This window comes from Amycolatopsis samaneae (genome assembly GCF_039541975.1).
GTDB lineage: Bacteria > Actinomycetota > Actinomycetes > Mycobacteriales > Pseudonocardiaceae > Amycolatopsis > Amycolatopsis samaneae.
On the sequence record NZ_BAABHG010000015.1, the window covers coordinates 167,706 to 225,376 of the forward strand.

Annotated in this window: 45 protein-coding genes and 1 pseudogene (1 of these 46 only partly in view); 39 read left to right on the forward strand and 7 right to left on the reverse strand. The window is 70.0% G+C overall.

All coding sequences use genetic code 11. The annotated features are described in order from the left end of the window. Positions 1-1,899: the 3' portion of an AfsR/SARP family transcriptional regulator gene (locus ABD987_RS34110; protein ID WP_345403752.1), read on the forward strand. It extends 207 nt beyond the left edge of the window; only the last 1,899 of its 2,106 coding nucleotides appear in the window; its start codon lies off the left edge, out of view; its stop codon occupies positions 1,897-1,899. Between the two features lie 64 nt (positions 1,900-1,963). On the opposite strand, the gene ABD987_RS34115 is transcribed toward ABD987_RS34110, so the two are convergent. From ABD987_RS34115 to ABD987_RS34130, 4 genes are all read right to left on the reverse strand, one after another. Then, the gene (locus tag ABD987_RS34115; RefSeq protein WP_345403755.1) at positions 1,964-2,902 is read right to left on the reverse strand and encodes a TauD/TfdA family dioxygenase; all 939 of its coding nucleotides are present in this window, start codon (positions 2,900-2,902) and stop codon (positions 1,964-1,966) included. After that, positions 2,857-3,837, reverse strand: coding sequence for a TauD/TfdA family dioxygenase (locus ABD987_RS34120; protein ID WP_345403758.1), 981 nt, complete (start codon positions 3,835-3,837; stop codon positions 2,857-2,859). The genes ABD987_RS34115 and ABD987_RS34120 overlap by 46 nt, the downstream gene beginning before the upstream one ends. A gap of 126 nt (positions 3,838-3,963) precedes the next feature. Continuing rightward, positions 3,964-4,488, reverse strand: a complete 525-nt coding sequence (locus tag ABD987_RS34125; protein WP_345403761.1) for a hypothetical protein — start codon at positions 4,486-4,488, stop codon at positions 3,964-3,966. Positions 4,489-4,570: 82 nt separating this feature from the next. Next, complete coding sequence (locus tag ABD987_RS34130; RefSeq protein ID WP_345403764.1) at positions 4,571-6,691, reverse strand: MMPL family transporter; 2,121 nt, start codon at positions 6,689-6,691, stop codon at positions 4,571-4,573. Between the two features lie 134 nt (positions 6,692-6,825). Here ABD987_RS34130 and ABD987_RS34135 point away from each other — a divergent pair, with 134 nt between their 5' ends. The 35 genes from ABD987_RS34135 (at position 6,826) to ABD987_RS44640 (ending at position 51,350) form a co-directional block, all read left to right on the forward strand. After that, positions 6,826-8,094 carry a sensor histidine kinase gene (locus ABD987_RS34135; RefSeq protein ID WP_345403767.1) on the forward strand — a complete coding sequence of 423 codons (1,269 nt, stop codon included), beginning with the start codon at positions 6,826-6,828 and terminating at the stop codon, positions 8,092-8,094. After that, positions 8,082-8,729, forward strand: coding sequence for a response regulator (locus ABD987_RS34140; protein WP_345403770.1), 648 nt, complete (start codon positions 8,082-8,084; stop codon positions 8,727-8,729). The genes ABD987_RS34135 and ABD987_RS34140 overlap by 13 nt, the downstream gene beginning before the upstream one ends. After that, a complete protein-coding gene (locus ABD987_RS34145; RefSeq protein WP_345403773.1) occupies positions 8,726-9,508 on the forward strand; it encodes a DUF4097 family beta strand repeat-containing protein in 783 nt (260 codons plus the stop codon). Before ABD987_RS34140 ends, ABD987_RS34145 begins: the two co-directional genes overlap by 4 nt. Before the next feature lie 86 nt (positions 9,509-9,594). Then, the gene (locus ABD987_RS34150; RefSeq protein WP_345403776.1) at positions 9,595-9,867 is read left to right on the forward strand and encodes an acyl carrier protein; all 273 of its coding nucleotides are present in this window, start codon (positions 9,595-9,597) and stop codon (positions 9,865-9,867) included. 10 nt (positions 9,868-9,877) lie between these two features. Next, positions 9,878-11,131 (forward strand): beta-ketoacyl-[acyl-carrier-protein] synthase family protein, encoded by a 1,254-nt coding sequence (locus ABD987_RS34155; protein ID WP_345403779.1) that lies wholly within the window; start codon positions 9,878-9,880, stop codon positions 11,129-11,131. Next, positions 11,128-12,267, forward strand: coding sequence for a beta-ketoacyl synthase N-terminal-like domain-containing protein (locus ABD987_RS34160; protein ID WP_345403782.1), 1,140 nt, complete (start codon positions 11,128-11,130; stop codon positions 12,265-12,267). Before ABD987_RS34155 ends, ABD987_RS34160 begins: the two co-directional genes overlap by 4 nt. Beyond that, on the forward strand, positions 12,268-13,188 hold the full coding sequence (locus ABD987_RS34165) for a beta-ketoacyl synthase N-terminal-like domain-containing protein (RefSeq protein ID WP_345403785.1): 921 nt from the start codon (positions 12,268-12,270) through the stop codon (positions 13,186-13,188). Position 13,189: 1 nt separating this feature from the next. Beyond that, positions 13,190-14,098 (forward strand): hypothetical protein, encoded by a 909-nt coding sequence (locus ABD987_RS34170; RefSeq protein WP_345403787.1) that lies wholly within the window; start codon positions 13,190-13,192, stop codon positions 14,096-14,098. Next, entirely contained in the window at positions 14,095-15,210 is a 1,116-nt protein-coding gene (locus ABD987_RS34175) for a beta-ketoacyl-[acyl-carrier-protein] synthase family protein (RefSeq protein WP_345403790.1), read from the forward strand. The genes ABD987_RS34170 and ABD987_RS34175 overlap by 4 nt, the downstream gene beginning before the upstream one ends. Then, positions 15,207-16,178: a hypothetical protein gene (locus tag ABD987_RS34180; RefSeq protein WP_345403793.1), complete on the forward strand. Its 972-nt coding sequence runs from the start codon at positions 15,207-15,209 to the stop codon at positions 16,176-16,178. Before ABD987_RS34175 ends, ABD987_RS34180 begins: the two co-directional genes overlap by 4 nt. Continuing rightward, positions 16,175-17,008: an SDR family oxidoreductase gene (locus ABD987_RS34185; protein ID WP_345403796.1), complete on the forward strand. Its 834-nt coding sequence runs from the start codon at positions 16,175-16,177 to the stop codon at positions 17,006-17,008. Before ABD987_RS34180 ends, ABD987_RS34185 begins: the two co-directional genes overlap by 4 nt. Further along, on the forward strand, positions 17,005-18,087 hold the full coding sequence (locus ABD987_RS34190) for a beta-ketoacyl synthase N-terminal-like domain-containing protein (RefSeq protein WP_345403799.1): 1,083 nt from the start codon (positions 17,005-17,007) through the stop codon (positions 18,085-18,087). The genes ABD987_RS34185 and ABD987_RS34190 overlap by 4 nt, the downstream gene beginning before the upstream one ends. Beyond that, entirely contained in the window at positions 18,084-18,347 is a 264-nt protein-coding gene (locus ABD987_RS34195) for an acyl carrier protein (protein ID WP_345403802.1), read from the forward strand. Before ABD987_RS34190 ends, ABD987_RS34195 begins: the two co-directional genes overlap by 4 nt. Further along, entirely contained in the window at positions 18,344-18,700 is a 357-nt protein-coding gene (locus ABD987_RS34200) for a 3-hydroxyacyl-ACP dehydratase FabZ family protein (protein ID WP_345403805.1), read from the forward strand. Before ABD987_RS34195 ends, ABD987_RS34200 begins: the two co-directional genes overlap by 4 nt. After that, a complete protein-coding gene (locus ABD987_RS34205) occupies positions 18,697-19,155 on the forward strand; it encodes a 3-hydroxyacyl-ACP dehydratase FabZ family protein (protein WP_345403808.1) in 459 nt (152 codons plus the stop codon). The genes ABD987_RS34200 and ABD987_RS34205 overlap by 4 nt, the downstream gene beginning before the upstream one ends. 76 nt (positions 19,156-19,231) lie before the next feature. Then, positions 19,232-20,839, forward strand: coding sequence for a tryptophan halogenase family protein (locus ABD987_RS34210; protein ID WP_345403811.1), 1,608 nt, complete (start codon positions 19,232-19,234; stop codon positions 20,837-20,839). A 75-nt stretch (positions 20,840-20,914) separates the two neighbouring features. Then, positions 20,915-21,688 (forward strand): hypothetical protein, encoded by a 774-nt coding sequence (locus ABD987_RS34215; RefSeq protein ID WP_345403814.1) that lies wholly within the window; start codon positions 20,915-20,917, stop codon positions 21,686-21,688. A gap of 26 nt (positions 21,689-21,714) precedes the next feature. Then, positions 21,715-22,470: a 3-oxoacyl-ACP reductase FabG gene (gene fabG, locus ABD987_RS34220; protein WP_345403817.1), complete on the forward strand. Its 756-nt coding sequence runs from the start codon at positions 21,715-21,717 to the stop codon at positions 22,468-22,470. Next, a complete protein-coding gene (locus ABD987_RS34225) occupies positions 22,467-23,150 on the forward strand; it encodes a 2-hydroxychromene-2-carboxylate isomerase (protein ID WP_345403820.1) in 684 nt (227 codons plus the stop codon). The genes fabG and ABD987_RS34225 overlap by 4 nt, the downstream gene beginning before the upstream one ends. 18 nt (positions 23,151-23,168) lie before the next feature. Beyond that, the gene (locus tag ABD987_RS34230; protein WP_345403823.1) at positions 23,169-24,887 is read left to right on the forward strand and encodes a fatty acyl-AMP ligase; all 1,719 of its coding nucleotides are present in this window, start codon (positions 23,169-23,171) and stop codon (positions 24,885-24,887) included. Next, entirely contained in the window at positions 24,884-26,614 is a 1,731-nt protein-coding gene (locus tag ABD987_RS34235; protein WP_345403826.1) for an acyl-CoA dehydrogenase family protein, read from the forward strand. The genes ABD987_RS34230 and ABD987_RS34235 overlap by 4 nt, the downstream gene beginning before the upstream one ends. Then, on the forward strand, positions 26,607-28,283 hold the full coding sequence (locus ABD987_RS34240) for an acyl-CoA dehydrogenase family protein (protein WP_345403829.1): 1,677 nt from the start codon (positions 26,607-26,609) through the stop codon (positions 28,281-28,283). The genes ABD987_RS34235 and ABD987_RS34240 overlap by 8 nt, the downstream gene beginning before the upstream one ends. Beyond that, entirely contained in the window at positions 28,280-28,546 is a 267-nt protein-coding gene (locus ABD987_RS34245) for an acyl carrier protein (protein ID WP_345403832.1), read from the forward strand. The genes ABD987_RS34240 and ABD987_RS34245 overlap by 4 nt, the downstream gene beginning before the upstream one ends. Then, complete coding sequence (locus ABD987_RS34250; RefSeq protein ID WP_345403835.1) at positions 28,543-29,895, forward strand: condensation domain-containing protein; 1,353 nt, start codon at positions 28,543-28,545, stop codon at positions 29,893-29,895. The genes ABD987_RS34245 and ABD987_RS34250 overlap by 4 nt, the downstream gene beginning before the upstream one ends. Before the next feature lie 54 nt (positions 29,896-29,949). Continuing rightward, positions 29,950-30,957 (forward strand): 2,3-diaminopropionate biosynthesis protein SbnA, encoded by a 1,008-nt coding sequence (sbnA, locus tag ABD987_RS34255; RefSeq protein ID WP_345403838.1) that lies wholly within the window; start codon positions 29,950-29,952, stop codon positions 30,955-30,957. Positions 30,958-31,183: 226 nt separating this feature from the next. Next, on the forward strand, positions 31,184-31,402 hold the full coding sequence (locus ABD987_RS34260; protein ID WP_345403841.1) for an MbtH family protein: 219 nt from the start codon (positions 31,184-31,186) through the stop codon (positions 31,400-31,402). Positions 31,403-31,435: 33 nt separating this feature from the next. Next, positions 31,436-36,349: an amino acid adenylation domain-containing protein gene (locus ABD987_RS34265; RefSeq protein WP_345403843.1), complete on the forward strand. Its 4,914-nt coding sequence runs from the start codon at positions 31,436-31,438 to the stop codon at positions 36,347-36,349. A gap of 42 nt (positions 36,350-36,391) precedes the next feature. Next, entirely contained in the window at positions 36,392-37,333 is a 942-nt protein-coding gene (locus ABD987_RS34270; RefSeq protein WP_345403845.1) for an ornithine carbamoyltransferase, read from the forward strand. Next, complete coding sequence (locus ABD987_RS34275) at positions 37,330-38,583, forward strand: MFS transporter (protein ID WP_345403848.1); 1,254 nt, start codon at positions 37,330-37,332, stop codon at positions 38,581-38,583. The genes ABD987_RS34270 and ABD987_RS34275 overlap by 4 nt, the downstream gene beginning before the upstream one ends. Positions 38,584-38,631: 48 nt before the next feature. Further along, positions 38,632-39,870 carry a hypothetical protein gene (locus ABD987_RS34280; protein WP_345403851.1) on the forward strand — a complete coding sequence of 413 codons (1,239 nt, stop codon included), beginning with the start codon at positions 38,632-38,634 and terminating at the stop codon, positions 39,868-39,870. Then, the gene (locus ABD987_RS34285) at positions 39,867-40,862 is read left to right on the forward strand and encodes a methyltransferase (protein WP_345403854.1); all 996 of its coding nucleotides are present in this window, start codon (positions 39,867-39,869) and stop codon (positions 40,860-40,862) included. Before ABD987_RS34280 ends, ABD987_RS34285 begins: the two co-directional genes overlap by 4 nt. After that, on the forward strand, positions 40,859-41,827 hold the full coding sequence (locus tag ABD987_RS34290) for a TauD/TfdA family dioxygenase (RefSeq protein WP_345403857.1): 969 nt from the start codon (positions 40,859-40,861) through the stop codon (positions 41,825-41,827). Before ABD987_RS34285 ends, ABD987_RS34290 begins: the two co-directional genes overlap by 4 nt. A gap of 33 nt (positions 41,828-41,860) precedes the next feature. Further along, positions 41,861-49,675, forward strand: a complete 7,815-nt coding sequence (locus ABD987_RS34295; RefSeq protein WP_345403860.1) for an amino acid adenylation domain-containing protein — start codon at positions 41,861-41,863, stop codon at positions 49,673-49,675. Between the two features lie 35 nt (positions 49,676-49,710). After that, entirely contained in the window at positions 49,711-50,838 is a 1,128-nt protein-coding gene (locus ABD987_RS34300; protein WP_345403863.1) for a hypothetical protein, read from the forward strand. Positions 50,839-51,104: 266 nt separating this feature from the next. Next, positions 51,105-51,350 (forward strand): transposase family protein, encoded by a 246-nt coding sequence (locus ABD987_RS44640; RefSeq protein ID WP_378214340.1) that lies wholly within the window; start codon positions 51,105-51,107, stop codon positions 51,348-51,350. 70 nt (positions 51,351-51,420) lie between these two features. On the opposite strand, the gene ABD987_RS34310 is transcribed toward ABD987_RS44640, so the two are convergent. From ABD987_RS34310 to ABD987_RS34320, 3 genes are all read right to left on the reverse strand, one after another. Then, entirely contained in the window at positions 51,421-53,295 is a 1,875-nt protein-coding gene (locus ABD987_RS34310; RefSeq protein ID WP_345403866.1) for a hypothetical protein, read from the reverse strand. A gap of 226 nt (positions 53,296-53,521) precedes the next feature. Next, positions 53,522-55,528: a cell envelope integrity protein TolA gene (locus ABD987_RS34315; RefSeq protein ID WP_345403869.1), complete on the reverse strand. Its 2,007-nt coding sequence runs from the start codon at positions 55,526-55,528 to the stop codon at positions 53,522-53,524. Continuing rightward, positions 55,525-56,145: a hypothetical protein gene (locus ABD987_RS34320; protein ID WP_345403872.1), complete on the reverse strand. Its 621-nt coding sequence runs from the start codon at positions 56,143-56,145 to the stop codon at positions 55,525-55,527. The genes ABD987_RS34315 and ABD987_RS34320 overlap by 4 nt, the downstream gene beginning before the upstream one ends. Positions 56,146-56,670: 525 nt before the next feature. Between ABD987_RS34320 and ABD987_RS34325 the strand changes: the two genes are divergently transcribed. The 3 genes and pseudogenes from ABD987_RS34325 to ABD987_RS34335 all read left to right on the forward strand — a co-directional run. Continuing rightward, on the forward strand, positions 56,671-57,123 hold the full coding sequence (locus ABD987_RS34325) for a hypothetical protein (protein ID WP_345403875.1): 453 nt from the start codon (positions 56,671-56,673) through the stop codon (positions 57,121-57,123). 15 nt (positions 57,124-57,138) lie between these two features. Continuing rightward, complete coding sequence (locus ABD987_RS34330) at positions 57,139-57,441, forward strand: hypothetical protein (protein ID WP_345403878.1); 303 nt, start codon at positions 57,139-57,141, stop codon at positions 57,439-57,441. A 90-nt stretch (positions 57,442-57,531) separates the two neighbouring features. Then, positions 57,532-57,621 (forward strand): annotated as a pseudogene (locus ABD987_RS34335) (replication-relaxation family protein); the annotation flags it as partial. Positions 57,622-57,671: the final 50 nt, after the last annotated feature.

Below are 57,671 nucleotides of genomic sequence, written 5' to 3' on the forward strand. Positions count from 1 at the left end.
CGCAAACGGCTGGGCGATTCGGCTGAGTTCGTGCGGCGGGCACCCGGGTATCTGATGAAGTACGAACGTGGTGAATTCGATTACCACCGTTTCGAGGCCAAGGTGCGCGTCGGCCGTGAAGCGCTCGACGACCAGCGTTTCGCGGAGGCGAGCACGAATCTGCGGGCGGCGCTGGCCTGTTGGCGTGGACCGGCGCTGAGTGACGCCACGGAATTCCTCGTCGAGGCCCATCGCTACCGGCTCGAAGAGGCTCGCCTGGCCGCGCTGGACGCCCGGATCGAGGCCGATCTCCAGCTCGACAGGCAGGGCGAACTGGTGCCCGAGCTGACCGGGCTGGTCGCCGCGCACCCACTGCGAGAGCACTTTCGCGCGCAGTTGATGATCGCTCTGCACCGCACGGACCGGCAGGCCGACGCACTCGCGACCTTTCACGAGGGCAGGCGGATCCTTGCCGATCAGCTGGGCTGTGACCCGGGGCATGATCTCACCAGCGCATACCGGGACGTGCTGGCCGACTCGCCGGTACCGGCGCAGCGGTCACGCCCGGTGGTGGTCGCGCCGATGACTCCGTTCCGTCCAGGTCCGGCGATGCTGCCCGCCGAGGCGCCTGTGCTGTGCGGGCGGGAGGCGGAACTCGCGGCGATCGACAGGCTGCTGACCGCGGATCGGAGAGTGTCGCTGGACCACGGCCGGTTCCCGGTCCTGACCGGAATGGCCGGGGTGGGGAAGACCGCGCTGGCCGTGCACGCGGCGCGGGAGCTCGCACCGCAGTACCCGGACGGCCAGCTCTACGCTGACCTCGGCGGCGCACTGTCCGATCCGGTCGAACCCGCGATCGTCCTGCACGGCTTCCTGCGCGCGCTGGGGGTGGGCGAAGCGGCGATCCCGGAGTCACTGAGCGAGCGGATCCGGCTGTACTGGCGGGAACTCGCCGGACGCAGGCTGCTAGTGGTGCTCGACAACGCGGAGACCGAGGAGCAGGTCCACGTGCTGCTGCCGCGGGGCACTCAGTGCCGCGCGATCGTCACGGCCCGGCCTCGGATGGCCGCGCTGGACGGTGGTGTGCTGATCGAGGTGCCGTTGCTGCCCGAGGACCGGTGCCTCGAGATGCTAGGTGCGATCATCGGTGCCGACCGGGTGACCGAGGAGCCCGACGCCGCGACGCGGATAGTGCGGTTGTGCGGTGGGCTCCCGCTCGCCGTGTCCATCATGGGGGCCAGGCTGGCGCGCCGGTGGCACTGGTCGCTCGGCCGGATGGCGGCACGGCTGTCCTACCGGCACCGGCTCGACGAATTGCAGACCGGCATTCTGGACGTGCGCGGTGGCGTGCGCAAGGGATACGCCAGGCTGGACACTCGGGAGCAGCTCGCTTTCCGCCGGCTGGCGCTGCTCAACGTACCCGACTTCCCATGCTGGGCGGTCGCCGTGGTGCTCGGCGTTCCCTACGCCGCGGGTGAGGAAGTCGCGGAGCGGCTCGTCGACGAGCGCCTGATCGAGGTGTCGGGCGACAGCTCATGGCCACCGAGGTTCCGGTTCCACGAACTGGTCAAACTGGCCGGGAGGGAGCTGGCGTCCGAAATGGACATCGCGGAGGAGCGCCGGGCCGCGTTCGGCAGAGCACTCGACGCGTGGATGTTGCTGGCCGACGCGGCGCGGGACAACACCGGGTACGGTGAGTGGGGACCGAAGGTGGTCGGCCTTCCGTCCTGCGAGGTGGCGGCCAGCCCGGCCAGCTGGTTCGAGGCCGAGCGCGGTGCGCTGCGCGCGCTGGCCAGACAGGCGGCGACACTGGGGCTGGGGACCGTCGCGGGGAAGTTGTCCCGGGCGATCTCCGAACTCGAGGTGGCCGTCGGCCTGCCGCCCGGCTCCGGCCTGTGTCTGCGGCCGGTGGACGCCTAGGCGGCTTGTCGCTTTCACCTGATCCTCGCCCGATCCCCGCGTGGATCCTCGGCTGCCCGGCGACTCAGTCGCCCGACGGATCGGCCGTCGATGGTTCAGCCATGGCGACGGCGACCCGTCGCGGCCCGGTGAACGGCTCCCGCCCGTGCGCGGCGCGCATGTTGTCGACCACCAGTACGTCACCGCGGTGGTAGTCGAAGCGCACCCGCGCCGCGCGGTAGCACGAACGCAGATGCTCCACGACCTCGTCGGGGATCCGGCCGCCGTCGCCGAAGTAGGTGTTCGTCGGCAGGTTCGCCTCGTCGAACAGTTCGAGCAGCCCGTCGCGCACGTCCTCGGGCTGCGTGGTGTTGTGGAAGAACGCCACGTGGTTGAACCACACGGGCGCACCGGTGACCGGATGCCGGTGGATCGCGTCCCGCACCGCGCGGGTCCGCAGGCCGCCGCCGTCCAGCCATTCGGTCGTCAGCCCGTTCCGTTCGCAGTACTCGTCGACGGCGTCACGGTCGGCCGTGCCGAAGGCGGTGTCCCATCGCGTGCCGAAGCCGGGATGGAAGTTCCGGACCACCATCCAGCGTCGCCGGGCGAATTCGGCACGGACCCGCGAGTCGATCGCGTCGTGTACCCGCCTGATGTCGGCGAGCGGGGTCGCCCCGCCGGTCTCCGGCGGCTCGGCGCAGTGGAAGTAGAGCGTCCGCGGCCAGCGAGCCTGGTAGGAGTTCTCGTTGTGCAGGAAGATCTCCTCGGCCGGTGGATAGTCGGTCGAGGTGTAGACGTTGCCGCTCAGCCTGGTCCGCGGTGAGGACCGTTCCGTGTAGTCGAGTGGCGCGCCGGACAGCGCTCGTACCACGCGCTCGAATTCCCCGGTCCCCTCGACGTCGAAGGAACGCAGCAGCACCGCGCCGTGGTGGGTCAGCACTTCGCGGACCGCGGCGCGCCTGGTGGTCAGGAATTCGGTCAGCGCCGGGTCGGCGGTGGCGCGTTCGATGACGAACGGAAGCATGCTCGGGCCTTTCGGAAGAGATGCCGGGGAAGGGAGACCCGACCTCGGCGAGTCAATGCGAGCACGATCCGGCGGTCGCCGAGGAACGGGCGACGGCCGTGTGCGAGAAGGATGTTGTCCACCAGCAGGAGATCGCCGGGCCGCAGTGCCAGGTCGGTGGTGGCAAGGGCCCCCTGATCGGCGATGTGGGCCAGTACCTCGGCGGGGATGAGGGATCCGTCGGAGTGGCTCGCCGACAACGGGAGCTCGTCCTCCGCCACCAGTCCGGCGGGCAGCCCGGCCGGTTCGCCGGTGGCGGGCAGGCGGCACGGCGACGGTACTTGCCAGACCTCGTCGCCGGTCAGCGGATGGCGCATGCTCGCGGGATGGAGATAGCTGATCCGCAGGCCGTCCGAGGTCCAGCACCAGCTGACCTCGTCCTCGTCCAGCCAGGACTCCACGTGCGCACGGTCGGTGGTGCCGAATCGCTCCTGCCAGGTTTCGCCGGCGCCGAGTCCGTCATGCAGGTTCTCGGTGTAACAGATGCCGTTCGCGAAGGTCCTGCGCACGACGGGGTCGAGCGAACGGAACCACTCCGCGCAGTCGGTGAGCATGATCGCGCCACCGTGGGTGGCCGCTTGTTCGGCGGCCAGCAGGAGCCGTGGTGCCGGCTGTCTGAGCGGATCACCCTCGTTGACCGGCAGGAGCGTGCACCGGGGGTGGTGCTCGGTCGACCGGAGCCGCAGCGGCCCTTCGGGCAGCAGCGCCGCGGCGACCGGGCCGAGCGCGGAGCGGGTCATCGCGAATCCGCGGAAGATGATCGCCTTCTCCTTGGCGAGACGCGCCGGCAGGTCGGGGGCGGTGGTGAGCCTGCGGAGCAGACCACCCGGTGCCGGTTCGACGTCGAGTCCTGCTGCCGTGATCTCCAGAGGTCGCCAGGTGCGGCTGTACGCCATGGGGCGACCGTCGCCGTAATGTCTATAATTTTCCGATAGTTCGGGTGGCACGAAAGGGGTGGCCTTGCCCCGCGGGTGTGGGCGGGGCAAGGCCGATGGGGCGGACCTTTGGGGGGAGGCGGCCCGCTAGACGTTCACGGTGCCGTTGGTGAGATCGAACGAGGCACGGCTGAGTGGCGCGGTCGTGCAGTTGCCGGTGATCGGGCGCAGTCCGCCCGACGCCGCCAGCTGGCCGGTGAGCGTGATCGCCCCCTGGTTACCGGCCTTCCAGCTGAACGAGCCTGCGATCGAGTGGTGCGTCCCGGCCTTGTCGGTGACGTCGAGGCCGAACTTGCCGGTGCCGCCGCCGACGTCCGCACAGCTGGACGAGGGGCTGGACGCGGTGAGGTTGAACACCGCGGGCACCGAGGAGTCGATGGCCGCGCCGTCCACCGTGCCGGAACAGGCGGCCGTGCCGCCCGTGCCCGTCGCGGTGATCGGGCTGGCGGTCGGGCCGAGCGCCGGCGTGATGTCCGCCGGCACGCTGAGGGTGGCACAACTCGCCGAAGTGGCCAGTTGCTGGGCTGTCGCCGGCATCGTCGCCAGCGCCAGGCCTGCGGCCGTGAGCGCCGGGAGCACGAGGAGCGCGCGCCGGACAGTCCTGTGGTTCACGTTACCTCCAGTTGTTGTGTTTCATCCGTGGTGACGGACGACTCGAAACCCTGGAAAGAGAAACCCTGGAAAGATCCGTAGTTCAGCCGACGTCGGCCGTGGGCCGGGTGTCGTGCTCGGTCAGGTGGAAGCGCCGGTGCAGCGCGCGGAGCGGGGCCGGTGCCCACCAGTTCCAGCGGCCGAACAGCGTCATGGTCGCCGGGACCAGCAGGCACCGCACCACCGTCGCGTCGACCAGCACCGCGACGAACAGGCCGATACCGAGCTGCTCGAGGTCGCCGACCTTCGCCGAGCCGAAGGCGCCGAAGATGACCAGCATGAGCAGCGCCGCCGAGCTGATCACCCGGCCGCTGCGTTGCAGACCGTGCCGGACGGCGGTGTTGGTGTCCTCTCCGGCGTCGACGTATTCCTTGATCCGGCAGATCAGGAAGACCTCGTAATCCATCGAGACCGCGAAGGCGAAGGCGAACGTGACCACCATGGCGATGGGACTCAGCCCGCCGATGGTGAGTGTGTCCAACGGGCCGGACAGCCAGCCGTGCTGGAACACCGCGATCAGCACCCCGAAGGTCGCGCCGAGCGAGAGGATGTTCATCACGATCGCCTTGATCGGCACCACGATCGACCCGCTCATCAGGAACAACAGGATCAGGGTCGCCAGTATCAGCGCTGTGATCGCTCCGGGCAGGCCGCTGGTGATGCCGTTGAACGTGTCCACGAGGTTCGCCGCGTCCCCGGAGACCCACGATTCGGCACCGGGGGGCCGGTCGGCGCGGACCTTGGTCACCAGGTCGCGTGCGGTGCTGCCCTGGGAATCGCCGTGGACCGCGAGGTTGACCGAGGACACGCCATGGCCGATCGCCTGTGCGGGCTCGACCCTCGCGACGTCGGGGTCGGTACGCCAGCGCGCCGCCCAGGTGTCGAGTGCCGACGGGGCGGTCCGCGCGATCACCGTCAGCGCCGGGTGGGAGCTCTCCCCGAACCGGTTCGCCAGCTCGTCGGCGGCCTGGACCGCTTCGATGGTGCGCGGGAAGCCCGCCAGCTGCGGCATCTTGAGGTTCGCGCCGAGCAGGGGCAACGCGGCGGCCAGCAGACCGGCGGTGATGACGCCTGCCACGAGGACCGGCACCCGCTGGATGGCTCGCGCGAGCCCGGCGAAGAACCCCCGGTCGGTGCTGGGTGCGGTGCCCGCCGCGCGCCGGGCGAGTGCGCGTTTGCTCGCCTTGACCCGGAACAGGCGCAGGAACGCCGCCGTCGTGGTCAGCGCGGCCACCATCGCCACCACCGCCACGGAGACGCCGGCGGCACCGACGGCCTGCAGCCGTGGCATGTCGAAGAACAGGAGCCCGGACAGCGCTGCGGCGACCGTCAGCGCGCTGAACAGGATCGTCCGGCCCGCGGAGTCCCAGGTCCGCGAGATCGCTTCGGTTCGTTCGTGCTCCTCCGCGAGCTCCTCGCGGTAGCGCGTCACCAGCAACAGCCCGTAGTCGATGGACAGACCGATGCCGAGCACGGTGATCACGCTGACGATGTTCGAGTCGATGTCGAGGAAAAGGCTGAAGCCGAGCAGCATGACGAAGGAGCCGGTGATCGACATGACGCCGGCGAACACGGGGAGGAACGCCGAGAGGACACCACCCAGCAGCAGCATCAGCAGCAGGAGGCTGCTGGGCAGGGCGATCAGTTCGAACCGGGTCAGGTCGTCCTGCGTCGCGTCGTCGATGGCGTCGCGCAGCACGTCCGGCCCGCCGATGCGCACGGTCGTGCCGGGCAGCGCGGTGCTCAGCTCGCGCATCCGGTTCGCGGCCTGCGTCGTGACGGCCTGCATGGTCTTGCGGTCGAGCTTGGCAACGGTGACCGTGACGGCGAGCGCCCGCGAGTCCGTCGCCGGGGCGGGCTTGCCCACGGTGCCGACGCCGGTGATCTTTTGCACGTCGGAACTCGCTCGCGCGACCGCGGTCCGGACCTGCTCGGCCGAGGGGTCGACATGGTCGACGATCGCGACGAGGACGGTGCCGTGATCGGCGCTGTTCTTGGCCACGGTCTGGCCTGCCGCCGACTCGGGGCCCGCCACGTCGGTGGTGCTGGTGGACGGGCGGAACAACGGTCCGGCGCTCAGCGCGCCGGCCGTGACCACGATCGCGAGGAGCAGCAGTACCCGCCAGGGCCGCTGGAAGCAGAAGCGTCCGATCCGGGAGATCATGGTGACCACTCTGCCGCCGGGGCGCCGTCCGGTCAGTAGTGCTCGTTTCCGTTTCGGTGGTGGTGCCAGGTACAGCTACGAGCGGGCATCCGGTTCAGTTGTGCGCGACCGGGCAGGCTCTCTACGGTGATCGGGTGGCATCGAAGGGGGCGAGCGGGTACCCGGCCGCGCTCGGCGCGCCCTGGGCGGGGCGGTCGTGGCGGGCAACCATGCACGTGCTCGTCGGCTTTCCATTGGGCCTCGCCGGTTTCGTCGTGTCCATCGGCCTCGCCGCGTTGAGCGTGGGGCTCGCGGTCACCGCGGTGCTCGGAATTTTCGCCGGGCTCGGCTGGCTTTCCTGTGTACAGGGACTGGCCGCCGTCCAGCGGGCCCGGTTCGCGGGGCTGCTCGGGGTGCGGATCGGCGTGCCGGCCGGAGTGCCGGGGCCGTGGGGATGGCGGCGGCTGGTGACGGCGTTGCGGTCGGCCGTCGTCTGGCGCCAGTTCTGCTACCACGTGCTTGCGTTTCCGTTGGGAGTGCTGGGCTTCGGTGTGGTGACGGCGACGTGGTCCGCGGGGTTCACGCTGACGACGATCTTCGCGCACGCGTGGTGGCTGCCCGAGGTCAACGTCTACGGCTGGGATCTGCGTTCGCCGGCGTCGTTGCTGGTGTTCACACTGATCGGCTTGGCGCTGCTCTACGTGGCGCCGTGGCCGGCGCGGGCACTCGCCGCGCTCGACGCCACGCTGGCCGGTGCGCTGCTCGGCCCGAGCCGTAGTGACGCGCTGGCTAGCAGGCTGCGGCACGTGCTGTCCAGCAGGGCGCAGGTGGTCGACGCCGCGGATGTCGAGCGGCGCCGCATCGAGCGGGACCTGCACGACGGTGCCCAGCAACGGCTGACCTCGTTGGCGATGAAGCTGGGCATCGCCCGTAGCACGCTGACGGATCTGCCGGTACCCGCCACTGAGCTGTTGGCCGAGGTGCACGACGAGGCCAAGCAGGCGCTGGCCGAGTTGCGTGATTTCGTGCGTGGCCTGCATCCCGCGGTGCTCAACGATCGCGGTCTCGACGCCGCGCTGTCCGGTATCGCGGCGCGGATGCCGATTCCGGTCCGGCTGCGGGTGGAGATCGCCGAACGTCCTTCGCCCACCGTCGAGGCGGTCGCCTACTTCGTGGTTTCGGAGGCGCTCACCAACGTCGCCAAGCACGCGGAGGCGTCCTCCGCGCGGGTCGAGGTGAACCGAGAGGGGGACCGGCTACGCCTCGTCATCGAAGACGATGGTCGTGGTGGCGCCGATCCGGGGGCGGGCAGCGGATTGCGCGGGCTGACCCGGCGAGTGGAGTCCGTCGATGGGATGTTGCGAATGGACAGTCCGCGTGGCGGGCCGACGCGGCTGAGTGTGGAGCTACCGTGCGAATCGTGATCGCCGAGGATTCCGTGCTGCTCAGGGAGGGGCTGATCCGGCTTCTCACCATGGCCGGGCTGGAGGTGGTCGACACCTGCGGTGACGCGGAGGCGTTGTTGCGCTCGGTGGAGGAGCATCAGCCCGACCTCGCCATCGTCGACGTGCGGATGCCGCCGGGGCAGTCCGAGGAAGGCCTGCGCGCGGCATTGGTGATCCGGCGTGAATGGCCGTCCGTGGCGGTGCTCGTGCTCTCGCAGTACGTCGAGGAGCGTTATGCGACCGAACTGCTTTCCGGGGTGACCAGCAAGGTCGGCTATCTGCTGAAGGATCGCGTCGCCGACGTCGCGGAGTTCGTGGCGGCACTGCGCCGGGTCGCCGACGGCGGGACCGCGCTCGATCCCGAGGTCGTCGCGCAGTTGCTGGTGCGCCGGGACAACGACCCGCTCGGTCGGCTGACCGCGCGTGAGCGGGAGGTGCTCGCGCTGATGGCCGAAGGCCGCTCCAACACCGGTGTCGCGGCGGCGCTCGTGATCAGCGAGAGCGCGGTGGCCAAGCACATCAACAGCATCTTCACCAAGTTGGGGCTCGGGATGATCGATACCGACCATCGCCGGGTGCTGGCGGTCCTGCGGTTCCTGGAGTCGGGGACGTGAGCCGGGGCTGGCTCGTGGCGGGCGTGTTGTGGACGGCGCTCGTGCTGCTCGCCGGGGCCGCCGGGGGATGGCTGTGGCTGGCGTCGCCCGAGCTGCACGAAGAGAGCACGCACCTGGCCTTCCCCCCGGCCGCGCGGATCCAGCTCGACGTCGACCGTGGCCAGGTCCAGCTGATCGCGTCGGACACTCGCGAGGTGTCGGTCGACCGGCGGCTGGAATGGACCGATGGGAAGCCGTCGGTGCGGGAAAGCGGTGCGGCGGGCACGGTGCGGCTGAGCGCGCACTGCCCCGGCGAGCCGACCTGGCGCGCGGCCTTCACGACCGAGTGCGCGGCCCGCTACACGGTACGCGTGCCGAGGGAAATGGCGATCGAGGTGACGACGTCGCTGGCCGACGTGCAGATCCGGGGTACCGTGGCCGCCGTCACGGTCAGCACCACGACCGGGAATGTGACCTTGACGAACGCGCGGGGCTCGCTCACCGCGCACACCCGCACCGGCAGGATCACCGGGGAGGACCTGGCCGCGTCCACGGCCGAGGCGGTCACCGGTACCGGTGCGATCGATCTGTCCTTCGGCCTGCCGCCGGAGCGGGTTGCCGCCAGGACGGGATCGGGGGATGTGCGCGTTGCCGTGCCGCCGGGGGATCGCTACCGGCTGCTTCGCGGCGTGACCTCGGGCAGGCAGACCGTGGGGGTCGGCCAGGACCTCGCCGCGAGCCGCGGGATCGCGGCCGAAAGCGCGACCGGTGACATCCTGCTGGAATACACCGCCCCGTGAACCGTATAGCTGAAATATAGCCTCGCGCCGCACTCTTCCGTCGCCGGCGATGAACGCGCCGCGTTCCGCAGCGTACGGGAGGCGAAATGGCCCGCTCGACGAATTCGACCTCGAAACTGGGTGCCGAACAGCGTCACACGATCAAGGAACTCGTTTGTGACATTCTCGAACTGGAGCCCGATGAGGTCACTTCGACGAGTCTGTTCAAAGAGGACCACGACGCCGATTCGCTGAGCGCCATCGAAATCCTTTCCGTGCTGGAGCGGACTTTTCACCTCACCATCGACCAGGCCGAGATGAGCCGCATGGTGAATCTGGACGGCGTCTGTGCCGTGGTCGAAGAAGCCGCGGCGAACTAGGCGGCGGGTGATGGCGGGCAGTACGCGAGCCGGTGCCGCGGCCCGGCGGGTGGTGATCACCGGGCTCGGGGTGATCAGCAGTATCGGCACGGGCGTCGCCGACTTCCGCGACGGGCTGCGGCTCGGCCGCAGCGGGGTCGGGCCGATCACCGCGTTCGACACCACGGGGTTCGCGCACGGCAACGCCTGCGAGGTCACCGGCTTCCGGCCGGGAAGATGGATCGAGACGCTCGACGTCGACTCACTCGGGCGGGCCAGCCAGTTCGCCGTCGCGGCCGCGCGGATGGCCGTGACCGACGCGAGGCTCCCGGTGTCGCGGCTACGGGAGCGCCGGGCGCTGGTCTCGGTCGGTACCACCGATGGGGAATCGCGTGATCTGGACGGGTTGGTCGAGGTGGCGCTGTCGGACGGGCCGGAGCGGTTCGACCCGGTGGTGACGCGGCGCGTCCCCGCCGGGCGGCTCTCCTCGTCGATTGCCGCCGAACTGGAGCTGACCGACGTCGAGGCGGTCAGCATCCCGACCGCATGCGCGGCGGGGAACTACGCCGTGGGTTACGGATTCGACGCGCTACGCCAGGGCGATGTGGAGGTCGCACTGTGTGGCGGCGCGGATGCGTTGTGCCGCAAGACATTCACCGGTTTCTACCGGCTCGGCACGATCGCTCCCGAGGTCTGCCAGCCTTTCGACGCCGACCGGAAGGGCATTCTCACCGGTGAGGGCGCGGGCATCCTGCTGATGGAGACCATCGACTCGGCGCTCGCGCGCGGTGCCCGGATCTACGCCGAAGTGCTCGGCTACGGGCTGAACTGCGACGCCTTCCATGCCGTCGCCCCGGATGAGGACAGTATCGCGCGCTGTATCAGGATCGCGCACCGCAACGCCGGGGTCTCCCCGGCGGAGGTGGACCTGATCTCCGCCCACGGCACCGGCACCCGTGCCAATGACGTCACCGAGGCGGGCGCCATCCACCAGGTCTTCGGCAGGGAGGCGCCGCGCACGGTCTCGATCAAATCGATGATCGGGCACGCGATGGGCGCGGCGAGCGCGCTCGCGTCGGCGGCGTGCGCGCTGGCCATCGCGGAGGAGTTCATCCCGCCCACGATCAACCACGTGACCCCGGACCCCGAATGCGCGCTGGACTGCGTCCCGAACCAGGCGCGGCGGGCGCGGCTGCGGGTGGTGCAGAACAACGCGCTGGCCTTCGGCGGGAACAACGCCGTGGTGATGCTGGGCCGGGCCAGGGAGCAGGCGGGCGCGTCATGAGCACGGTCGTCACCGGGATGGGCGCGGTGTCCAGCATCGGCGGGAACGTCCGCGAGCTGTTCGACGCGGTGTGCGCCGGCCGGAGCGGGCTGGCCGAATTGCGCGCGTTCGACCGGAGCAGGTACCGCGCCCAGCACGCCTACGAGATCGACGACCGCCCGCCGGGTGGTGGCGACATCCCGCTGCGTGCGACCCGCTGGCTGCTTCGCGCGGTGGCGGAAGCCGCGGCCAGTGCCGGGCTCGGCACCGATCTGCGCGGGATTCCGGTGCTCGTCGGCACGACGTTGCGGGAACTGCGCTCGGTCGAACTCGGCTGGCGTGACGCCACGCCGTTCGACGTCGAGGACCTGCACTTCGGCACGGCGTTGCACCGCGCGTTCGGCGCGGAACGCACCTTCACCGTGGCCAACGCGTGCTCGGCCTCGCTCTACGCCCTGGGTATGGGATGCGATCTGGTCGATCTCGGGGAGGCCGAGACCGTGATCGTCGCCGGTGTCGATTCGCTCACCGAAAGCACCTACGGCCTGCTCGACCGGTGTTACCAGGAACCGCCCGACCAGGTCCGGCCGTTCGACCGGGCACGTCGCGGCATGCTGCAGGGTGACGGTGCGGTCGCTGTCGTGCTCGGCAAGGAGGGCACGGACGGCCCCGTGCCGGAGGCCCGCGTTCGCGGGGTCGCGCTGAACTGCGACGCGACCCATCCGTCTGCCCCGGACGCGGCGAGCATCGAGCGGGTGATCAGGCAGGCGCACGACCGGGCCGGGGTGGGTCCCGGCGACGTCGATCTCGTGCTGCTGCACGGGACCGGTACACCGCTCAACGACGAGGCCGAGGCGGCCGCCGTGTCGGCGGTGTTCGGCGGGGCGGGCACGAGCCCGCACCTGACCGCGATCAAGGCGGCCACCGGACACACCGCGGGCGCCTCCGGACTGCACAGCCTGGTGATCGCGGTGCGTGCGATGCGCGCAGGGCTGGTACCGCCGACGGTCGGTCTCGATGACCCGATCGACGCGGTCGCGAGCTGGCGGCTGGCAAGGGGAAGCGCCGTTCCTGCACCGCTGCTGCGCCTGGCCCAGGTCGATTCCTTCGGTTTCGGCGGGCTCAACGCCGTGGCCGTGCTGGAACGGGTGACGTAGATGGCCGGTACCGACACAGTGGTCACCGGGCTGGGTATCGCAATGTCCGGTGTGGACAGTCCGGCTGCCTTGTTGTGCCCGGCGGAGGTGACCGCCGATGACCCGGCGGCCCGGCTGACCGGGCGGGGGCTGCGATACAAGGACCGGGCGACCCGGCTGGCACTGGGGGCCGCGGCGGACGCGCTGACTGCGGCCGGACTGCTCGGCCCGGCTGCGACCGCCGGCGACGGTGAGCGGGGTGCGGTGGTCGTCAGCTCGAATCTGGGCAACGTGGATACCGTGTGCGAGACCGTGGACCTGATCGCCGCGCGCACCTCGGCCGCGACCAGCCCGATGAGCCTGCCGTCGGCGGCAAGCAACGTGATCGCCTCCTGGCTCGCTATCCGGTTCGGGCTGACCGGGCCGGGGCTGACCCTGTGCAACGGGCCCACGTCCGGGCTCGACGCGGTGCACTGGGCCCGGCTGCTGATCGCCGCCGGGCGAGCGGGCCGGGTGCTGGTGGTCGGTGTGGAACCGGACACCCCGGCCGGACGTCGGCTCGTTTCGGCGGTGCCCTTCGACGGCGCGGCCGCGCTGGTCCTCGAATCGTCGGCGCTCTCCGCAGCGCGCGGCGCGGCGGGATCGGCGGTGGTGGGCGGCTACTGCCGCGCGGCGACGCCGGCGGAGGCCGTGGCCGAGGTCGGCGGATCGGGCGTCGGCCTGTGGTGTGCGGCGGAACCACCGCCCGGCGCTGCCGCCACGCTCGATCTCACCGCCCGCTTCGGCGAGTGTTCCGGCGCGCTCGGCGTCCTGCAGTGCGTCGCGGGGATCTCCTGGCTCGCTGGCGGGGGAGGCGGCGACGTGCTCGCCCTGGCCGCTGGTGGCGACGCGTCCGCCGCGCTCCGGCTCACCGCCGTTCCATCCGTTCACGATCGGAGCTGACTTGACCTCGACGACGAGTACCCCGCCGACCGCGACCACACGCGAACTCCGGCCACGGTACGAAGGCGCGAACATCGGTACCTGGATCGGTTTCAAGCACGTCAACTACCTGGTCGAAGAGGCGGTTCTGGACCATCTCGCCCGGTGTGGGTATCCCGCGGGCGCGCTGTACGAGCGCTACGGCCTGTGTGTCGAACTCGTCGACATGGACACGAAGATCCGGACGGCGCTCCACGTCGACGATGTCGTCACGGCAGTCGTCGTGCCGGAGCCGGACGCGGCGGACGAACTGGTGTTCCGCGTGCGGCTCGATGTGCGCGGGGAGACCCCGGTGAAGGCGGTGCGCGCGCGGGTGCGCGTCCGGCTGCGGCGGGATCGGCGTGCCGGTCCCGCGGAGGCGACACCTGCCGCGCTTGAGCAGTACACAGTGGACAGTTTGCGGGACGTGCCTGCCGGGTACATCCGCGCGGCGGGTGGCAACACCTTCACCTGGCGGCTGCGGATCCCCTATTTCTACTGTCATTTCACCGAACGGATCCAGCTCTCGGGCTATCTGCGGCTGCTGGAGGAGACGGTTGACCGCTTCCTTGCCGATCGTGGTGTCTCGATCCGGACGCTGCTCGACGGGCAGAACTGGATCCCGGTCGTGCCCCGCTCACGGGTGGAACTGCTGGACGAGGCGCTGCTGGAGGAGGAGCTGCACGTCGTGTTCACCGTGGACGAGGTCTTCAAGCGCCTCACCTATACGGCCACAATGGACTGTTTCGTGGTGCGGGACGGGCGCGAGGTACCGACCGCGACGGGGTCGATCACCCACGGTTACGCCCTGATCGGCACCCGGCGGGACTGGGCGGTCGTCGGGTTCGACGATCGGCTGCTCGCCGCGCTGTCCCAGACTCCGGGCCGATGACCGAGGTCGTGGTGACCGGGCTCGGCGCGGTCACCTGTCACGGCTTCGGCGTCGAAGCGCTGTGGGACGCGGTGCGGGCGGCCGGGGCGCGGTCGCCGGAGCCACCGCCCGATCCCTGCACCCCCGGATCGCTCGGAAAGATCTACCGCGCACCGGATCCGTCGCTCGACGGCACCGGCAGGGTGGCGGGATTCGCGTCGGCCGCGGCGCGGGAAGCGCTCGCCGCCGCCGGGTTCGGCGAGCTGCCCGCCGACCGTGCGGTCGCGCTGGTTCTGGGCAGCTGCATGGGCGAAACCGTGCCACAGCGGTGGGGCGAGTGCGGCGAAACGGTGAACGCCGCCGGGCTTCCGGCGGCGGTGGCCGACGCACTCGGCCTGCTGGGCGCGGTATACGGCGTGGCGACCGCGTGCGCGGCAGGAGGCTACGCGCTGGTCCTCGCCGCGGACCTGATCCGCGCTGGAGAGGCCGAGGTGGTCATCGCGGGCGGTGCGGACGGCTACTCGCGGGCGGCGCTCGGCTCCTTCAACCGGATGAACGCCCTCGATCCGTTGCGGTGCAGGCCATTCGACGCGCGACGCGCGGGAACGGTGCTCGGGGAGGGGGCCGGGATACTGGTACTGGAGTCGGCCGCGCACGCCCGTGCCCGCGGCGCTACTCCGCTGGCCGCCCTCATCGGCGCCGGGCTGAGTTGCGACGCCCACCACGTCACCTCGCCCGAGCCGGGCGGCGAGCAACAGGCACGCGCGCTGCGGACGGCGACCGAGCCGGGCCCGCCCGGTTGCGTGATCCCGCACGGGACCGGAACCCGGCTGAACGACGAGATCGAGAGCGCAGTGCTGCGTGAGGTCGTCGACGGAGCGGCGGCGTACAGCCTGAAGGCGCTGATCGGGCACACCGGTGGGGCCTCGGCCGCGCTCGCCGCGTGTGTCGCCGTCCGCATCCTGCGCACGGGGGCCGTTCCGCCCAACGTGCCGCTCGACGAGCCGGATCCCCGTTGCCCGCTCGCGTTGTCCGAGCGCTCCGTCGCCCTGCCGGACGGGGCTTCGGTGCTGGTCAACGCTTCGGCGTTCGGCGGCGGCAACGCCGCGTTCCTGCTGGCCGCGGCGCGATGACCGGGGAACCGGTGGTCACCGGCATCGGCGTGGTGGGCGCGTGGGGCGATTCTCCCGCCGGGGGGCGCGCCGCGGTCGCCCTGCCGGACACGCCTGCCGAGCCCGGCTGGTTCGACACGGCGGCCCGGCTCGGCCGCCGGGGGTTCAAGTACCTGCCGCCCGCCTGCCGCTATCTGCTCGCCGCTGGGCGGGCGGCGGTAGCCGACGCCGACGGCTTGGCGTGGGTGGCTCCGGAACGCCGGGCGGGCGCGATCGGGACGAACACCGCGGTGCGGGCGTCGCTCGCCGAGGCCGACGCGGCGGTCACGGAGGGTCGCGTCGCGGACCTCGGCCCCGCCGCGGCACCGTTCTTCGCGGTGAGCGCGGTGGGTACCCGGCTGTCCATCGAGCACGGGCTCAAGGGATTCACCCTCACCCTGACCTCGCCGGTGATCGCCGGTATCGAGGCACTGCACCTCGGCCGCCGTGCGATGACGGCGCACGGCTGCGCGGCATTGCTGGTCGCGGCGACCGAGGACGTGCCGGGCGCCCGTGCCGGACAGGGCGCCGCGGTGCTCGTGCTGGAGGACCGGGCGGGTACCGGGTGCCGCGGAGCGCCCGCCGCGTACGGATCGTGCCGTTCCCGGGTGCTGTTTCTCCCGCCGCGACTGCTCGCCATGGCCGAGGGCAGGGCGCGGGCGGTACGGCTCGTCGGTCGTGCCCTCGCGGAGCTCGACCGGGAACGGGCTTTCCCGATCCACCAGGTCGTCGACGGCTCGCCAGTGGCCGCCGTGATCGCCGAAGCCGTCGGTGACACCGCGGCGGTGACACCGCGTTCGGGTGCGCTGGCTCCCATGCTGGTGGTCGCCGGGCTGCTCGCCGGCGGCCGCCCTGGCGTGGTGGTGGCGGGGACGGGCGAGGGCACGGTCGCGCTCGTGCGGGTGTGTCCCGCCGGTGCGCCCCGGGTACGTGGGGAGGAGACCGGATGATCATCTCGTTGCGCGGCCGCTGGGCGCTGGTACTGGGTGTCTCCAGCGGAATCGGGCGGGCCACCGCGCTGGCGCTGGCCGCCGCCGGGGTCAATGTCGCGGGCGTCCACTTCGACACCAAGGCGGCGGCCGAAGGAGTGCCCGCCCTGATCGGCGAACTGCGCGGGCATGGAGTGCGGGCGGAGTTCTTCAACGTCAACGCCGCCTCTGCCGCCACCCGCGCCGAGCTGTGTCCGGTGCTCGCCGACCTGACCGGCGACGCGGGCCTGCACGTCGTCCTGCACTCGCTGGCGTTCGGTTCGCTGCTCCCGTACCTGCCGCGCTCCGGCATCGCCGGGACGATCGTCAAACGACAGCTCGACATGACCCTCGACGTGATGGCACACAGTCTCGTGTACTGGATCCAGGATCTGCGTGGCGCCGGCCTGCTGCGCGGCGGCGCCAAGGTGTTCGCCATGACCAGCGCCGGGGCGAGTCAGGCGTTGCCCGGCTACGGCGCGGTGTCGGCGGCCAAGGCGGCGCTCGAAGCGCATGTGCGCCAGCTCGCCTGCGAGCTGGCCGGGCACCGGATCGCGGTGAACGCGCTTCGTGCCGGGGTCACCCTGACACCGGCACTGCGCCGGATCCCGGGGCACGCCGAGTTCGCCGACCCCCGGACGACGGGCAACCCGGCGGGGCGGCTGACCAGGCCCGAGGACGTCGCGGAGGCGGTCGTGCTGTTGTCCGGCACAGATTCCGCCTGGCTCACCGGCAACGTCATCGGCGTGGACGGCGGCGAGCTGGTCGCCGCCGGACGGGCGTGGAACACCGGAGGGGAGCCGACGTCATGACCGCCGCCGTGCTCACGGAATGGTCCGCGCTGTCTCCGTTCGGGCTCGGCGCGGCCGCGTTCTCGGCCGGGGTGTCCCGTGGGGTGCCCGCCGTCACGGCGCTGGGGGACGGCTGGGATGGCCCGGACGGCCACGCCGGGCTGATCCCGGACTTCGACCCCCGCGTGCTGCTCGGTCGCAAGGGCACCCGCTCCATGGACCGCGTGACCGGGATCGCGGTGGTCGCCATCGACCTGCTGTTCCAGCGGCTCGGCGGCAAGGCCACCGAGTACGGCGCGGAAACCGGGCTGGTATTAGGGACCGGGTCCGGCAGCGTGCGTAGCATCATGGAGTTCACCAGGGAAGCCTTGACCGGCGACAAGCCCTACCACGTCGATCCCGCGCTGTTCCCGAACACGGTGCTGAACCGGGCGGCGGGCCAGAGTGCGATCTGGCACGGCCTCAAGGGCCCGAACACCACGATCGCCGGTGGCGCGCTGACCGGGCTGCTCGCGGTGAACTACGCGCTGCGGCTCCACCGCGGCGGCCATTGCGCCGCTGTGCTGTGTGGTGCCGTCGAGGAGTACTCGACGGAGCGTGCCTGGCTGGAACGTACTCACGGAAACGGGAAGCGGCGGCTCGGCGAGGGGGGCGCCGTCTTCCTGATCGAATCCGCCGAGCTGGCGCGTGCGTCCGGCCGGGTGCCGCTCGCGTCCGTGCCAGCGCTGGCGTTCGCCGCCTTCCCCGACGTCTTGGGCGCCCGCGCCGCGCTGCGCGGTTGCGTCGAAAAGGTCCTTCGCCGCGCGGGAATCGGCCGCGCGGAGGTGGCGCTCGTCCTGCCCTCGGAAGCGGAGGGGGCCATGGCCGAGGTCGAAGAGCTGGCGATCGGCGACGTCGTGGGTGCGGCGCCGCCGAGGCTGGGCTGCAAGGCACTGATCGGCGACACCTCGGCCGCGGCAGCCGCGTTCCAGCTCGCCGCGGCGGTCGCCATCGCGCGCGGCGGGGACTTCGCGCTCTTGACCGCGTTGGACCGGGACGGCACCGCCGGTGCCGCGATCATCCACAAAGGACATACAGGGGAAGGGGGACCGAGTCGATGACAGAGAACCTCGCCATGCCGCTCGACCTGGAGGAGTTGCGCGCGTTCGTCGCCGACGTCATCGACGTCGACCTCGCCGAGGTCGGCGACGACACCAGGTTCGTCGAAGAGTTGGAGGTGGACTCGCTGCTGGTCATGGAAATCAGCGTCCAGCTCGAGAAGCGTTACGGGATCGAGCTTTCCGACAGGGAGCTGACCTCGCTCACCACACTGCGCGCCACGCACGCCCTGCTCACGGTCAAGCTGAGGGCGCGCGGATGACCGGCACTGTCGTGGTCACCGGCGTCGGCGCGGACACCGCGATCGGGACGGTGACCATCGGTGCGGACGAGGCCGTGTTCACCGGGCACTACCCCGGATTCCCCGTACTGCCCGGGGTTTGCCTGATCGAGGTGGTGCGGAGTGTACTGCTGACCTGGCTCGGTGAGGTGGGCCCGCTCGCCGGGCTGGACCGGTCCCGGTTCCACCGGCCGGTGCGGCCGGACGAGGAGATCACCGCCGCGGTTTCGCTGGTGCGTGGCGACAACGGCCTGGCGTGTACCGCGACGGTGGCGGTGGCCGGGGAAAAGGCCGCGGACCTTCGGCTGCGCTTCCGGAGCGGAGGCGCGGCGTGATCGGTACCGACCGGATCGTGCGGATCATCCCGCACCGCGCGCCGGTGCTGCTGCTCGACGAAGTGACCGAGGTGGTGCCGGGAGAACGGTTGACCGCGCGACGGCTGCTGAGCCGGAACGACCGGGACCTGTTGTGTGTCGCCGGGCCGGTCCGCGACGGACCCGTTGTGCCCGGCACGGTCGTGCTGGAGTCGTGGGCGCAGGCGGGCGCGCTGCTCGCGTGCTGGGACCGACCGCACCCGGCCCTCGCCGCCGCGGTCGTGGTACTCGCAAGCCGGATCGACCGAGTGCGTTTCGGCGGTCCGGTCCGGCTGGGCAGTGTGCTCGTGCACCGGGTCCGGATGGTTCGCGCGGCGGGCGATGCCGCCATCCTCGAAGGCGAGACGGTGGTCGCGGGAACCACGGTGCTCGAGGTCGGCAAGTTCGTGCTCGCCCGCAGGCCACCGCCGGTATAGCTCCGTGATAGCGCACCCGAATAGCTTCGGCGCCGGTGGGAAGAGACTCAGCTCATGGCCGAATGGAGCCGATCGCGTGGACAACCGCGTTGCCAATGTGGTCATTCTCGGTGGGGGTACCGCAGGCTGGATGGCCGCGGCCTATCTCGGTAAGGCGTTGGGGCGAACGGTCCGGGTGTGGGTGCTGGAATCGCCGTCGGTTCCCCGGATCGGCGTCGGTGAGGCCAGCATCCCGAATCTGCAGAGCGCCTTCTTCGACTTCCTCGGTATCGAAGAGGACCGCTGGATGCGTGAGTGCAACGCGGCCTTCAAAACCGGGATCAAGTTCGTCAACTGGCGGACGCCGGGTGCCGGGGAACCGGGACCGCGGCCGATGGGCGCGGGGACCGACCACTACTATCACACCTTCGGCCTGCTGCCGGAGTCACACGGGCTGCCCCTTTCGCAGTACTGGTTCGCGCGCAAGTACACGGGTGAAACCGACGTCCCGTTCGACTACGCCTGCCTGGCCGAGCCGCCGATCATGGACGCGAAGAAGGCACCGCGTTTCGCCGACGGGCGCCCGGCCACCCGGTACGCCTGGCATTTCGACGCGGCGCACGTCGCCGACTTCCTCCGGCGGTTCGCCACGGCCGAACTCGATGTCGAGCACATCGAGGACCACATGGTCGAGGTTCTCCGCGACGCCCGCGGGTACGTCACGGCGTTGCGGACGGAGTCCGGCCGCCTTGTCGAAGGCGATCTGTTCGTGGACTGCTCCGGCTTCCGCGGGCTGCTGATCAACGAGGCGATGGAGGAACCGTTCGTGCATATGAACGACCATCTGCTCTGCGACAGCGCGGTCGCCACGGCCGTGCCGCACGACGACGAGGCCGACGGGATCGAGCCCTACACCTCGGCCATCGCGATGAAATCCGGTTGGACGTGGAAGATCCCCATGCTCGGCCGGTTTGGCAGTGGGTATGTGTACTCGAGCCGGTTCGCCGACCAGGACGAGGCGATCCGGGACTTCTGCGCGTTGTGGGACCTCGATCCCGAGACTACGCCGCTGAGCCGGATCCGGTTTCGGGTCGGCCGTAACCGGCGGGCGTGGGTGAAGAACGTGGTGAGCATCGGGCTCGCGTCCTGCTTTCTCGAGCCCTTGGAGTCGACCGGGATCTACTTCGCATACGCCGGCGTGTACCAGCTGGTGAAGTTCTTCCCCGACAAGGGATTCGCCCCCGGTCTGCGTGACGGTTTCAACGCCGAGATCGAGGCGATGTTCGACGACATGCGGGATTTCGTGCAGGCTCATTTCTGTTTCGCGCCGCGTCGCGATACCCCGTTCTGGCGGGCCAACGCCGAACTGCGGCTGTCGGACTCCATCAGGGAGAAGATCGCGTTGTACGAGGCCGGGATCGCGATCAACCCGCCGGTGACCGACGAGTCGACGTACTACGCGAACATCGAGGCGGAGTTCCGCAACTTCTGGACCAACGGCAGCTACTACTGCGTGCTGGCCGGGCTCGGGCACCTGCCCACCCGCCCGCTGCCGCTGGTCGCGCACCGGCAGCAGGGGATCGAACGCGCCGGGGAACTGTTCGCCGACATCCGGCGGCGCCAAGCCGAACTGCTCGACACCCTCCCATCGAACTACGAGTACCTGCGCTCGTTGCACCGTGCCGGGGAGCCGGTCGCACCGTAGCGCCGGAAGGCCCGGAATCCGGCACCGGCCCACCGGTGCACAACCATGAGATAGGGAGTTCGGACAGTGGAAGACATGAACAGGCGACGAGTGCTCCTGTCCTCGCTCGGCGCGCTGACCGCGGTAGGGCTCGGAGCGGGTCTTGCGGGCACCCCGGCAGTGGCGGCACCGGTGGCATCGGATGACTGCTCGCCGTTCCCGCCGGTCCCGGGGATGACCGGGGACCGCAGGGCCAACGAGTTCTGGTACCAGTACGACGAAAAGTTCCAGTATCACCCGAAGCCGGAGATCATCGCGGCGTTCGGCACGTGCCTCCAGTTGTTCGGCTCGTTCGCCAAGTTCATCGACGCGTGGCGGGCATCGCGCAAGTCGCGCGACTACCCGCAGGACTTCGTCGCGCTCGCCGCGCAGGGCAAGGAACCCCTCGCCGTCATCTCGCGTGCGCAGCTCGACCACATCGATGAGTACTACGGGCACAACCGGCGCGGGCTGGTCTCCGCGTTCGCGGACATCGGCCAGGGCTGCCTCTACGATCCGCGGCGCGGTCCCGGGGAGCGGGCGCACATGATGGGCACCGGAAACCCGACATCGGCCTGGCACCAGTGGCACGTGATCACCCGGTCGATGATGTTCCTCGGCATCGACACGGACCGGTGGACCGGCCTCCTCTCGCTCATCGGCTACGGCTGGGCCGTGCAGACCATCGCCGACCCGAAGGTCGATGCGCACAACCCGCGGCTTCCCGACGAAACACTGAGCCGCCTCGCGCGGGTGTGGCTGTCGAAGACTCCTGCCGATCTGGACACCGACTTCGATTCGTATCCCTACCCGCCCGGCCATGGCTCCTGACCGGCGTGGTTGCGGAGGAGACGGCCATGCCAGGACAACCCGCGCGCGACCGGCCCGTCGCGCTCGTCACCGGTGGATCGCGCGGTATCGGCCGCGCGATCGTCCATCGCCTGGCGGCGGACGGCTTCGACGTCGCGTTCTGTTTCCGTGCCGACGAACCGGCCGCCGCGGCGACCGCCTCGGCGGCGGCTGAGGCCGGCGCGCGGACCTTCGTCCGGCAGGTGGACGTGGCCGACCGCGAGGCCACGCGGTCGTTCGTGCGCGAGACGGAGGATGCGCTCGGCCCGCTGGAAGCGGTGGTGACCTCGGCCGGGATCATTCGCGACAACCCGCTCGTGCTGATGCCGGACGAGGACTGGGACGCGGTGCTGCGAGTCAACCTGGACGGTGTCTACAACGTCTGCCGCCCGGCGGTCTTCTCCCTGATGAAGCGCCGCCGCGGCGCAGTCGTCACGTTGTCCTCGGTGGCGGGGGTGACTGGAAACCCGACCCAGGCGAACTACAGCGCGGCGAAGGGCGGGATCATCGCGTTCACCACGGCACTCGCCAGGGAAGTGGGGCCGTACGGGATCCGGGCGAATGCCGTCGCACCGGGATTCATCGACACCGACATGACCGCCGCGGTGTCGGCACGGGCGGGCGAGGAGCTCACCCGCCGCATCGCACTGCGGCGGTTTGGCCGCCCAGAGGAGGTCGCGGGACTGGTGTCGTTCCTGGTTTCCGAGCAGGCCTCCTACCTCAGTGGCCAGGTGTTCCGCGTCGACGGCGGGCTCGTGCCGTGAAGGGCCCGCGGATCTACTTCAGTCTCCGCAGCCCGTACTCGTGGCTGGCGTATCGCGACCTGATCGGCCGCTATCCGGCGTTGGCCCGCGCGCTGGAGTGGCGGCCGTTCTGGGAGCCCGACGAAACGAGCCTGCGCGCACTGACCGGAGCGGGCGGCCGGTTCCACTACACCCCGATGTCGAAAGCGAAGAACCTGTACATCCTCCGCGACGTCCGGCGCCTGACTGCGGAACGCGGTCTCGACCTCACCTGGCCGGTGGACCGGAAACCACATTGGGAGGTGCCGCATCTGGCCTACCTCGCCGCTGCCGAGGCGGGCCGGGGACCCGGGTTCGTCGCGCTGGCCTACCGGCGGCGGTGGGAACAGGGAGCCGATCTGTGCGCCCGCGCGACGATCGCGGACATCGCGGGCGAACTGGGACTCGACCCGGCTCCGCTGACCTCGGCCGTCGACGATCCGCGGCTGCGGGCGAAAGGTGTGGCCGCGTTGCTCGACCTCGACCGGGACGGGGTGTTCGGCGTGCCGTTCTTCTGCTGTGGAACCGAGAAGTTCTGGGGTCTCGACCGGCTGGACGGGTTCGCCACCATGGTACGGACGAAGCGGGATATCACGGTTGCCGAGGACTTCACGACGGCGTCGCTCCCCGGCTGGGAGAGCCATGCCGGTGGATGCGGTTGAGACGTGGGAGGTGGTGCTGTGGAAGGGTTTCTCGGCGGGTTCACCCGCGCAGTGGCCGAACGGCCGGAGGCTCCGGCGGTCGTGTTCCGGTCCGGTGCCGGGGAACGGACGCTGACCTATGCCGCATTGCATCGTGCCGCCGGGAGCACGGCGTCCTGGTTGCGGGCACGCAGCGATCGGGGCGATCGCGTGCTGCTGCTGTTCCCCTCTGGTCTCGGTTTCGTGACCGGACTACTGGGCTGCCTCTACGCGGGCGTCGTGCCGGTGCCCGCGCCGCTGCCCGTAGGCCCGGCACCGCAGGCCGACCGCGCGGCGGGCATCGCCCGCGACGCCGACGCGGTGATCGCGTTGACCGACAAGGAGAACCTGGCCGCGATCGCCGAGGTGCTCGCGCCGCTCGGTGTGCGGTGCGCGGTCGCCGGGCCGGGAGACGGCGAGTGCGCACCGGAACCCGGTGACCCGGACCGGCTCGCCTTCCTTCAGTACACCTCCGGTTCGACCAGCGACCCCAAAGGGGTGCTGATTTCGCACCGCAACCTGGCGCACAACATCGCGCTGATGCGCGAGCGGCTGGGCTGGGCGGCGGGAACACGTTTCGTCAGCTGGCTGCCGATGTACCACGACATGGGCCTCATCGCGTTACTGCTCACGCCGCTGGCGATCGGCGGCACGGCGATCGCCATGTCTCCCACGGATTTTCTGCGCCGCCCCGTCTCCTGGCTCGAACTCGTGCACGACCATCGCGCGGAGGTCAGCTGCGCGCCGAACTTCGCCTACGACCTGTGCGCGCGGGTGATCACCGACGAGCGGCTCGCCGGGCTGGACCTGTCGTGCTGGCGGTTCGCCTGCAACGGTGCCGAGCCGATCGACGCCGGGACACTGGACCGCTTCGCCGCCAGGTTCGGTCCTTTCGGTTTCTCGCCGACATCGTTCGTCCCGGGGTACGGCCTGGCGGAGGCGACGCTGTTCGTCTCGGGCGCGCGGCCGGGCACCGGACCGGTCACCTGCGCGGTCGACCCGCGTTCGCTCGAACGGAACGTGTTCGCCCCGGTTTCCGGCGCAGGCGCGGTCCTGGTCAGCAGCGGGCGCTTCGACGGCGTCGACCTCCGGATCGTCGAAGGCGGCACCGGGCGGGTGCTCCGGGACGGGGCGGTCGGCGAAATCTGGGTACGGGGTGACAGCGTCGCCCGCGGCTACTGGCGCCGGCCGGAAGAGACCGAGCGGACTTTCGCGGCCCGCACGGACACCGGCGAGGGCGGCTTCCTCCGGACCGGTGATCTCGGTGTCCGGCGCGGCGATGAGATCTACCTCGTCGGGCGGGCCAAGGAGACGCTCGTGGTGCGCGGGCGCAATCTCCATCCGCACGATCTGGAGCGCGTGGTGGCAGCGCTCGATCATGTGTTCGAGCGACTGCCCTGTGCGGTGTTCTCCGTGCGCCCTGACCGGGACGGGCAGCCGGGGCCAGAGGAGATCGTCGTCGTCCAGGAGGTCCGTGTCCGTGGCCTGTCCGCGGACGAGGTGCGCGGGCTCGCGAGAAAGATCAAGCGCGGGCTCACGACGCGGTTCGGTGTGCCGATCACAGCCGTGCTGCTGGTCCGGCTCGGGCAGATCCGGCGGACCACCAGCGGGAAGATCCGGCGCGGGCGGATGCGGGAGCTCTTCCTTGACGGCGAACTCGCCCCGCTGGTCGTGGAGCGGCAGGCCGGAGTGGCCTCCCCGGCGGTGGCGCGGAAATGAGGCACCCGTCCTACATCCGTGCCGAGGAGTTCGACCGGAAGCTGGGAGACCCGTACGCCGACGACACGCCGTTCTCTTTCGCCGGTTGCCTTGCTCTGGACGAAAGAGAGGAGTTCCCCGAGGAGATCTGCCGCCTGCTCGACGATCTCGGTGTGCCCGCGGAGTACGTTCCGGCCGTCCATGGTGGCGCGTTGCGCGGCTACGAGGACCTGCTCCACCGCGTCCGGCTGCTCGCCCGCCGGGACCTGACGGTCGCGATCGCGCACGGCAAGACCTACCTCGGCGCGGTGTCGGCGTGGGTGGCCGCGGACGACGAGCAGGCGGGCGCGCTGGGGGCACAGATCGCCAGCGGTGCCGTCGTCTGCTGGGGGCTGTCCGAACGAGAGCACGGCAGCGACCTGCTCGCCGGTGAGGTCACCGCGGTGCGAGACGGCGACCGCTACGTCATTTCGGGGGAGAAGTGGCCGATCAACAACGCGACCCGGTCGGACCTGGTGTGCCTGCTGGCACGGACGGCGCCAGGGGGCGGGCCGCGCGGGTTCAGCCTGCTGCTCGTCGACAAACGGCGGATCGCGGGCGCCTTCCATAGCCTGCCCAAGGCACGGACGAGTGGTGTGCGGGGCGCGGACATCAGCGGGGTGTGCTTCACCGGCGCGAAGGTCCCGGCCAATGCCGTGCTGGGCGCGCCAGGGGCCGGGCTGGAGATCGTTCTCAAGAGCCTGCAGCTGACCAGGACCCTGTGTGCCGCGCTCTCGCTGGGGCCGGCCGACCACGCGTTGCGGCTGGCGCTCGATTTCGCCTCGGCGCACCGGATGTACGGCCGTGTGCTGCTGGACCTGCCCGAAGTCGGCCGCAGGCTCACCGAGGTCTACGCGGACCTGCTCGTCGCCGAGGTGGTCGGCCTCCTGGCCGTGCGGAGTATCCACGCCCTGCCCGCCGAACTCAGTGTGATCTCGGCGGTCGTCAAATACCTGGTTCCGACCACGGTGGACCGGATGCTTGACGAACTGGGCCAGGTGCTCGGCGCGCGCGCCTATCTCACCGGCCGCGAGCTGGGCGGCGGGTTCCAGAAGATCGTGCGCGATCACCGGATTGTCGGCATCTTCGACGGCAGCACGGTGGTGAACCTCAATGCCGTGATCAACCAGTTCCCGGTGCTGGCCAGGGCCTATCGCGCGGGGAAACGTGCAGGCGCCGGCCTGGCCGCGACGACCTCGCTGCGGGACCCGCTGCCCGCGTTCGATCCGTCGTCGCTCCGGTTGGCCGTCCAGGACGGCGTCGGCCTTGTGCAGGCGCTGCCCGAGGCGATCGAGGAGCTGACCAGCCTTGCCGGGCTTGGGTCCGTGTCACCGGCGCTGCTCGCCACGGCACGGGCGCTGTGGGCCGAGACCGAGGACGTGCACGAGGCGATGGCGGCCTACCGTCCGTCCGCGCGGGACGTGCCCGCTTCGGCGTTCGTGACCGCCGAGCGGTACGCGTTGTGTTTCGCGGGAGCGGCCTGTCTGCTCGCCTGGCTGCGAAACCGTGCCGACGCGCCGCCGGATGATCCACTGTGGACGGACGGCCGCTGGGTGCACGCCTGCCTGGCGAGGGTGGTCGAACTCCTGGGGGGTGAGCCGGGTGCCGAACCGGTCGGAACGCTGGCTCCGGCGTTGCTCGCGCAGTACCGCGACGGCCGGTTGTTCTCGCCGTGGCGGTGCCGGTTGGCGGGTGAACGGCGTGCCTGACCTCGAAGCGTTGTTCGGTGACCCCTTTGCCGAGGCCAACCCGGTGGGATTCGCCGCGGTGCTCGCCGCGGACGAGCGTGGTGAGCTGTTGCCCGAGGGCGAGGCGCTGCTGACCGGGTACGGCCTTGGCGCCGAGTTCGTGCCCACCGAGCTTGGCGGCCGGTTCGACCGTGCCGACCGGATGGCCGCGGTGCTCCGCGCGGTGTTCCGCCGCGACTGCGCGCTCGGGCTTGGGCACGGCGTCACGAGTTTCATCGCGGCGGCGCCGATCTGGACCTCGGGGAACGCCGCGCAGCGGAACTGGGTCGCGGAATACCTGCTTGGCGGCGGGCGGCTCTCGGCGGCCTACACGGAACTGGCCCACGGCAACGACTTCACCAGGGTCGAGACACGAGCGACCCGGACCGCCGAGGGGTTCGTGCTCGACGGGCGCAAGGAGCTGGTCAACAACGCCGCGCGGGCGGACGCCGCCGTGGTGTTCGCCAAGACCGAGGACCGGCCGGGCAGCCGCGGCCATTCCCACTTCCTGGTCGACCTCGCCGCCGTGCCCGCGGGCAGCTATCGGCGGCTGCCGGACTTCCCGACCGTCGGTGTACGCGGATGTTTGCTCGGCGGGTTCGAGTTCACCGGCTGCCCACTGCCGGGGGAGAGCCTGGTCGGCGCTCCCGGCGAAGGCATGGAAACTGTGCTGCGAGCCTTCCAGGTCACCAGGGCGGTTCTGCCGGGGATGACCCTCGGTGCGCTGGACACCCTGCTGCGGCTGGCCGCCCGGTTCGCTGCGGAACGCAGGCTCTACGGTCGCACGGTGGCCGGCCTGCCGCACGCCGGTGCCACCCTGGCAGGCGCGTTCACCGATCTGCTGATCTGTGACTGTCTCTGCACGGTCGCCGCTCGTGCGCTGCACGTGGTGCCCGAGCAGGCCGGGATGCTGGCGGCCGCGACGAAGTACCTGGTGCCACGGTTGGCGCAGGACGCGGCGTACGCGTTGTCCGTCCTGTTTGGCGCGCGGGGCTATCTCCGCGAAGGCCCGTTCGCGATGGCGCAGAAGATCATCCGGGACCTGCCGGTACTGACCTTCGGTCATGCCAACGCCGCGGTGTGTCAGTCGAGCATAATTCCCCGGCTGCCACGCATCGCGCGAACGGTCGGCGAGCCCGCTCCTGAGGTGTTGTTCCGCTCGGACGGCGAGCTACCGCCGCTGGACTTCGGCCTCCTGACGCTGGATTACCGGGGCCACGACAGAGTCCTCCTGCTGCTCGAAGGTCTGCCGGGAGAAGTCGGTCTGCCGGGTGTGTTCGAAGCCGAACTGGCTCGCTGGCGGGACACGGCCGTGAAGCTGGCGCCGCGGGACACGATCATTTTGGCCGGGCGCGCGGGTTTCGAGACGAGCCACCGGTACGCACTGCTGCTCGCCGCGGCGAGCAGCGTCGGTGTCTGGCTGGCCAATCGGGATCGGAGCCCGTTTCTCGACGGCGGGGCATGGATCCGCGCGGCGCTGCGGCGGCTGGGGGCGCGGTTGGGCAGGCACGGCGGCGACCCCGCCGAGGAAGACGAGGAGCTGGGTCGCGAGCTCTTCGCGCGTTGCGCCGACGGGGTCACGTTGGACCTCGCCGCCCGGCCGCTGGGCCGGAGTGCCGGGACGAGCCGGGGAAGGGGAACGGGACGATGAGCGGGACACAGGCCGGGATGACGGCGGCGCAGGTGCGCGCCTGGCTGATCGATCGGGTGGCGTTTCTGCTGGAACTGAGGGCACAGGACATCGACCCCGATGCCGAACTGGCCGAGCTCGGCCTGGATTCGGTGTACGCCGTGATGCTCGGTGGTGAGATCGAGGAGGAGTTCGGCCTTGTCGTCGAGCCGACGGTGGCCTGGGACAACCCCACGATCACCGTGCTGGCCGGTCACCTGGCGGCGGAACTCGGCGTCCGGTGACCGCCGCGTTGTCCGCGGCGCAGGAGATGCTGTGGCTGCTGTACCGCTTGGCCCCGGAGAGCCGGGCCTATCACGTGGTCCTTCCGGTGCGCGTGCGGACACCACTGGATCGGGCCGCGCTCGAACGTGCGGTCGCGGCGTTGCCCGTGCGGCACGAACTACTCCGGTCGGCGTACCGAGAGCGCGCTGGATGTCCTTTTCGGACAGTTCTTGAGGTTTCCCCGGTACGCCTGCGCGTGGTCGACGCCCCGGCCGCGCGGATCGCGGAGCTGGTGGCCGAGACGAGCGGCGAGCCCTTCCGGCTGGAGGCGGGCGAGACGTTCCGCGTCGTGCTGATCCGGCTCGCCGAAGCCGACGCTGTGCTCGTGGTCACCGCTCATCACATCGGCTGCGACGCGACGTCGATCTGGTTGCTGCTGCGTGATTTGCTCGCGGTGTACGCGGGGGTTCCGCCGCGGCCGCTGCCCTACCCGCCCGGCGCGCAGATCGAGGCCGAACGTGCCCTGCTGGCTTCGCCCCGGCGGGCTGGGCTCGAATCCCATTGGCGCGCGGAATGTGCCGGTGCGGTGGCGGCGGCGCTGCCCACCGACCGGCCCCGCCCGGCCACACGCGCGTTCCGCGGGGCGTCGCTGGTGGTGCGTTTCGGCGGTCCCCAATCGGTCCGGGCCACCGCCCATGCGCTGAAGGTCACTCCGTTTTCCTTGCTGCTCGGCACTTTCGAGGCGCTGATGCGCCGCTACACCGGACTCGACGAGCTCGTGATCGGCTGCCCGGCGAGCACTCGGACGAGCGCGCGGCTCCGGGATACGGTCGGCTCCTTGGTCAACACACTTGTGCTGCGCTCGGCGTTCGATGCCACCAGCACCTTCGCCGAGGCCGCTTTGTCGGCGCGGGATCAGCTGCGCTCCGCGCTGTCCCATGTGGAGTTTCCACTTTCGCTGCTGACCGGAACTCCCGGCTTTCCCGCTCCCAAGGTTGCCTTCACCGCGCTGGTGACCGACCGGTTGGAACCGCCGTTGCCGATGGTGCCCGCCGGGGCGGACGAGGGACCCGAGGTGCGCTGGTACGGCCTCCGGCTGGCGCTGGTCGACGCCCCGCACATGGAGGGCCAATTTGACGTGAACGCGGAGGTCCGCCTCGGACGGGAAGCGATGTCGGTCGTTTTCCGTTACGACGTCGCGCTATTCGACGAACCGACGATCCGGACGTTCGCGGATCGCTACCTCCGCCTGCTCCGGATCGCGGTGGCCGAGCCCCGCACGCGGGTGGATTCCGTGTCGCTCGCCGAGGACGTCGAGCTCGGCGAGGTACTCGCCTTCGGGGCCGCCCGCCGTATAGAGCCGCTATAGCGATAGCGAGTGGACTGGCCGGGTCGGGGAATCGCCGGGCAGTGAGGAGATGGTGTGGCTGCGCACGCGTTCGATGGCGTTCTCAGCGTCATCGGGAACACACCGCTGGTGGCACTGACCAGGGGGGCGCCCGTCCCAGGCCGCCGTTTCCTCGCGAAGCTGGAGAGTTTCAATCCCGGTGGCAGTATCAAGGACCGCACCGCGCTGGCCATGTTGCGCGAGCGAATCCGCGACGGATCGCTGCGCCGGGGCCGGTCGGTCGTGGTGGAGTCGAGTTCCGGCAACCTCGCCATCGGGCTCGCCCAGATCTGCCGCTACTTCGGGATCCGGCTGATCTGTGTGGTGGACCCGAAGACGACCCGGCAGCACCTCGCGACCCTCAACGCCTACCGGGCCGAGATCGAGGTGGTTGCCGCGCCCGATCCCGTGACCGGGGAGTACCTGCCCGCCCGGATCCGGCGGGTCCGCGAGATCGTCGCCTCGACACCGGATGCCTTCTGGCCCAACCAATACGCCAATCCGCTCAACCCGGCGGCCCACCAGGAGACCATGCGGGAGATCGCCGACGCGCTCGACGGCAGGGTCGACTACGTGTTCTGCGCGGTGAGTTCCTGCGGCACGTTACGTGGTTGCGCCGAGTACATCGCCGAGCGCGGGATGGCCACCAGGATCGTCGCGGTGGACGCGCTTGGCAGCGCCATCTTCGGGGAGACGACGCCCGCACGACGGCTCATCCCCGGACACGGCGCGGCGCACCGGCCCGCGTTGTTCGCGGAGGGGCTGGCGGACGAGGTCGTGCACGTTTCGGATCTCGACTGCGTGGCCGCCTGCCGCCTGCTCGCCGACCAGGAGGCGCTCCTCGTCGGCGGATCCTCCGGTGCCGTATTCGCCGCCGCCGCGAAGATCGCCGAACGGTTCCCGGAAGGCACGCGGTGCGTGCTGATCTTTCCGGACGCCGGTGCGCGCTACCTCGACACGATCTACTCCGACGACTGGGTCACCGCCCACTTCGGCGCGGTACCGGCCGGGGACACCGGAAGGACAGTTGCGTCGTGCCGATGATCGGGCACCGAGACGCGGCGGTCGCCGCGCACGGACACCTGTCGTCGGCCACGACTGCCGTGGAGCCGCATCTCGGACTGGAGGCGGTCCGGCCGGGAACGGCGGTGCCGAACGGCTCTCTGCGCGACTTGACGCCCGAAGCCGTCGGATCAGGTACCCGATCCGACGGCTTCCTGCCGGAACACGGACAAGCTCCGGCCGCGGTGGCCGGGTGGGAGGGGAACCGATGAGCGACAGCGAGCAGGCCGACGACCGGTCCTATGCGGTCGTGCGCAACGACGAAGAGCAGTACTCGATCTGGTGGGCTGACCGGGACCTGCCCGCGGGCTGGTACGACCAGGGAGTACGGGGCTCCCGGGAGTCCTGCCTTGCCCACATCGACGAGGTGTGGACCGACATGCGCCCGCTGAGCGTCCGGCGCCGGCTCGCCGGCGCCGCCGACTGACCGGGCCGACCGGTGAAGGACACCATGCCTCCCGTGCGTAACCTCGCCACGCTCGTCGCGGACCAGACCGCCCGCACTCCGCACGCCGTCGCGGTGGCCGAGGGGAACCGTTCGCTCACCTACGCCGAGCTGGGCAGGGAAAGCGGGCGGCTCGCCAGGACACTCGCCGGGCGGGGCGCCGGGCCGGAGACCTTCGTAGGCATCTGTGCCGAACGCGGTATCGAGCTCGCCGTCGCGTTGCTGGCGATCTGGCGGGTGGGCAGCGCGTACGTCCCGCTGGACCCCGGGCACCCGCCGGCACGGCTCCAGGCGCTCGCCGGCCGGATCGGGCTGAAGCTGGTACTAAGCTCGAGGTCTGTCGCCGACGCGGTCCGCTCCGCGCTTCACGGCACCGGGACCGAGGTGCTCCGCCTGAGTCCGTCCGGGCAGGAGGAGCGCGACGAGGCGGCACCCGGCATCGAACTTTCCGGCTCGGACGCCGCGTACGCGCTTTTCACCTCGGGGTCGACCGGAACGCCGAAGGCGGTGGTGATCGATCAGGCCGGTATCGCGAACCGGGTGCTGTGGACGGTACGGAAGCACGGTCTCGGCGCATCGGACAGAGTGCTGCACAAGACCGCGCTGGTCTTCGATGCGGCGTGTTGGGAGATCTTCGCGCCGCTGGTCAGCGGGGGAACGGTGGTCATGGCGCCGCCGGGCGCCGAGGCCGATCCCGCGCTGCTGGCCGCCACCGCCGCCGCCGAGCGGGTCACGGTGCTCCAGGTGGTCCCCTCGGTACTGCGGCTCCTGGTCGCCGAACCCGAGTTCGCGCGGTGCGAGGGGCTCCGGCTGGTCTTCTCCGCGGGTGAGCCCCTGCGCGCCGAGCTCTGCGCCGAGGTTTTCGCCCGGCTCGACGTCGAGCTGTGGAACACCTACGGACCGACCGAATGCTCCATCGACGTCACCGCGCAGCGCGTCGATCCGGCAGGACTCGCCGATCCGGTGCCGATCGGCAGGCCGATCGACAACACGCGGATCCTGGTGTTGGACACCTGTGGCGCTCCGGTGCCGGTCGGCGTCGCCGGCGAGCTGTGTGTCGGCGGTGTCGGTCTCGCCAGGGGTTATCACGGCCGCGCGGCGGACACGGCGGCCGCCTTCGTCCCCGATCCCTACGGACCGGCGGGCGCCCGGCTCTACCGGACCGGGGACCGGGCTCGCTGGCGTGCCGACGGCGTGCTGGAATACCTGGGCAGGCTCGATCAGCAGGTCAAGATCAACGGTGTGCGCGTCGAGCCGGCGGAAGTCGAAAGTGCATTGACCGCGCATCCGGCGGTGGCGGCCGCGGTGGTGGCAGGCAGGCGATCCGCCGACGGTGCCGCGCGGCTGGCGGCGTATTTCGTGAGCGATGGCCACCCCCCGGAGCCCGAAGCACTCCGGAGGTACCTCGCCGAGCTGTTGCCGTCCGCGTTCGTCCCGTCGGCCTTCGTCCGCCTGGACCGGTTCCCGCTCACCGTCAGTGGCAAGGTCGACCGCCGGGCGCTGCCCGACCCGGCGCCGGACACCGGTCGCGCTCCCTATGTCGCACCGCGGAACGAGGTCGAACAGGTGGTCGCCGACGTGTGGGCGGACCTGCTGGGCGTCGACGGCGTCGGGGTGCACGATGATTTCTTCGTGCTGGGTGGCTCCTCGCTGATGCTGACCCGGCTGGCGAACCGGCTGCGGGCCGCCGCGGGGGACAGGACAGTGCTGCGCGGGCTGTTCTCGGCCACCACCGTCGAGGCGCAGGCTGGCCTGCTGGCCGCGCACGACGGGCCGGATGCCGCCGTGCGGCCGGTCCCCCGGAACGGGCCGCTCCCGTTATCTTCCGGGCAGGAACGATTGTGGTTCGCGGACCGGCTGAGTCCCGGCGGTGTGGACTGGATCGTCCCGGTGCTCATCAAGCTCCCCCCGGACGCCGGCGAAGGGCTGGTCGCCGACGCGCTGGGGAAGCTGGCCTCGCGGCACGAGATCCTGCGCACCCGGTACGTGACCGAGTCCGGGGTGCCGCGTCAGGTGATCGACGGCGCCGGTCCGGTCCCGCTCGGCGTGACCGGCGCCGATCTCCGCACGGTGCTGCGGGAACAGTTGTCCACCGGGTTCGACCTGACGACAGGTCCCGTATGGCGGGCGACGCTGGTCCGTGCCGCGGGCGAGCCTGACGTGCTGGTGCTGGCGGTGCACCACATCGCCATCGATGGCTGGTCGTCCGTGGTGCTGCGGGCCGATCTGCTGGAGTTCTGCCGGGCTACGCTCGACGGCAGGGAGCCAAAGGTGGCCGATCTCCCGGTGCAGTATGCCGATTTCGCCGCGTGGCAACGGGAAGCGGCGATACCGGACGAGCAGGTGACGTACTGGCGGGAGCACCTCGCCGGGCTGCCGCGGCTCGAGCTGCCCACCGACCGGCTCCGGCCACCGGTCCGCGACGGACGGGGCGCGGCGATCGCGTTCACGCTGCCGCCAGGGCTGACCGCGTCGGTGCTCGAACTCGGCCGCGGGCACGGCGCGACCCCGTTCATGACCTTCCTGACCGCGTTCTGCGTGGTACTCGCGCGGCACAGTGGCCAGTGGGACCTCGCGGTCGGCATCCCGGTGGCGGGCCGGAACCGGCCGGAGACCGAAGGCGTGGCGGGGTTCTTCCTCAACGCGCTGGCGTTGCGGTGCCGGCTGGGCGGCGACCTGACGTTCGGCGCGGCGGTCGAACGGGTCCGCGAGGTGTGCCTGGCCGGGTTCGCCAGGCAGGAGGTGCCGTTCGAGCGGCTGGTCGCCGAACTTGAGCCCGATCGTGACCTTTCTCGAACCCCGCTTTACCAGGTCATGTTCGACCTGGCCGACGATGGCGTCACCAGCCTGGCCGCCGACTCGCTCGACGCCGAAGTCTTCCAGCGTGTTTGGCGGACCGCGAAGACCGACCTGACCCTGGCGGTGCGCCTGCTGCCGGACGGGAGCCTGAGTGGGTTCCTGGAGTACGCGACGGCGTTGTTCGACCGGGATACCGCCGAGGCGTTCGCCGCACACCTTGGCCAACTCGTGGCCGGGGTGGTGGCCGATCCGGACACGGCACTGTCACGAGTGGACATTCTCACCGCGCGGGAACGGGCGGTTCTCGTGCCCTCCGCCCGGTCGGCGGGGATCGTCGAGGACACGGTGCTCGGCGCCTTCGAAGCGCGGGCGCGGGCCCGGCCGGACGCGGTCGCGCTGGTTTGTGCCGGGCGATCCCTGACCTACCGGGAGCTGGATCACCGGGTCACCGCGCTGGCCGGGGGCTTGCGCCGCGCGGGTGCCGGGCCGGAGTCCGTCGTCGGCATCGTGCTGGACCGCTCGGCGGACCTGGTGGCGGGCATGCTCGCGGTCTGGCGTGCGGGGGCGGCGTACCTGCCGATCGATCCGCAGATCCCGGAGGAGCGCACCGGCCTGCTGTTGTCCGACGCCCGCGTCGACGTGGTGCTCACCAGCGCGGCCCACCAAGGGCGTACCGGCCGTCGCGAGGTACTGACCACCGCGCCGGACCTGCCCGGCGTCGGGAATGACGGCGGCTGGCCCCATCCCGGCGATCTCGGCTACGTCGTGCACACCTCGGGCTCGACCGGGCGGCCGAAGGGCGTGGCGGTCGAACACCGGGCATTGCTGAACATCCTGCTCGCCAAGGGCGCGGAGGTGGGATTCGGCCAGGAGTCGGCCTACCTCGCGGTCGCGCCGGTGTCGTTCGACATCGCCGCGATGGAGCTGTTCCTGCCGCTGATCTCCGGCGGGCGGGTGGTGGTCGCCACCGAGGCGGAGGTCGCCAACCGCGCGGCCCAGCTGCGGCTGCTCGACCGGCACGGCGTGACACACCTCGGCGGCTCGCCCGCGCACTGGAGACTCCTGCTGGACGCGGGATTCGGCCGCCGCCGCGACCTGGTGGGGCTGACCGGCGGCGAGTCGCCGTCCCCCGCGTTCGCCCGCGAGCTCCGGTCCCGGTTGAATCGCCTGGTACACATGTACGGTCCGGCCGAGTCGACGATCTCGGCCACCCGATCGGCGGTCGAACCGGACACCGAAACCGTTCACATCGGACACGCGCTGCCGAACGTCACCGTCGTCGTGCTCGACGAGGAACTCCGGCCGGTGCCCTTCGGGACGGCGGGGGAGATCTGCGTCGGCGGGGTGGGCCTGGCACGCGGCTATTTCGGCAGGCCGGCGCTCACCGCGGCCCGCTTCGTACCGGATCCGTACGGCGGGTCCGGCGCGCGGCTCTATCGCACCGGCGACCTCGGCCGGATGCTCCCCTCGGGCGAGCTCGACTTCCTCGGCCGGGACGACGAGCAGGTGAAGATCCGCGGCTACCGCGTGGAGCTCGGGGAGATCCGGGCGGCGCTCGCCCGGCATCCGGCCGTGCGAGAGGCGGTGGTCGCCGTCCGGGAGAATGACCGGGCAGGGAAGCAGCTCTTCGCCTACTGCGTCACAGATCTGGAGCCGCTTGACGGCGCCGACGAGCTGCGGACGCACTGCGCGCGCCTGCTGCCCGACTACATGGTGCCCGTGGCCGTCGTGCCACTCACTGCGTTGCCGCTCACCAGGCACGGCAAGATCGACCACGCAGCACTGGCCGCACTCGACGTCCCGCGCAGGCACGGGGACGAGGGCCCCGTCTCGCCGAGGACGGAGCTGGAGGAACGGGTCGCGGGCCTGTGGCGCGAGGTCCTGCCGGCGCTGGGCGGGGTCCACGACAACTTCTTCCTGCAGGGCGGGGATTCGATGGCGGCGGCGCGGCTTGTCGCGATGACGCAGGAGGAGTTCGATGTGGAGATCCCGCTGCGGACGGTGTTCGACGAGCCGACCGTGGCCGGGCTGGCGCAGGCCGTGGAACGTGCGGTTCGCGCCGAAATCGAGGCGCTCTCCGACGCGGAGGTGACCGCGCGGGCGCTGCGGTGGAAGGAATCCGGTGAGTGACCGGTGCCAGGGGAATCGTCCCATTCGAGATTGGAATCGGCCGTGCACACCACCGTCCGGCATCTCCTGTCCATCGCCGACCTGACTGATACCGACCTCACTCAGCTCATCGAGCGCGGTGGCGGGTTCGCCGCGCGGAGTCCGGTCGTGCGCTCGCTGGCCGGTGCGATGGCCGGGATCTTCTTCAGCACCACCTCGACGCGGACCAGGACGGCGTTCTCGGCGGGCGCGGCCAGGCTGGGCGCGCAGACCGTCGCGTACGGTCCCGGCGATCTTCAGCTGAACACGGGGGAGAGTGTCGAGGACACCGGGCGGGTACTGGCCGGGATGCTCGATCTTCTCGTCGTGCGTACCGCCGGCGATCCGGCCGAGCTGCGCGCGCTGGCCGCGCAGGACCGGATGGCCGTGGTCAACGCGATGACCGTCGACGAGCATCCGACGCAGGCACTGTCCGATCTCACCACGTTGATGGTCCACTTCGGCCGGATCGAGGGACTCAAGGTGCTTTATGTGGGGGAAGGGAACAACACCGCCACCGCGCTGACGCTGGCGCTTACCCGGTTTCCCGGCGTGGAGCTGGAACTGCGCACTCCCGAGGGATACGGCGTTCCGGAGGCATTCCTGAGCCGCGGGGCCGAGCAGGCCGCGCGGTACGGCGCCTCGGTCGTCCAGCGGCACGACATGGCCGGTCTCGGCGGGTTCGACGTCGTCTACACAACCCGCTGGCAGACCACGGGGACCAGCAAGCCCGATCCGGACTGGCGCCGGGCGTTCGCCCCCTTCCAGGTCACCGCGGAGCTGTGGCGTACCAGCCCGGACGCGGTGTTCCTGCACGATCTGCCCGCCCATCGCGGTGAAGAGGTCACCGCCGACGTGCTGGACGGGCCGGCGAGCATCGCCTTCCGGCAGGCGCGCACGAAACTCGCCAGCGCCATGGCGGTTCTCGAGTGGTGCCGCCCTGGCTTCTGCGATGGTGCCCGGTGACCGACACGGTACGGGATCCTGCGCGGCCGGCCGGGCGGTCGCTGGGCCGCAACCGCGATTTCCTGCGGCTGTGGCTGGCCGCGGGGTGCACGATTCTCGGCGGTCACATCACCGACGTCGTCTATCCGCTCGTCGTGTTGTGGCAGACCGGCTCGGCGGGCCAGGCCGGGTTGGTGGGGTTCGCCGCGCTGCTTCCGCAGTTGCTCGTCCAGCTCCCGGCGGGCGCGCTGGTGGACCGCTGGGACCGGCGCAAGGTGATGATCTCGGCCGACGTGGGATGTCTGCTCGCCACCGGAGGCGTCGCGGTGCTTGTGGCGACCGGCCGGATCTGGATTCCGGTACTGATGGCGGCCGCCTTCCTGCAGGGCAGCTGCGTGGTCTTCTACCAACTGGCCGAGCGGGCCGCAGTACCGCGGCTGGTGGCGCCGGAGCAGCTGGGGTCCGCGATGAGCAGGAACGAAGCCCGTTCACGAGTGGCCGCGCTGCTCGGTCAGCCGGTGGGCAGCGCGCTGTTCGCGGTACTGCGGTGGGTGCCGTTCGTTGCCACGGCCGTGCTGCACCTGGTTTCACTGGCCGCGGTGTTGCTGATCCGCAAGCCGATGCAGGGCGACCGGCCGCCGCCGCGTCACCTCCGCACCGAGATCGCCGAAGGGATCGCGTGGATGTGGCGGCAGCGGTTTCTGCGCACCGTCATCGGGCTGATCGCCGCGACAAACGTGGTGTTCCGCGGTCTCACCATGGCCTTGATGGTGATCGTGCACTCCGGTGGTGGTTCGGCCGCGATCGTCGGCGTGGTGTCCGTCGCCGGTGGTATCGGCGGCACACTGGGCGCGCTCAGCGGGACCTGGTGGATGAAGCGCGTGAGCCTCGGCGCGGTCGCGATCGGTGGTCTCATCGTGTGGTCCGTGCTGGTCCCGGTGCCCGCGTTCGTGCAGGATCCGATCGTCATCGCCGTGTTGTTCGCGGCGAACGGCTACGTCGGCGGGGTGTTCAACGTGGTCGGCGGCGTCTACATGGTGGGGACCACCCCGGATGCCTTGCAGGGCAGGGTGAACAGTGTGGCCGGCCTCGTGCTGGTCGGCGCGGTCTCGGCGGGCTCGCTGCTGAGCGGATACCTGCTCGACGCCGCCGGGGTGGTCCGGACCGTGCTCGCATTGGGCGCGCTGATGGTCCTGCTCGCCATGCTCGCGGTGCTCAGCCCGGTGGTCCGTGCCAGGACCGGCCGAGAAGGCCGCCTCTCGCCGCCGTGACCGAACCGCCTATAGGCCTTGTATAGCGGCGAAATCCACGATGGAGCGGTGGTGGAGCGTCAAGTGGTCAGTGTGCGGGAGTGGCCGCGGCATGCCGGTCCCGAAGGGATCAGCGCACGCGCCGCCGCCGCGTCGCCGACGGATGTCTCCGGCGCCCGCGCGGCGGCGGCGCTGGGGGCGTGGTCTCCGGATCGCGCACCGGAATCCTTTCCCTACCAAGAAGTGCTCGATCACTTCGTCGCGGTCGGCCGGATGTATGCCGGGGAACGGGTGACCGCGCCGTTGCGCGCCATCGCCGTACGGGTACCGGCGGACAGTTGGCCGCTGCCACTGTGGCTGCCCAGTACGGTGGATCAGCACAACAGTACCTACGACGGATACCTGCTTACGCGCCTGTTGCTCAGCGTCGTCGATCTCGACGACGAGCGGTCCGTCGGTGGGCTGCTCGGCGGGCTGGTGGCGGACACCCTGCTGGCCGAGGCCGCGATGTTGCGGAGCACACCGGGACGCGTGTGCCGGGCCCGCACCGCGGCCGTGGCCTCGGTACTGGGCAGACTGTCCTCATCGGACGGAGCGGCCCCGGCAGACGACCGGGAGTTCGCGGACCACGCCGGCAGGCTGGCGACCGCGTTCCTTGCCGGGCTCGGGAGGGAACAGGCGCTCGTGATCGGGATCGCCCTGCTGCCGATCACGCGCATGCACGACGAGCACATGTTCTTCCGGTGCGTGCAGATCTTCGAAATGATCTACGCGTACCTCTGCCGCAGGATCGAGCTGGCCGGAGTCGCGTTGCTGCGCGGGGAGATCGTGGCGGCCGGCGAGCAGCTCGACAGGGCGATCTGGTGGCTCGGGCTGTCCCGGCCGCTGTACCGGGTGCTCACCACGATGCCGCGCCGCAGCTTCGAGATCATCCGGGTGCACTCCGACGGGCGCAGCGCGGTGCAGTCGCGGCACTACCGGCGGATCGAGCTGCTGTGCGCGCCGCGCCCGGCAGGCCCGCCCGCGGTGGGCCTGCCGCCGGTGGAGCCCGTCGGGGCAACCTTGCAGGAAATTTTCACGTCCATAGTGGACAGTATCGGGCGTACCACCGTCGCCCCCCTCGTCTGCCGGATGGCGGACCTGGACCGGGCATGGCGCGCGATGAAACGCACGCACTGGGGAGTGACCTTGAAGATCATCGGCGACGATCGGGGAACCGGCGGCACCAGCGGTGCCGAGTATCTCAAGCGGGCCGCGGAGGTGCCCTTGTTCCCGGCGCTGGTGGACGGTGCGGAGTGGCCCCGATGACCTCGTCCGCCAATGCCCTGCTGCGCCGCAAACTGATGGGATTCGTGCTCACCCAGGCGATCCACGCTGTCGTCGAGACAGGGGTGATCGACCGGCTGGCGGCTGGTCCGGCGACCGTCGCGCAGCTGGCGGCCGCGTCCGGCACGGACCCCGACGCGCTCGCCCGGTTCCTGCGGCTGCTCGGCACGGAGGGTGTACTCGCCGGAGATCCGGGGGGCACCTACACCCTCACCGAGCTCGGCGAGCTGCTCCGCCGGGATGTTCCCGGTTCGTTGCGGCACTTCGCCTCGATGATGGTGGGGGAGTCCTACCTGGCCTGGCAGGCCGCGGAGCACACCCTGCGCACCGGGGAGCCCGCCTTCGACAATGTGTTCGGGACGGCGATGTTTTCCTGGCTCGCCGAACATCCCGAAGAGGAGGCCAGGTTCACCGCCGCGCAGGCTGGGCTGGTGCGACTGCGCGCCGCGCCGCTGCTCGACTACGAGTGGAGTGACATCCGCACGGTAGTGGATGTCGGTGGCGGCAACGGTGGGCTGCTCGCACTGCTGCTCGCCGACCGGCCGGGACTCTGCGGTGTCCTGCTCGATCTGCCGCACGTCGTCGCACGGGCGAGCGGCACGCTGGCCGAAGCCGGGGTCGCGGATCGCTGTGAATGTGTCGGCGGGGACTTCTTCGAGGCCGTTCCGGCCGGGGCCGACGCCTACCTTCTCGCGGAAATCCTCCACGACTGGAACGACACCAAGGCCGTGGAGTTGCTGCGGCTCTGCCGCGAAGCGATGCCGAAGTCCGCGAGGCTGCTCATCCTGGAGCAGGTCGCACACGAGGACGGTTCGCGCTGGGACGACCTGCTCGACCTGCACATGCTCGTGATGGTCGGAGGCAGGGAACGTGACCGGAAGGCGTGGCACTCGCTGCTCGGCGAGGCCGGGTTCGTCATCACGGACGTGCGCGGCGGCGCGCGTTCGTCCCTGATCGAAGCGAGGCCGGGATGACAGCGGGGACATCGACGGCGGTCGTCACACTGACACGAGCCGAGCACGACGAACTGCGCGCGGTGGCACAGGAACTCGCCGAGTTCCCGCCCCGGCGCGTCGACGCGCCCGCCTGGGTACTGGCCGCCCGGCAGCGGTCCTGCCTCCTGCCGCTGCTCCTGCGCGAGACACTGCGGGAGTACCGGCACGACTCCGGGACCGATGGTGTGCTGCTGCTCCGCAACCTCCCGATCGGGACGGCGATCCCACCGACGCCGACGATCGCCGGCTCCGTGGAACGCGAGGCGACGGTCGCGGCCGCGGTACAGGTGCTCCTTTCCCTGTGCGTCGGCGAGATCGGGGCCTTCCGGGCGGAGAAGACCGGTGCCCTCGTGCAGAACGTCGTTCCGGTGCCCGGCCGCGAGCGCTCCCAGAGCAACGCGGGATCGGTGGTGCTGACCATGCACGTCGAGAACGCCTTCCACCCGGCCAGACCGGATTTCGTCGCGCTGCTGTGCCTGCGTGCCGACCACGAGAACCGGGCGGCCCTGCTGGTCGCCCCGATCCGGCCTGCGCTGGCGGCCTTGCCCCCTCCTGCTCGGCGGATACTCGCGGAGCCGCGTTTCCGTACCGAGCCACCGCCGTCGTTCGGTGGCACTGGCGGCGGCTCGGAGCCCCATCCGGTGTTGTGCGGCAGCGCCGAGGATCCCGATATCCGGGTGGACTTCGCGAGCACCCGCCCGCTCGACGCGGACGCCGGTGCCGCCCTCGCGGAACTGGAGACCGCGCTGGCCCCGGTGGTACGGAGGCTGGTCCTGCGGCCGGGGGAGCTGGCGCTGGTGGACAACCGGCTGGCGTTGCACGGCAGGACCGCGTTCATTCCGCGCTACGACGGCCGGGATCGTTGGCTGTACCGGACTTTCGTGTTCGCCGACGGGCGCCGCACGCGGCCCTTCCGGTCACCGGGCGGGTACGTGCTCACGTGATCGCTAGACCGAACGTTGCGAAAGGAGCGACGGATGACCACCGAGGCGGCACCGGATCCCGCTGACGTCGATGCCCTGCGCGAGGACATGGTCCGGCGCAGGCTTGCTGGCGCACGCATCGGTCAGCGCACCGGTATCGGCAGGGCGGACCGGGACGGACCGCTGCCGCTGGCCCCGGCACAACGCCAGCTGTGGCTCGCCGCGACGGTGGCGCCGGATAGCCCGGAGTTCCTGGTGCCGCTGGTGGTCCGGCTGCGTGGAGCGCTCGACGTCGATGCGCTCGGTCAGGCGTGGAAAGGTGTCGCCGTCCGGCACGAGATCCTGCGCACCCGGTACGGACTCGCCGGTGACGAACCCGCGCAGATCGTGGATCCGCCCGGCGCGGTGGATTTCGTTCTCGTGGACTTCTCCGGTGAGGCAGGGGAGCTGCGGTACAAGCGGACGCTGGACGACGTTCGGCGGCTCGCGCTGACGCCCATCGACCTGCGGACAGAACATCCGATGCGGATCCGATTGTTCCGGCTGGCCGAGGACGATCACGTGCTCGCAGCCGTGTTCCACCACATCGCCTGTGACGCGGCTTCGTACGGGATACTCGTCACGGAGGTGAGCGCCGGCTACCGCGCGGCGTTGTCGGGGCAACGCGCGAATCTGCCGCCGGTCACCGTGCAGTACGTGGATTTCGCCTGCTGGCAACGAGAACGGCTCACGCCCGAGGTCCGCCGGAGGCAGCTCGGCTACTGGCGGACCCAGCTCGCGGACGTCGCCCCGCTCGTGCTTCCCGCCGACCGGGCGCGCCCGGCCGTCCGTGACTGGCAGGGCGATGCGGTCGGTTTCGTGATTCCCCGGGACACCGCCGCGCGGCTGCGTGAGTTCGCGCGGGTGCACGATGCCACGCTGTTCATGGTGCTGCTGACCGCGTTCCAGGTGCTGCTGGCGCGCTACTCCGGCAGCGCGGCCGAAGCCGACATCACGGTCGGCACAGCGGTGTCGCGGCGTACCCGTGCCGAGTTGCGGACCATGCTGGGATACGCCTTCACCACCGTGGCGCTGCGCGCGCGGTGGGCGGGCGACCCGGCATTCGGCGAACTGGTGACGGCGAACCGGGCGACCGTGCTCGCCGCGCACGACCACGCGGACGTCCCGCTCGCCGAGGTTGTCGGAGCCGTACGGCCCGAGCGGGCGGCCTCGGCGACCCCGCTGTTCCAGGCGATGTTCGACCTGCGCGCGGTGCCGGAGGGGACGCTGGAGCTGCCCGGCCTCCGGAGCGAGCGAATCGAAGCCGTTTCGTCGGTGGCCCAGTTCGACCTCACCCTGCAGCTCGACGAACTGCCCGACGGCACGCTGCGTGGCGGCCTCGGCTACCTCGCCGCGTTGTTCGACCGCGCCACCGCCGAGCGGATGGCCGCGCACTTCTCGCGTCTCGTCGAGAGCGTGGCGGTCGCGCCGGAGACCCGAGTGTCCGCTGTGGACATTCTGCCCGCCGTCGAACGGCGCCGGCTGCTGACGGCCGCGACCGGCGCCGCCCGGCACATCGACGGCACGCGCGTGCACGAGGTGTTCGCACGGGTCGCCGCGCGTACTCCCGACGCGGTGGCACTGGGCTTCGGGGATCAGCGGATCGGATACGCCGAACTGGACGCGCGGGCCAACCGGTTCGCGCATCGGCTCGTGGCGCTGGGCGTCGGGCCCGAGCGCACCGTCGGGGTGCTGCTCGATCGCGGCCCCGACCTGGTGGCCGCGCTGCTCGGCGTGTGGAAGGCAGGCGGGGCGCAGGTCCCGCTCGAACCGGGGCATCCCGCGGAGCGGTTGTGCGGGATGCTCGAGGACGCCGGGGCCTCGGTCGTTCTCACCGAAGCCCGCCACACCGGGCGGCTGACCGGATTCGGCGGCCGGGTGCTGGTTCTCGAACAGGAGAAGGAAACCCTCGCCGCGCTGCCCGCCACCGCGCCACCGCGTACCGGTGGCGAGGACGACCTGGCCTACGTGATCTACACCTCCGGCTCGACCGGCGCGCCCAACGGGGTGCTGGTCACCCATCGCGGGCTGGCGAACTATCTCGAGTGGACGGTCCGGGAGTACGTCTCGGCGGGAACCGGTGGCGCGCCGATGTTTTCCTCCGTCTCCTTCGACCTCGGGATCCCCGACCTCTACGCGCCGCTCATGGCAGGCCAGCGCGTCGAACTGCTCCCGCAGGACTTCGCGATCACCGACCTCGGCGCGTTGCTCGCCGCATCGGCGCCGTTCGCGTTCGTCAAGCTCACGCCGGGGCATCTGGCGTTGCTTACCGAACAGCTCTCGGCACCGCAGGCCGCGAGACTCGCCGGACTGGTCATCGCCGCGGGGGACGCCTTCACCAGCACGCTGGCGGACCGGTGGCGCGCATTGGCCGGTCCCGGTGGTACCCGGCTGGCCGCGGAGTACGGCCCGACCGAGATCACCGTAGGGAACTCGGGCCATCCGGTCGCCGGGCCACGGGACACCGAACTCGTTTCGCTCGGCAGGCCGATTCCGAACACCACGATGCACGTGCTCGACGCGGGACTCGGGCAAGTACCGGTCGGCGTGGTCGGGGAGATCTACGTCGGCGGCACCGGGGTCGCACGGGGATACGCGCGCCGGCGGGCGCTGAGTGCCGAACGTTTCCTGCCCGACCCGTTCGGCGAGCCGGGATCCCGGCTCTACCGGACCGGTGACCTCGGCAGGGTACTGCCGGACGGCACCGTCGACTTCGTCGGCAGGGTCGACCATCAGGTCAAGGTCCGTGGGTACCGGGTCGACACCCGGGAAGTACAGGCCGTGGTCGGCGCGCATCCCGGCGTCCGCGAGGTGGTCGTGCTCGCGTTGCCGCGTGGCGGTGGCAGGCAGCTGGTCGCCTATTGGGTGGCCGAGGGGGACCCAGTGACCCCGGCAGAACTCGCCGGGCACACCGGGGACCAGTTACCCGAGCACCTGGTCCCGACCGCCTTCGTCGAGCTCGCGGCCCTGCCCCTCACCGCGAACGGCAAGCTCGACCGGGACGCACTGCCCGCGCCGCCCCGGGCGTCCCTGCCGGCACACCAGGAGTTCGTCGCACCACGCACCGCCGACGAAGCGCGCGTCGCCGAGGTGTGGGCGGAGGCGCTCGGCGTCGAGGCGGTCGGTGTGTGGGACGAGTTCTTTCGTCTCGGTGGTGATTCGATCAAGGCGGTCGCGGTGGTCGGTGCCCTCCGGGCGGTCGGCTACGACGTGGCGGTCCGGGACGTCTTCGAGGCACGCACACTGGCCGGGCTCTGCGAAGTCCTTTCCGGACGGTCGCGCGGCGACGGCTCCGTGGTGGGGGTACGGCCGTTCGAACTGATTTCCGATCCCGACCGGGCGCTGCTGCCACCCGAAGCCGTCGACGCGTATCCGCTTTCCCAGGTGCAGCTGGGCATGCTGGTCGAAATGTTCGCGCATGAGCGGGACAACCGGTACCACAACGTGACCTCGTTCCCGATCCCGGACGATCGGCCGTTCTCCCCCGAAGCGTTTCGAGCGGCCGCCCACGTCGTCGTCGAGCGGCACGACGTGCTCCGTACCGCGCTCGACCCCGACACGTATTCGGTGCCGATGCAGGTGGTGCTCGCGACCGCGGAGATGCCGTTCGGCCTGTCCGAGGCCCGTGGGCTGACCAAACCCGAGCAGGACCGGATGCTTGCCGAGCACGCCGCGCGCACCAGGGCCGAGCTGTTCGACATCGCGAAGCCGCCGCTGCTGCGGATGTTCGTGCACGTTTTCGACGACGACGGCTGGTGGTTGTCGATCACCGAATGCCATCCGATCATCGAGGGCTGGAGCTTCCACACGCTGTTCATGGAGCTGCTGGGCTGCTACCGGCGGATCCGGGACGGGCTTGAGCCCGAGCCGTTGCCACCGGCCGCGGTCCGATTCGCCGACTTCATCGCGGGCGAGCAGGCCTCGCTGCGTTCGGTGGAGGATCGGGAGTTCTGGCTCGATGTCGTGCGGAGGCACGAAAGACTGGAACTCCCGGCGGGCTGGGGTGACCCGGACGGGCCGGACGAGCGATACCGGCTGCACGTGCCTTTCCACGATCTCGAACCCGAACTGCGGTCGTTCGCCAACTCGGCCGGGGTGCCCTTGAAGAGCGTGGTGCACGCCGCGCATCTCAAGGTGATGAGCATGCTCACGCCGCAGGCGTCCTTCTTCGGGGGCCTGGTCTGCGATGCCCGCCCGGAGGAACTGGGGGCGCACCGCGTGTACGGGATGTATCTGAATACCTTGCCGTTCGCGTTCAGCGGGCGGGCCCGGACCTGGCGAGCCTTGGTGGAGGAGGTCTTCGCGACCGAGATCGGGCTGTGGCCGCATCGCCGGTTCCCGATGCCGGAGATCCAGCGGGCGGCACGCCGGGGCCGGCTGATCGACGTGATGTTCAACTACCTTGATTTCCACCAGGTCGATCACGGGCTGGTGGACTTCCTCGGCGCCGTCGACGAGAGCCCGAACGAGTTCCTGCTGAGTGTCGGCACCCTGGCCAGGCATGTGGCGATCGCGACGAGCAGCCGTGTGTTCAGCCGTGCCAACGGCGCACGGTTCGCCGCCCTGTACCGGACCGTGCTCGAGGCCATGGCGGCCGACCCTGACGGCGACGCGACCGCGGACTGCCTGCCCGAGGCGGAACGCCTGCTGCTGCCTGCTGCGCGGCCGGTGTCCCCGGACGAGGTTCCGGACGGCACGTTGGCCGACCTGTTCGCCGCGCGGGTGGCGCGGACACCGGGGGAGACAGCCCTGGACACCGGGGACGAGACGTTGTCCTACGCGGAACTGGACGCCAGGGCCGACCGGCTCGCCCTCGGCCTGATCGCACGCGGCGCGGGGCCGGAACGAGCCGTCGCGGTGGCCCTTGGCCGCTCAGCGGACCTGGTGGTCGCGGTGGTGGCCGTGCTCAAGGCCGGTGCCGCCGTGCTGGTGGTGGATCCCGGCTACCCGGCGGAGCGGATCACCTTCCTGCTGCGGGACGCGGATCCGGTAGTCCTGCTCACCGGGCGGGCGACCGGCGTCCGCTGGTCCGAAATGGACACCGCGGGCAGGGAACCGGTGTGCTGGGAGGATCTGGCGGCGACGGTGGGACCGGCGGCGGGGATAACCGACGCCGACCGGCTCGCTCCCCTGTCCTCGCGCCACCCCGCCTACATCGTGTACACCTCGGGTTCGACCGGCACGCCCAAGGGTGTGGTGGTCGAACACCGCAGCGCGGTCAACCTCTTCCACCACCATCGCGCCGCGACACTAGCGGGGGAGGACGGGCTGCGCGTCGCGGCGACCGCGCCGTTCTCGTTCGACGCCGCGTGGGACGGCCTGCTGTGGATGTTCGCCGGGCACGAACTCCACCTGATGGCCGACGAGGTCCGCCGGGAGCCGGAGGCGCTGGCCCGATTCGTCGCCGAGCACGGCGTCGACCTCCTCAATACGACACCGTCCTACTGCCGGGTGCTGATCGCGGCCGGGTTGCTGGACGCGGGACGGCACCAGCCGAAGATCGCGGCGCTCGGTGGCGAGGAGCTGGAGGAGGACCTCGTGGACCGACTGCGGGAGCTCGCACCCGGCATCACCGTCCACAACTTCTACGGTCCCTCGGAATGCACCGTCGACGCGGTGGTGTGCCGGGTGGCCGATGACGGGCGCCCGGCGCTGGGCAGGCCGGTGACCAACACTGGGGTACAGGTGCTCGACCGGCACCTGCGCCCGGTGCCGATGGGCACGGTCGGCGAGATCTGTCTGACGGGCATGGGACTCGCACGTGGGTACCTCGGCGCACCCGGCCGCACGGCGGAGTGTTTCGTGCCCGATCCCGCTGGCGAACCCGGCTCCCGGCTTTACCGCACCGGCGACCTGGGCCGGTTCCGGCCCGACGGTGTGCTCGAGTTCGCCGGCAGGGCGGACGACCAGGTCAAGATCCGCGGGTTCCGGGTCGAACCCGGCGAGGTCCGCGCCGCGCTGCTCACCGAGCCGGAGGTGCGCGACGCGGCGGTCGTCGCGCGGGAAGACGCGTCCGGTCAGCGGCTCGTCGCCTACATCACCACCGCGAAGGAGGACCCGTCCGTCACCTCCCGGCTGCGGGATCGCCTGGCCCAGCGGCTGCCCGCCCACCTGGTGCCCGCCGTGATCCAGTGGCTCCCGGTCATTCCGCTGACCGCGCACGGGAAACTCGACCGGCGGGCGCTGCACGATGTGCGGGGATCGGGGACGGCCGCGGACACGTACCTCGAACCCCAGACCCCGGCGGAGCACCTGCTCGCCGGGATCTGGTCGAGGATGCTCGGCGTACCCCGGGTCGGCGCGCGGGACCGGTTCTTCGCCCTCGGCGGTGATTCGCTGATGGTGATGTCGGTGGTTTCGGCGGCTCGCCGGGCCGGTCTGGCGCTGGCACCTCGGGCGTTCTACGCCGACGACGCTCTGGCCGCGGTGGCGGCCGCAGGGGACGTCCCAGCGGTGACGGCGGAGCAGGGGCCGCTGGCGGGTGAGGTCGTGCCGACCCCGGTCCAGCGTTCGTTCCTGACCCGACCGAGCCGGCACGGTCACTTCACACAGGACGCCCATCTGCTCTGTCAGGGAGACGTCGATCCCACCGTGCTGGAGCGAGCGCTGCACGCCGTCATCGAGCACCACGACATGCTGCGGCTACGGGCGGCAGGTGCGGCGGGCCGGTGGCGGATCTGGCTGGCGCCCGAGGAGGACGGCCCGGTGTCGCGGCGGGTGGACCTGACAGCGGTTCCCGAGGACCAGCGCCTCGATCTGCAGGACCGCATCGTCGCCGAGGAGCAGCGGGGGCTCGACCTCGCGAACGGGCCGATCGTGCGTGCGGTCCTGTTCCAGACCCCCGACGGGCCGGACGAACTCGTCGTCATCGTGCACCATCTCGCCGTCGACATCGCTTCCTGGCAGATCCTGCTCACCGACCTCGACACCGCCTACCGGCGGACGGCCGGGGGAGAGCCGGTGCGACTTCCTGCCAAGACCACGTCTTTTCCTTACTGGACAAGGTGTCTGACCGAATACGCCCGCTCCAGGGAGGTCGCGGAGGAGGTGGGTCACTGGCTTGCCCGCCCTTCGTGCCGCCCACTTCCCGTCGACAGTGAGGCCGGGTATCCCGACGTCGGCAGCACCCGTGCGCTCACCGTGCACGCGCCGGCTGCCGTCACGAAGGCGCTGACCCACCGGGTGCCCGCCGAAACCGGCTATCAGCTGAACGAGGTGCTGCTGGCCGCGCTCGCCGTCGTGCTCGCCGGCTGGACCGGCGACGACCACGCGGTGATCGATGTCGAAAGGCACGGCCGGGCGGAGCTGTTCCCGGACGTCGACCTGAGCCGCACAGTCGGATGGTTCACCACCGAAAGCCCGGTGGTACTGACCCTGCCGGAGAACCGGGATCCGGCGCCGGTCCTGGCCGAGGTCAAGCGCGGGCTGGACGCGGCGCCCCGACACGGGATCGGTTACGGGCTACTCCGGGATCTCGGCTCCGACCGGGAACTCGCAGCCACGCTGGCGGCGCTGCCACGGCCGCAGGTGGCGTTCAACTACGCGGGCAGACATGGTGGCCGGTCCTATTCGGACGGACCGGGCTCGATGTTCACCCGCGTGCCGCATCGGCTGGGCAACCCTGTGGATCCGGCCGGGTCAAGGGCACATCTGCTGGACGTCGACGCAGGGGTCTACGACAACCTGCTGTCCATTACCTGGGGGTACTCCACGCGACGGCATGACGAGCAGACCATCCAGCGGCTGGCCGCCGACCATCTACGGCAGCTGAGCACGTTCGTCCGGCACATCGTTCCGGAGAGCATCGAAGAAGGGAGAGAGGACGAATGACCACCTCACTATGGCGGGGCGGGAGACACCGGCCGTTGACCCGGCTGATGTCGCCGGTCCTGACCGGCTTGCTGGTGGCCGCCACCGCGGTCGCCGCCGCCGGACCTGCCGTCGCCGACGGTGCCGGGGAACCGGTGTGGAAGGCCGACGGCCCACCGGTGACCGGTCGCAACGTGCAGACCTCGAAGATCGTGGCGACCGGTCCGGACAACGCATGGGCGGTGCACGGATTCATTACGACGATTCCCGCGGACCGGCTGTGGCAGTGGAACGGCCGGAGCTGGGCCGAGCACAAGTTCGTGGGCGACGACGACGAACTCTTAGTCGGCGCGCTCGCCTCGACCGGCCCGTCGGATGCCTGGGTTCTCGGTTCGGTGAACCGGGTGACCGGGAGAACTCCGCTGCAGTACCACTGGGACGGCAGGGCCTGGAGTTCGGTGCCGTTCGACAAACCTGAATTCTGGCCGAAAGCGGCAACTGCCCTGGCCCCCGACGATGTCTGGGTGGTCGGCTCGGACCAGTTCGAGTCCGGTCCGAGGAATCCCGCCGTCGTGCATTGGAACGGGACGGCTTGGCGTACCACGGTCTTGCCTGGTGCCGCCGACAAAGCTACCCAGCTGAACGCCGTCCATGCCAGGGGAACGAACGATATCTGGGTCGCAGGTCGGGAGGCGGACGCCGACAACTGGACCAAATCCCGCCTGTACATAGCGCATTACGACGGAGTGTCCTGGACCCGGATCCCGGCACCACCATTGGCCGCCACCACCGCCGCCGAAGCGACGGCGGTACTCGGCCGGGCCGACTCCGGCGAGGTGTTCGTAGGCGGGCACCAGTGGCCGTCGGGCGAGTTGCCCGTTTACCGGTCATTTGTGCTGCGCTGGAATGGCTCGGCGTGGAGGACCACCTTCCTGCCGGGCGAGGTGAACTCCCCGAAGCTTGTATTCTCCGGAGACGAATTGTGGGTGGGCGCGCGGGGTTCCACCGCTGGTCTGTTCCGGCTGAACGGCTCCAGCTGGTCGCGCGTGGCTGGACCGCTGCCGGACACTACCTTGATCGAGTCGTTGTCCGCTGTTCCCGGTGTACCGGGTGGTGTATGGGCAGGCGGACTTGCGGGCCGTTCGGAGGCGAGTACCTCGTTTGTCGCGCACACTATTTTTTAGCAGGGGGTCCGGGGGGGCTGGTGCGGTTGCATGGCGCTCCGTCTTCAGCCCCCACCACCCTAAGCCGTGCACGCGATTCTCCCGCACCCGGCTTCCGGCGTCGTCCACCGACTAGCGCGTCCCGCAGTATCCGCATCGCTCTGGCCGAGGGTCGGCGTTGCAGGTAGTGCCTTGCCCCGCCATCTCCACGATTCCACTTTCCTGTGGTGGAAGCCGGGAAACTCGAAGCCCTGCCTGGCTTTGCTGAGGCAAGCGCATCCCTCGCCGTGCCAGCACCTTCGTCGCCGGTTCGGGAGCTTGCTCGGCACGCCATCTGCGTCTGCGTCAGCTCGGCAGCGCGCAGGGCCTGGTGTCCGCGATGCGACGTCCCATCGGCTCGGGTCCACAGTCGCTACGAGCGAGTCCTGGCCGATGCCGCTCTGGCTGGGCAGCTCGTGGTGATTCGGCTTCGAGTTCGACGCTTCTTCTGCGGAACGCCGGATGCCCGGCCAGGACAATCCTGGAGCAGGTGACCGGGCTGATCGAGCGGTACACGCGCCGGACCACGTTGCTGCTCTCACCGCCAAGCGGCAGTGTCTGTCGTCAGCATGGCGTGCTGTGTTCGTCGGCGGGTACGAGATCACTGGGATTCCGTTTGTTGCCCTGGATTCTCATCATGATCGCGGTACGTCGTCGCGTGTCACCGGCTGCGCCCGGGACCGTACGCACCTCGACGCACGCAGGCACGGCGGCAAGGCCGGAGGATTTGTCAGTTAGGTCGAGGACGATGAGGAAGCTGATCGGTTGGCTGGCCGCCTGGTAGGAGACGGTCTGAGTCAGGTATGACGCCGCGTATGCCTCCCATGACGGATTCGTCCAGTCCCGCTTCAGTTCCAGTACGATGTGTTCATCGTGGGGGCGCCACAGAATGTCGACCCTGCCAGCGCCGACGTGCGATACCTCAAGCAGTACGCGTAGTCCTAGACCTCCCAGGAAGTCGCGGAGATCCTTCCCGAGTTCCGTCTCCTTCGGCCGTGCTTCCCCGGGTTTGATATGCCGCAGGTACGCCCGCGAGTCACCGCCGAAACTCTGTGTCTCTTCGAGCCGTAGCACGAGAAAGCGGAGCAGTAGCAGGAGCAAGCGGTCGATGTCGGCGGCGAACTGCCCGACGTATCCTTCAGGGCACTGTTCGTGCAGGGCTTGCTGTGTCCGGCGGTAAACTGCATCAACGAGCGGAATCTCGTCGGCCGGGATCTGCGTCTGATGTGCCTCCACGCGCGCGTTCAGCCTGATCGCGAGTTCCGGGGCGGACGCGAACAGTTCCTCGGCACGCCGGGTGTCCGCTGTGGTGAGTCCCAGCCCGGTCAGCGAGACAGCCGGGCCATCAGGTTTTGGGAATGCATCCCCACCTTCTGCAAGCAGCGCCTGCCGTAGTGTGTTGGCTTGCTCACGGACAACGGCGGCCGTGGGATCCTCATCGGTTTCGGGCTCACTGCCGAGTTCATCGAGCCACTGCTCGAGAAGGGCCAGGCCACCCTCGTGGGTCAGGAGTGTGCGCTGGACCCGCGGGGAGATCAGCGAGTGCAGACCGGTGTGTTCGGAATCTGTGAACAGCTCGAGTGTCCGGTGGGCGGTGTAGATCGAAACGAGAGCGTCCATGATGGCGCCGGCATGCAGCCAAGCCCGTGGTTCATCTGCGGCTCGCGCCCGGGTGAGAGTGTCCGTCAGTCTTTGCCAGGCGTCGAGGGTCTCGATCCGTGGAGTCCGCCAGCCGGGCCGGGTGCGGACCAGGTTCATCCTGAGTTCGAGCACCGTCTCGCGGAGCGTCTCGCCGAGTTCGTCCGGGACCGGCAGGTCTGCCGAGTAGGCGAGCAGTGCGTCGACAGCGGTTGCGAACGCTCGGGCGTCTGCTCGTTCCTCGTCCAAGTGAGCTTGGGTGAAGTGTCGACGTGCCTCGAGCAGACAGTGCCTTGCTTTCTGGAGCCCATCTGCTTCGAGTGCAGCGCGGAGTGCTAGCATCCCGAGCTCGAACGCGGCGTCCTCCGCGACTTCCTCCCTGCCGAGCAACTGTTCGAGGAGATGCGGTAGGTGCGGCGCCGGGAAGTGTTCGGCCAGAGCTCCGAGGGCGCGGACGAGCCGCATGGCGTAGTCCTCGTCAAGACGGTCGAGTTGGCGTCTGAGCCGTCGCATTTGGTCCAGTAGCCCGTATTCCTGGGAGTTGCCCGCAAGAACCAGCCTGGTGCACGCCTCCAGTGCAATACCGCCGACGAGGTCGCCGTGCTCCCAGCTGGTCTCAAGCCAGACGTCGGCCAGATCATCCCCCAGCGCGCTGAGTGCCTGCGGCCGGGAGAAGAACGCGTTGACGATCTCCTCCATCTGCAGCGGGTCAGGAGCCACCCCTGCCGCGGCAAGGAGGAATTCACGGCCTCGCGGGTTGCCAACAGCGGAATCGTCAGCGCAGATGACCTCGACGAGCACAGGCAGCTCGTCACGCTGCAGGAGCGAACCACTTTCGGTGGTAAGGAAACGGAGGCCTCCGAGCTGATCAAGGGTCGGCGCCGATGATCCGTCGAGCCACGCCTGGGTCAACAACGCAAGACGAGCTTGAGCCGCGTTATTCACGTTGTCCTCCTTTCCGCCGCCGTCTGAACCCTAGGCCCCGGTCGGCGGTAGGCCCGGCATCAACGACCGCTGTTTCTGGGGTTTACCACAGCCGTTCACCCGGTGGAGCAAGGCGGAGACGGGATTCGTCGATGACCGATGCGACTTCCTGACCTCGTGCCGTCGCGATGATGATCTGCAGCTCGGGGGCGGCCTTCGTGAGTTCGGCCAGCCCCTGCACCATCAGCTGAAGGTCGCCGCTACCGACTTCCTCCGCGCCCGGAGAGTCGATGATCAGCAGACCGGGATGCCTGCCGATACCCGTGCGGATTCCGTTGCGCAGTAAGGCGGTCGTGGTGACAATCTTCAGTCTGAGCTGCTCACCCTCGGTCAGAGATCCGTAGTTTTGGTGCTGTCCTCCCTTATAGACCTTCATCGTGGCGTTCGTACCGAGCTCGACATTCTCGAGCATGTCGAGGCCCAGCTTCCTGCCCATGCCCAGGATGTCGTCCTCGACCGTTGCGATTACGTTCTTCAATGCTTCGGTCCGGCGCCTGCGCGACGCGTTCTCGGCTGCGGAAAGCACCGCCAGATCGCGCTCGAGCGGGGCAATCCCAGAAGGGTCGCCTATAGCCTTGAAGGCCCCTGTGCGTTCTTCGAGGACACCACGCATCCGGGCTAGATCGAGCGACAGCTTCTCGCGCATAGCCACCCGGGGATCATCCTGAGCGCGCCGCAGAGCTGCCTCGGCCTGTTCGACTGACGACCTCGCCGTGTCAGTCAGCTGCCGCTTCTGCTCGCATTCGGTGTCGGCCGCGTCGACGGCCGCCTGGATCTCCGAGAGCGTCTGGTCCATCTCCGCGGTGTCGTCGACGTCGGAATCCTCCGTCGTGTCCTGATCGCGTACTTCCGGTTCGCGTAGCTCGGAGGTACAGAGGGAGCAATGGCCACCTTCTTCCTGCGCCCACTGCTCATGCGTGACCTCGGCGTCGCATCGCGGGCACACTGTGGGCCGCAGTGTGTGGAAGAAAGCCTTTGCCAACTTGGCTTCCTTGGTCGCCTGGGCGGCGGCGAGCAGGCGCTGCCGTTGGTCCTCAAGATCGTCGCGCCGAGCCTTGGCCACGAGAAGGGCCTTCTGCGCGTCGGCCGCGTACTCCGTCGCCTTCGTCAGCCGCCGATACGCCTCGACCTGGCCTGCGCCCGGGTGAGCACCCTCGACAAGCTGCGCGAGCTTTCCCTGTGTTTCACGGATCTCCTGCTGGATCGCCTCGACTTTCTGCTTCTGCTCCTCCTCGTTGCGGCTGGCGATCGCCCGGGCTGCGGAAAGCCTGGCCGCTACGATCCGCTGTGCCACCGCGGCGGACACCATGGTCGACGCCCACGGCGCGCCGATGAACAGCTCGAGCAACCGCGTCGGAAGGGCGTTGCGATTTTCGTTGCCGAGGAGCTGGCCGAGCCCTGCTCTGTTGATGTGCAGCGCACTGGCGTATGCGGGCCACGACAGCTCACCGACGAGCGGTGGGCCTTCCACTCCTCCTGGCCGCTTCTGCTGAGTCAACAAAGTTTCCAACCCCAGCCGATCGAGCATGAATGCGTCCATCTTCGCTTCGAACGACGTCGCGCTGTTGAACCCGAATAGCGGGCCGTCGGCGTTCAGCGATGACAGGGTCCCTTGTGGCCGGCCGTCCTGCACTTTCATCCGGACTACCAACCGGTCATCGTCAAGTTCGAAGCCAAGCCGGACGCTTCGAAGCCAGCTTTGGACGTCACGTTGCAGTCCGCTGCGCCCACGCAGACACCAGAGAATGATCTCCAAGACGCTGGACTTGCCGGCTTCGTTTACGCCCGATGACGCCAGTCCCCAGAGACCGGCACCAAGCCGCCAGTGGAAGTCGAACGGAACAGCGGCGGCCTCGTGTACGCCTGCCGTGCGCGTTCCGGAGAACTCGATGTCGGTGATGAGCAGGCGACGCGGTCGTGGGAGCGAGGTCTGCGCTCGCACACCGTGCTCGGCCAGCACGGTACGGACCACATCGACTGACTGGCCCGCTGCTTTCGTGATCTCGGCAAGCCATTCCGCGACCGGCTCGTCCTCAGACGCCATGTTCACCCCAGCCCCTTCTCGGCGAGCGCTGCTTCGAGCCGTCGTTCCACACGCTCGGCGATTCCGCCGATGAGCTGTCCCAAAGGCGTGGAGGCGTACTCGGGCTGGTCGTACTGCCAGCGTTTCATCTGTTCCGCGGACAAGCCCCTGACCGCGTCCGCCGCATACGCCGTCTGCTCGTCATACCACGCGAGTATCGGTTCTTCGTCGCGCAGCCTCATTGCCTGCTCGGCTCCGGCCTCAAGCAAGTAGTAATTCCGCCTCTTGACATGCGAATCGGTGATCCGGCCGACCCGACGGACCTGGACCAGCCCCAGGTGGCGAAGAACGCTCATAGCGTCGTCGAGGAATTCGTATGCGCCGTGCTGATTCCTCAGCATGCGGTACGTGTGCAGCTCCGGCTCCCGCTCGAAGAGAATCTTCTTAGCGTCGAGCAGACGTTCAGCCGGAAGACGTCCTTCTTCACAGGCCGAGATGATGGCGTTGGCCAAGTAGTCGGGATTGCGGACGAGAAAGTCGAGCTTCTGCAGCTTCCGCTGGGAGCGGATCGTGCGTACAGCCCCCGGCGGTACGTCCGCACCGTCCTGGCAGGGATCGCCGAGCCGGTCCAGTATGAAGAGCACTCGAACAGCCGTTTGCCCAGTGCTCGGAGACGGTTTCCGTGTCACCCGCGACTCCCCTCCGACAACCGCATCATCCCGACGGCGACGCTCGACGTTACTGTCCACTACTGCCTGCCGTCTCGTGATCACCGAAATAGACCAACGAACCGGATCATGCGGACTCTCGCTCGCTCCAGTCTTAGCAGACAGCCGAGAAGCCAACTTTTACTGTCGAGTGTCCGGGTCCCGTCTCCCCGCCAGTGAGACTGTGGTCGAGGCTGGTGACCGAACCGGGAGATGAGGTCGAGCCGCATCAAGACCGTCCGGCTCGCTGGTTTCGCGAAGGCCACGACTGAGCTGGCATGAACTTGCGATGCGATAGGCCATACGGGCGAAGGTTGGCTTGCTCCTGGATGGGGCAAGGTTTCGGCCCGGGGAAGGGGCAAGGGGTGGGTTTGAGGCTCGTGGCGATCGTTGTCGTCGTTCGAAGGGCCTCTTCCGATGTTCACCAGTACAGCTGTTTTCTCTTCACGTCCGCGGTCTCCGTTGTCGGTGTTGCAGGCTCAGTTCGAGCGGCCGCGTTCGGTGGCGCGGTTTGACGCTGCGTTGCGAGCCTGGTCTGTGCAGGACCCGGAGCTTGCCGAGATCACCTGTCACGACCGACTGGTCGAGGTGCTGGGTAGCCGGGACTATCCCCGTCAGGACGAGGTGCTGTTCACGCTGTTGCGCCGCGCCGCCGCTTCGGATGTGGGCGGGGTCGTCGCGTCGGAGTTGGTCATGAACGCGATGCTTCCGGCGGTGCCGGGCATCACGGGCCGGGTGATCCGGGCGTGCCGGGCGGCGTCGTCGGACCGCCAGCACCGTGGCGTGCGGGGTGTCGGCGTATCGGCCGCCGAGGACGACCATGATCTCCAGGCAACGGTGATCGGACATCTGTGGGAGCGAGTGCGGTGCTTTCCACTCCAGCGTCGCCATCACGTGGCGGCGAATCTGGTGTAGGATACGCACCGGGCCGTGTTGCGCTCGTTCGGCATCGATCGTGGACAACCCACCGCGCACCTCGTCAGCATCGCCCAGTCCGAGGTCGAGCTCCCGTCGGTTCGCGAGCCGCATGAAGTAGCTGCCTCGGAAGAGCTCCTCGAGCTGCTGGCCTGGGCAGTTGAGGAGAGCTGGCTGGCTGAGAAGGACGCCGCGCTTCCTACTGCCCGTTACTTCGGCGACCAGACAGGCCGGGACGGCGTGGCGACGGATCGTCAGCTCGGCGCGGCTCGGGCTGAGCCAGCCCACGGTCACCCGTCATCATCGTCGTGTTTGTGAGCGTCTCGCCGCGGCCGCAGGCGATTTCCCTGGTGGACCCCGGAGGTCGCCCACCGGTATCTCGACCACCACGCCGGACCGGGGCACCGAGGCGTCGTCATCGCCGACGCGGTCCTGGACTACGTCCTCGTCGAGTCCGGCGGCCGCAGGTCGCAGCGCGCGTTCTTCGTCGAACTCGACCGCGCGACGATGCCGGTCGCCCGCCTGGCCCAGAAGCTGCGTTACTACGT

Excerpts from the sequence above, each read along its gene's own strand:
- ABD987_RS34115 (WP_345403755.1), bottom strand. The coding sequence starts at position 2,902 with ATGCTTCCGTTCGTCATCGAACGCGCCACCGCCGACCCGGCGCTGACC.
- ABD987_RS34120 (WP_345403758.1), bottom strand. The coding sequence starts at position 3,837 with ATGGCGTACAGCCGCACCTGGCGACCTCTGGAGATCACGGCAGCAGGA.
- ABD987_RS34130 (WP_345403764.1), bottom strand. The coding sequence starts at position 6,691 with ATGATCTCCCGGATCGGACGCTTCTGCTTCCAGCGGCCCTGGCGGGTA.
- ABD987_RS34150 (WP_345403776.1), top strand. The coding sequence starts at position 9,595 with ATGGCCCGCTCGACGAATTCGACCTCGAAACTGGGTGCCGAACAGCGT.
- ABD987_RS34155 (WP_345403779.1), top strand. The coding sequence starts at position 9,878 with ATGGCGGGCAGTACGCGAGCCGGTGCCGCGGCCCGGCGGGTGGTGATC.
- ABD987_RS34160 (WP_345403782.1), top strand. The coding sequence starts at position 11,128 with ATGAGCACGGTCGTCACCGGGATGGGCGCGGTGTCCAGCATCGGCGGG.
- ABD987_RS34165 (WP_345403785.1), top strand. The coding sequence starts at position 12,268 with ATGGCCGGTACCGACACAGTGGTCACCGGGCTGGGTATCGCAATGTCC.
- ABD987_RS34175 (WP_345403790.1), top strand. The coding sequence starts at position 14,095 with ATGACCGAGGTCGTGGTGACCGGGCTCGGCGCGGTCACCTGTCACGGC.
- ABD987_RS34180 (WP_345403793.1), top strand. The coding sequence starts at position 15,207 with ATGACCGGGGAACCGGTGGTCACCGGCATCGGCGTGGTGGGCGCGTGG.
- ABD987_RS34185 (WP_345403796.1), top strand. The coding sequence starts at position 16,175 with ATGATCATCTCGTTGCGCGGCCGCTGGGCGCTGGTACTGGGTGTCTCC.
- ABD987_RS34190 (WP_345403799.1), top strand. The coding sequence starts at position 17,005 with ATGACCGCCGCCGTGCTCACGGAATGGTCCGCGCTGTCTCCGTTCGGG.
- ABD987_RS34195 (WP_345403802.1), top strand. The coding sequence starts at position 18,084 with ATGACAGAGAACCTCGCCATGCCGCTCGACCTGGAGGAGTTGCGCGCG.
- ABD987_RS34200 (WP_345403805.1), top strand. The coding sequence starts at position 18,344 with ATGACCGGCACTGTCGTGGTCACCGGCGTCGGCGCGGACACCGCGATC.
- ABD987_RS34215 (WP_345403814.1), top strand. The coding sequence starts at position 20,915 with ATGAACAGGCGACGAGTGCTCCTGTCCTCGCTCGGCGCGCTGACCGCG.
- fabG (WP_345403817.1), top strand. The coding sequence starts at position 21,715 with ATGCCAGGACAACCCGCGCGCGACCGGCCCGTCGCGCTCGTCACCGGT.
- ABD987_RS34235 (WP_345403826.1), top strand. The coding sequence starts at position 24,884 with ATGAGGCACCCGTCCTACATCCGTGCCGAGGAGTTCGACCGGAAGCTG.
- ABD987_RS34245 (WP_345403832.1), top strand. The coding sequence starts at position 28,280 with ATGAGCGGGACACAGGCCGGGATGACGGCGGCGCAGGTGCGCGCCTGG.
- ABD987_RS34260 (WP_345403841.1), top strand. The coding sequence starts at position 31,184 with ATGAGCGACAGCGAGCAGGCCGACGACCGGTCCTATGCGGTCGTGCGC.
- ABD987_RS34285 (WP_345403854.1), top strand. The coding sequence starts at position 39,867 with ATGACCTCGTCCGCCAATGCCCTGCTGCGCCGCAAACTGATGGGATTC.
- ABD987_RS34290 (WP_345403857.1), top strand. The coding sequence starts at position 40,859 with ATGACAGCGGGGACATCGACGGCGGTCGTCACACTGACACGAGCCGAG.
- ABD987_RS34295 (WP_345403860.1), top strand. The coding sequence starts at position 41,861 with ATGACCACCGAGGCGGCACCGGATCCCGCTGACGTCGATGCCCTGCGC.